The sequence below is a fragment of the uncultured Rikenella sp. genome, from assembly GCF_948810725.1.
Lineage (GTDB): Bacteria > Bacteroidota > Bacteroidia > Bacteroidales > Rikenellaceae > Rikenella.
The window spans coordinates 1-49,942 of record NZ_CAQIVA010000001.1 but is presented as its reverse complement, the minus strand read 5'-3'; the positions used below and the strand labels follow the sequence as shown (position 1 = coordinate 49,942).

At 57.1% G+C, this 49,942-nt stretch carries 48 protein-coding genes, 1 tRNA gene, 1 pseudogene and 2 CRISPR repeat arrays; of the genes and pseudogenes, 20 read left to right on the top strand and 30 right to left on the bottom strand.

Annotation, left to right across the window (positions count from 1 at the left end):
* Positions 1 to 23: 23 nt before the first annotated feature.
* Positions 24 to 1,187: a DUF1524 domain-containing protein gene (locus Q9S52_RS00250; RefSeq protein ID WP_304707521.1), complete on the bottom strand. Its 1,164-nt coding sequence runs from the start codon at positions 1,185 to 1,187 to the stop codon at positions 24 to 26.
* Positions 1,188 to 1,221: 34 nt separating this feature from the next.
* Positions 1,222 to 1,767: a DUF262 domain-containing protein gene (locus Q9S52_RS00245; protein WP_304707519.1), complete on the bottom strand. Its 546-nt coding sequence runs from the start codon at positions 1,765 to 1,767 to the stop codon at positions 1,222 to 1,224.
* A 187-nt stretch (positions 1,768 to 1,954) separates the two neighbouring features.
* Between Q9S52_RS00245 and Q9S52_RS00240 the strand changes: the two are divergent.
* Positions 1,955 to 2,455: pseudogene (locus Q9S52_RS00240) on the top strand (DUF418 domain-containing protein).
* A gap of 210 nt (positions 2,456 to 2,665) precedes the next feature.
* Here Q9S52_RS00240 and Q9S52_RS00235 read toward each other — a convergent pair.
* Positions 2,666 to 2,740, bottom strand: a tRNA-Pro gene (locus tag Q9S52_RS00235).
* 108 nt (positions 2,741 to 2,848) lie between these two features.
* Between Q9S52_RS00235 and Q9S52_RS00230 the strand changes: the two genes are divergently transcribed.
* From Q9S52_RS00230 to htpG, 3 genes are all read left to right on the top strand, one after another.
* The gene (locus Q9S52_RS00230) at positions 2,849 to 3,463 is read left to right on the top strand and encodes a M15 family metallopeptidase (protein WP_304707517.1); all 615 of its coding nucleotides are present in this window, start codon (positions 2,849 to 2,851) and stop codon (positions 3,461 to 3,463) included.
* A gap of 12 nt (positions 3,464 to 3,475) precedes the next feature.
* On the top strand, positions 3,476 to 4,477 hold the full coding sequence (locus tag Q9S52_RS00225; RefSeq protein ID WP_297628435.1) for an adenosine kinase: 1,002 nt from the start codon (positions 3,476 to 3,478) through the stop codon (positions 4,475 to 4,477).
* 115 nt (positions 4,478 to 4,592) lie between these two features.
* Positions 4,593 to 6,668: a molecular chaperone HtpG gene (gene htpG / locus Q9S52_RS00220; protein WP_304707515.1), complete on the top strand. Its 2,076-nt coding sequence runs from the start codon at positions 4,593 to 4,595 to the stop codon at positions 6,666 to 6,668.
* 108 nt (positions 6,669 to 6,776) lie between these two features.
* Here htpG and Q9S52_RS00215 read toward each other — a convergent pair whose 3' ends face one another.
* Complete coding sequence (locus Q9S52_RS00215) at positions 6,777 to 7,271, bottom strand: flavodoxin (protein WP_297628439.1); 495 nt, start codon at positions 7,269 to 7,271, stop codon at positions 6,777 to 6,779.
* Entirely contained in the window at positions 7,268 to 8,107 is an 840-nt protein-coding gene (locus Q9S52_RS00210) for a carboxymuconolactone decarboxylase family protein (RefSeq protein WP_370648977.1), read from the bottom strand. The genes Q9S52_RS00215 and Q9S52_RS00210 overlap by 4 nt, the downstream gene beginning before the upstream one ends.
* Positions 8,108 to 8,257: 150 nt before the next feature.
* On the opposite strand from Q9S52_RS00210, the gene Q9S52_RS00205 reads away from it, so the two are divergent.
* Both Q9S52_RS00205 and Q9S52_RS00200 read left to right on the top strand, forming a co-directional pair.
* Positions 8,258 to 9,154, top strand: coding sequence for an AraC family transcriptional regulator (locus Q9S52_RS00205; RefSeq protein ID WP_304707988.1), 897 nt, complete (start codon positions 8,258 to 8,260; stop codon positions 9,152 to 9,154).
* 93 nt (positions 9,155 to 9,247) lie between these two features.
* On the top strand, positions 9,248 to 9,691 hold the full coding sequence (locus tag Q9S52_RS00200) for a PepSY-like domain-containing protein (RefSeq protein ID WP_297628443.1): 444 nt from the start codon (positions 9,248 to 9,250) through the stop codon (positions 9,689 to 9,691).
* A 59-nt stretch (positions 9,692 to 9,750) separates the two neighbouring features.
* Here the strand turns inward: Q9S52_RS00200 and Q9S52_RS00195 are convergent, their stop codons facing one another.
* From Q9S52_RS00195 to Q9S52_RS00185, 3 genes are read right to left on the bottom strand one after another with little or no spacing between them, the layout of a single operon-like run.
* Positions 9,751 to 10,995: a DUF2264 domain-containing protein gene (locus Q9S52_RS00195; protein WP_304707510.1), complete on the bottom strand. Its 1,245-nt coding sequence runs from the start codon at positions 10,993 to 10,995 to the stop codon at positions 9,751 to 9,753.
* A gap of 17 nt (positions 10,996 to 11,012) precedes the next feature.
* Positions 11,013 to 12,971 carry a heparinase II/III family protein gene (locus Q9S52_RS00190; RefSeq protein WP_304707508.1) on the bottom strand — a complete coding sequence of 653 codons (1,959 nt, stop codon included), beginning with the start codon at positions 12,969 to 12,971 and terminating at the stop codon, positions 11,013 to 11,015.
* A 13-nt stretch (positions 12,972 to 12,984) separates the two neighbouring features.
* Positions 12,985 to 14,202 (bottom strand): glucuronyl hydrolase, encoded by a 1,218-nt coding sequence (locus tag Q9S52_RS00185; protein WP_370648982.1) that lies wholly within the window; start codon positions 14,200 to 14,202, stop codon positions 12,985 to 12,987.
* A 243-nt stretch (positions 14,203 to 14,445) separates the two neighbouring features.
* Here Q9S52_RS00185 and Q9S52_RS00180 point away from each other — a divergent pair, with 243 nt between their 5' ends.
* Positions 14,446 to 15,573, top strand: coding sequence for a DUF4861 family protein (locus tag Q9S52_RS00180; RefSeq protein ID WP_300828842.1), 1,128 nt, complete (start codon positions 14,446 to 14,448; stop codon positions 15,571 to 15,573).
* Between the two features lie 87 nt (positions 15,574 to 15,660).
* Here Q9S52_RS00180 and Q9S52_RS00175 read toward each other — a convergent pair whose 3' ends face one another.
* A complete protein-coding gene (locus Q9S52_RS00175; protein ID WP_297829612.1) occupies positions 15,661 to 16,554 on the bottom strand; it encodes an RluA family pseudouridine synthase in 894 nt (297 codons plus the stop codon).
* 178 nt (positions 16,555 to 16,732) lie between these two features.
* On the opposite strand from Q9S52_RS00175, the gene Q9S52_RS00170 reads away from it, so the two are divergent.
* The gene (locus Q9S52_RS00170) at positions 16,733 to 18,070 is read left to right on the top strand and encodes a DcaP family trimeric outer membrane transporter (protein ID WP_304707503.1); all 1,338 of its coding nucleotides are present in this window, start codon (positions 16,733 to 16,735) and stop codon (positions 18,068 to 18,070) included.
* A gap of 139 nt (positions 18,071 to 18,209) precedes the next feature.
* A CRISPR array of direct repeats spans positions 18,210 to 18,433; the repeat unit is 30 nt; unit sequence ATTTCAATTCAACTATTGTAAGATTGGGAG.
* Between the two features lie 16 nt (positions 18,434 to 18,449).
* A CRISPR array of direct repeats spans positions 18,450 to 19,466; the repeat unit is 30 nt; unit sequence ATTTCAATTCAACTATTGTAGGATTGGGAG.
* 209 nt (positions 19,467 to 19,675) lie between these two features.
* On the opposite strand, the gene cas2 is transcribed toward Q9S52_RS00170, so the two are convergent.
* Genes cas2 through Q9S52_RS00125 form a run of 9 tightly spaced genes read right to left on the bottom strand, consistent with a single transcriptional unit; the run spans position 19,676 to position 28,493 of the window.
* Entirely contained in the window at positions 19,676 to 19,939 is a 264-nt protein-coding gene (cas2, locus tag Q9S52_RS00165) for a CRISPR-associated endonuclease Cas2 (protein ID WP_297628451.1), read from the bottom strand.
* A gap of 7 nt (positions 19,940 to 19,946) precedes the next feature.
* Positions 19,947 to 20,963 carry a type I-B CRISPR-associated endonuclease Cas1b gene (gene cas1b / locus Q9S52_RS00160; RefSeq protein WP_297628453.1) on the bottom strand — a complete coding sequence of 339 codons (1,017 nt, stop codon included), beginning with the start codon at positions 20,961 to 20,963 and terminating at the stop codon, positions 19,947 to 19,949.
* Positions 20,960 to 21,511: a CRISPR-associated protein Cas4 gene (locus Q9S52_RS00155; RefSeq protein ID WP_300726383.1), complete on the bottom strand. Its 552-nt coding sequence runs from the start codon at positions 21,509 to 21,511 to the stop codon at positions 20,960 to 20,962. Before Q9S52_RS00155 ends, cas1b begins: the two co-directional genes overlap by 4 nt.
* A gap of 24 nt (positions 21,512 to 21,535) precedes the next feature.
* Positions 21,536 to 22,603, bottom strand: coding sequence for a CRISPR-associated protein Cas7 (locus Q9S52_RS00150; protein WP_297628457.1), 1,068 nt, complete (start codon positions 22,601 to 22,603; stop codon positions 21,536 to 21,538).
* Positions 22,604 to 22,633: 30 nt separating this feature from the next.
* A complete protein-coding gene (locus tag Q9S52_RS00145; protein ID WP_300726380.1) occupies positions 22,634 to 23,917 on the bottom strand; it encodes a hypothetical protein in 1,284 nt (427 codons plus the stop codon).
* A 9-nt stretch (positions 23,918 to 23,926) separates the two neighbouring features.
* Positions 23,927 to 26,116: a CRISPR-associated helicase Cas3' gene (gene cas3 / locus Q9S52_RS00140; protein WP_304707498.1), complete on the bottom strand. Its 2,190-nt coding sequence runs from the start codon at positions 26,114 to 26,116 to the stop codon at positions 23,927 to 23,929.
* A gap of 15 nt (positions 26,117 to 26,131) precedes the next feature.
* Entirely contained in the window at positions 26,132 to 26,710 is a 579-nt protein-coding gene (locus Q9S52_RS00135; RefSeq protein ID WP_370648976.1) for a hypothetical protein, read from the bottom strand.
* 20 nt (positions 26,711 to 26,730) lie between these two features.
* On the bottom strand, positions 26,731 to 27,531 hold the full coding sequence (gene cas6 / locus Q9S52_RS00130) for a CRISPR-associated endoribonuclease Cas6 (RefSeq protein WP_304707494.1): 801 nt from the start codon (positions 27,529 to 27,531) through the stop codon (positions 26,731 to 26,733).
* A 50-nt stretch (positions 27,532 to 27,581) separates the two neighbouring features.
* Positions 27,582 to 28,493 carry a DMT family transporter gene (locus tag Q9S52_RS00125; protein WP_304707492.1) on the bottom strand — a complete coding sequence of 304 codons (912 nt, stop codon included), beginning with the start codon at positions 28,491 to 28,493 and terminating at the stop codon, positions 27,582 to 27,584.
* 139 nt (positions 28,494 to 28,632) lie between these two features.
* On the opposite strand from Q9S52_RS00125, the gene Q9S52_RS00120 reads away from it, so the two are divergent.
* From Q9S52_RS00120 to Q9S52_RS00080, 9 genes are all read left to right on the top strand, one after another.
* On the top strand, positions 28,633 to 29,328 hold the full coding sequence (locus Q9S52_RS00120) for a hemerythrin domain-containing protein (RefSeq protein ID WP_300726370.1): 696 nt from the start codon (positions 28,633 to 28,635) through the stop codon (positions 29,326 to 29,328).
* Positions 29,325 to 29,945 (top strand): response regulator transcription factor, encoded by a 621-nt coding sequence (locus Q9S52_RS00115; RefSeq protein WP_300829138.1) that lies wholly within the window; start codon positions 29,325 to 29,327, stop codon positions 29,943 to 29,945. The genes Q9S52_RS00120 and Q9S52_RS00115 overlap by 4 nt, the downstream gene beginning before the upstream one ends.
* Before the next feature lie 255 nt (positions 29,946 to 30,200).
* Positions 30,201 to 30,791, top strand: coding sequence for an HmuY family protein (locus Q9S52_RS00110; protein WP_304707486.1), 591 nt, complete (start codon positions 30,201 to 30,203; stop codon positions 30,789 to 30,791).
* A gap of 9 nt (positions 30,792 to 30,800) precedes the next feature.
* The gene (locus Q9S52_RS00105; protein ID WP_304707484.1) at positions 30,801 to 32,807 is read left to right on the top strand and encodes a TonB-dependent siderophore receptor; all 2,007 of its coding nucleotides are present in this window, start codon (positions 30,801 to 30,803) and stop codon (positions 32,805 to 32,807) included.
* Between the two features lie 3 nt (positions 32,808 to 32,810).
* Positions 32,811 to 36,911, top strand: a complete 4,101-nt coding sequence (locus Q9S52_RS00100; protein WP_304707482.1) for a cobaltochelatase subunit CobN — start codon at positions 32,811 to 32,813, stop codon at positions 36,909 to 36,911.
* An 8-nt stretch (positions 36,912 to 36,919) separates the two neighbouring features.
* Positions 36,920 to 37,594 (top strand): hypothetical protein, encoded by a 675-nt coding sequence (locus tag Q9S52_RS00095; protein WP_297628483.1) that lies wholly within the window; start codon positions 36,920 to 36,922, stop codon positions 37,592 to 37,594.
* Between the two features lie 5 nt (positions 37,595 to 37,599).
* Positions 37,600 to 38,232, top strand: coding sequence for a MotA/TolQ/ExbB proton channel family protein (locus Q9S52_RS00090; RefSeq protein WP_294592878.1), 633 nt, complete (start codon positions 37,600 to 37,602; stop codon positions 38,230 to 38,232).
* The gene (locus Q9S52_RS00085; protein WP_297829657.1) at positions 38,229 to 38,555 is read left to right on the top strand and encodes a DUF2149 domain-containing protein; all 327 of its coding nucleotides are present in this window, start codon (positions 38,229 to 38,231) and stop codon (positions 38,553 to 38,555) included. The genes Q9S52_RS00090 and Q9S52_RS00085 overlap by 4 nt, the downstream gene beginning before the upstream one ends.
* Positions 38,556 to 38,604: 49 nt before the next feature.
* Positions 38,605 to 39,186 (top strand): aminodeoxychorismate/anthranilate synthase component II, encoded by a 582-nt coding sequence (locus Q9S52_RS00080; RefSeq protein ID WP_304707477.1) that lies wholly within the window; start codon positions 38,605 to 38,607, stop codon positions 39,184 to 39,186.
* A gap of 210 nt (positions 39,187 to 39,396) precedes the next feature.
* On the opposite strand, the gene Q9S52_RS00075 is transcribed toward Q9S52_RS00080, so the two are convergent.
* From Q9S52_RS00075 to Q9S52_RS00065, 3 genes are all read right to left on the bottom strand, one after another.
* Complete coding sequence (locus Q9S52_RS00075) at positions 39,397 to 39,546, bottom strand: hypothetical protein (RefSeq protein WP_304707475.1); 150 nt, start codon at positions 39,544 to 39,546, stop codon at positions 39,397 to 39,399.
* A gap of 247 nt (positions 39,547 to 39,793) precedes the next feature.
* Positions 39,794 to 39,997, bottom strand: a complete 204-nt coding sequence (locus tag Q9S52_RS00070) for a hypothetical protein (protein ID WP_297829665.1) — start codon at positions 39,995 to 39,997, stop codon at positions 39,794 to 39,796.
* Positions 39,982 to 40,257, bottom strand: a complete 276-nt coding sequence (locus Q9S52_RS00065) for a hypothetical protein (RefSeq protein WP_304707472.1) — start codon at positions 40,255 to 40,257, stop codon at positions 39,982 to 39,984. Before Q9S52_RS00065 ends, Q9S52_RS00070 begins: the two co-directional genes overlap by 16 nt.
* A 100-nt stretch (positions 40,258 to 40,357) precedes the next feature.
* Between Q9S52_RS00065 and Q9S52_RS00060 the strand changes: the two genes are divergently transcribed.
* Together Q9S52_RS00060 and Q9S52_RS00055 are read left to right on the top strand one after the other, a co-directional pair.
* Positions 40,358 to 41,737 (top strand): MATE family efflux transporter, encoded by a 1,380-nt coding sequence (locus Q9S52_RS00060; RefSeq protein ID WP_304707470.1) that lies wholly within the window; start codon positions 40,358 to 40,360, stop codon positions 41,735 to 41,737.
* Positions 41,738 to 41,763: 26 nt separating this feature from the next.
* The gene (locus Q9S52_RS00055) at positions 41,764 to 42,441 is read left to right on the top strand and encodes an AAA family ATPase (RefSeq protein WP_304707468.1); all 678 of its coding nucleotides are present in this window, start codon (positions 41,764 to 41,766) and stop codon (positions 42,439 to 42,441) included.
* Here Q9S52_RS00055 and Q9S52_RS00050 read toward each other — a convergent pair.
* The 9 genes from Q9S52_RS00050 to Q9S52_RS00010 all read right to left on the bottom strand — a co-directional run bounded on the left by Q9S52_RS00050 (position 42,389) and on the right by Q9S52_RS00010 (position 47,853).
* Complete coding sequence (locus Q9S52_RS00050; RefSeq protein ID WP_304707466.1) at positions 42,389 to 43,831, bottom strand: RNA-directed DNA polymerase; 1,443 nt, start codon at positions 43,829 to 43,831, stop codon at positions 42,389 to 42,391. The two genes, Q9S52_RS00055 and Q9S52_RS00050, sit on opposite strands and share 53 nt — an antisense overlap.
* A 440-nt stretch (positions 43,832 to 44,271) precedes the next feature.
* Positions 44,272 to 44,430, bottom strand: a complete 159-nt coding sequence (locus Q9S52_RS00045) for a hypothetical protein (protein ID WP_300601292.1) — start codon at positions 44,428 to 44,430, stop codon at positions 44,272 to 44,274.
* Between the two features lie 48 nt (positions 44,431 to 44,478).
* On the bottom strand, positions 44,479 to 44,631 hold the full coding sequence (locus tag Q9S52_RS00040; RefSeq protein WP_294594632.1) for a hypothetical protein: 153 nt from the start codon (positions 44,629 to 44,631) through the stop codon (positions 44,479 to 44,481).
* A gap of 63 nt (positions 44,632 to 44,694) precedes the next feature.
* Complete coding sequence (locus Q9S52_RS00035) at positions 44,695 to 44,853, bottom strand: hypothetical protein (RefSeq protein ID WP_294594633.1); 159 nt, start codon at positions 44,851 to 44,853, stop codon at positions 44,695 to 44,697.
* Between the two features lie 271 nt (positions 44,854 to 45,124).
* The gene (locus Q9S52_RS00030) at positions 45,125 to 45,268 is read right to left on the bottom strand and encodes a hypothetical protein (protein ID WP_294594634.1); all 144 of its coding nucleotides are present in this window, start codon (positions 45,266 to 45,268) and stop codon (positions 45,125 to 45,127) included.
* Positions 45,269 to 45,883: 615 nt separating this feature from the next.
* On the bottom strand, positions 45,884 to 46,162 hold the full coding sequence (locus Q9S52_RS00025; RefSeq protein ID WP_304707460.1) for a hypothetical protein: 279 nt from the start codon (positions 46,160 to 46,162) through the stop codon (positions 45,884 to 45,886).
* Between the two features lie 158 nt (positions 46,163 to 46,320).
* Positions 46,321 to 46,536: a hypothetical protein gene (locus Q9S52_RS00020; protein ID WP_294594638.1), complete on the bottom strand. Its 216-nt coding sequence runs from the start codon at positions 46,534 to 46,536 to the stop codon at positions 46,321 to 46,323.
* 353 nt (positions 46,537 to 46,889) lie between these two features.
* Complete coding sequence (locus Q9S52_RS00015; RefSeq protein WP_294594640.1) at positions 46,890 to 47,273, bottom strand: four helix bundle protein; 384 nt, start codon at positions 47,271 to 47,273, stop codon at positions 46,890 to 46,892.
* On the bottom strand, positions 47,260 to 47,853 hold the full coding sequence (locus Q9S52_RS00010) for a hypothetical protein (RefSeq protein WP_297628505.1): 594 nt from the start codon (positions 47,851 to 47,853) through the stop codon (positions 47,260 to 47,262). Before Q9S52_RS00010 ends, Q9S52_RS00015 begins: the two co-directional genes overlap by 14 nt.
* Positions 47,854 to 48,160: 307 nt before the next feature.
* On the opposite strand from Q9S52_RS00010, the gene Q9S52_RS00005 reads away from it, so the two are divergent.
* The gene (locus tag Q9S52_RS00005) at positions 48,161 to 48,511 is read left to right on the top strand and encodes a hypothetical protein (protein WP_304707452.1); all 351 of its coding nucleotides are present in this window, start codon (positions 48,161 to 48,163) and stop codon (positions 48,509 to 48,511) included.
* Positions 48,512 to 49,942: the final 1,431 nt, after the last annotated feature.

The following is a 49,942-nucleotide window of genomic DNA, read 5'->3' as shown; positions in this document are numbered from 1 at the left end:
AGTGGTGATTACCAGCGATTCAATTATTCATCCAATAATAAATTATTTCCCCTAAGAAAACCCACAAAAGAATCGATAATTTTTGAGTTTCTTTCTAAAATATCCGCTTCTACAAAATCATTACACAAATTACTTATATCCAACAACTCGATAACCTGAGTGCCTATCTTTTGCTGCCCATTAGCAGTAGTAAATCCCTGGTAATACTTAACTTTGTCCGTAAAACGATAATCGGCAGCCCGGATATTCACCCGTTTTTCAAGCAAGGATTTATTACCAAGCATCTCTACACTTTGAGGATTCGACAACCCTCGCTCCTTGTCTTGTCTATTACGTGCATAAATATGTTCAATATCAAAACGGGTTTCTAATGACAACACAGACTGTTTGTCGTGCTGAAACGCCCACCAGGTAATCATCGATTTCGTAATGGCACGACTATTACTGAATGCATAGTTTGCCACTTGGGCCCGATAACGTTCTTCAGAGAACTTAAAATCATTGAATGTAACCTCTTCCCCTTTGATTATCTTTACCATTTCGGCATACACCGGAGTGCGGAGAGAGTTTACCCCCGGGTTGGTGATAGCATATGCCCATATAAAAGCCGTTATACAATCCAAAAAACGACAGAATGCTCCCTCTTCCACCTCATCGTTTTCATTACGACAGTGCATGAAATACACAGACGTAATATAAGTCCACATCCCATTGGGTGCATAACTCAGCACAAATAAACGTTTTAAAACCTGATCAGAAAAACGCTCCGTATCCTGATTATTAATATCCTGCCAAAATCTGGCAAGACTCACCAAATTATTCAACGTCTTAGGCTGATGCAGGAGGGGATAACTGCCATCCCCTTCATAGAACTTACGCAATGCCTCGGTAGTTGATGATTTTACCTCTGCCCGCGCACGTTCATAGTACATATACCTGGTAAACAATTCATCCAACGGTGTACCATAAATCGGATGAAATACTTCACTTGCGATTTTATCCAATATTTTCCAGGTCTCTATAAACTCATCTTTCTTCCCCAATGATGAATAATATTTATAGAGTTGGGCTTTAAAAATATCCGCATCCGAAAGCGGCTTACCTCTGTCGTTCAGGGTTGAAAAAATTCTCAATGCTGTATTTTGAGATTCAACTTCTATAGGTAAAAGTACGCAATTATTCAGCACACGCGCAGGAAACTAGGCGAAATACGACGGATAATTATTCAAAAAAAATATCTATTTTCTCAACAAAAAAATTAAAGTTCTTGGCATAACGACTTTTCTTGCCGATACCTTGCCCATCTTTCAATATCGAGATAAATTCTTCTTTATCTTCATCGGTCGCAACCTGTGAATTGATTTTCAAGGCCGATGTCTCAAACTCGCCAAATTCGTTAGCCCGCCAAATACATTTTTCAATATCTTCTTTCATTCGTTGTGAACGAGGATCTTTCATGCTGCCGAGTTTATTATAGAAAGCCCTCAAAAGGAGCATAAGCGTGGTCAAACGTTGTTGACCATCAATTACCTCCATCTGATTCTTATTCTTAAACGTCACGATCGGACCCAGAAAATACTCCTCATCATCAACAAACTGATCACAGTCGTCATTGGGAAATGAGAAAGAGAACAAATCATCCCACAAGGTTTTGCACTCCACCTCTCCCCAGGCATACGGGCGCTGGTAATCCGGAATGAGAAAATTGTATTTCGATTCTTGAAATAGGCTTTTTACCTTTTTCTGTTCAATATTTAAGTTTGCCATGTTTAATTATGCAAAATAAAATCCGTTACGTCGCAACAAAATTAATGAGTATTTCATGGTATCCTCACATGCGATTACATAAAAAAGCCACTCTTTTCATTATCCGGAGAGATGTACTCAAAAGACATCACCGCTATAATCCAGCGGTTTTCCCTATCTTGCGTCTCGAGACCCAAACCGATTTTCCATGCCAACCACTCTTCTGACCAAGACACCTCAAATCGAAGCGAGCGATGCTCTGCGCGGTTTTTCCGTAATGGCCATTCTGCTGATCCACAGTGTCGAACACTTTATTTTTCCGGTCTATCTCGCCGAATAACCCGGATGGATCGATGTCCTGAATCAAGGAATCTTCAGCATCACTTTTTCGCTTTTTGCAGGGAAAGCCTACGCGATTTTCGCCCTGTTTACCGCAAGGAATCTTTCCGGAGGCGGACGACAGCACTGCGGTTTTACGGACGGATGAGCCTGACGAACTACATCACGCAGTCGATTGTCGGGGCATTGATCTACTTCCCGTTCGGACTCTATTGGGCTCCCTAATTGCGGCTACGCAGTGAGCCTGCTGATCGGATTCGGCATAGCAGTGTTGCAGGTGTGATTCTATCGCTGGTGGCTTTCGCGACACAAACAAGGCCCCCTGGAGGCATTGTGGCACCGGCTGACATGGATCAGAGCCTGCAAATAGCGAATTGCAGACCATTTTAATGAACAAGTACCATTTTGGGGGAGAGGCCAAGGTAGAATTAACCAAAGCCATCTTGGTTTTCAGACATTTCTTCAAAATTACTCCAAATGCCAATTCCCATGTTCCAAGCAAAACAGAGGGATTTTAGATAAAGAAAAAGCCTTGAAAATCAATCATAATCTTGATGATTTTCAAGGCTTTTTGTCGGTGTCGGGGTGACAAGATTCGAACTTGCGACCACTCGCCCCCCAGACGAGTACTCTAACCGGGCTGAGCTACACCCCGCTCATAAACCGACCACAAAAGTACACCATTTTCGCAATTATCAAAAATTAAAATCGCCGCACCGCGAAAAAACTCTATCTTTAGCCGAAAATCCTCCTTAACCCGTTTTTGCTTAGAACCATGTTGCTTGCCGTGCTGCTAGCCCTGACCTGCACCGTGGCCGAACCGGCCGACAGCGTGATCGTCGATTCGCGACAGACCCTCGACCAGGCGCTGGCCGGTACGACAGCACCGGATAGTATTCGCCGGACACTCGCGTTGGTAGACGTCGAATACTATTCGTTCGACCGGCGGTTGCACCGAGGGCAGATCGTCGTACACCGAGAGCTTGTCAATGACGTGCGGCAGATTTTCCGGACCGTGAAAGCCTCCCGCTTTCCTGTCGAAAGCGTTATCCCCGTCCGCTTCAACCGACCGAACAACGGCACCTCGATGGACACCCTGAACAACACATACGGATTTCATTACCGACCCAAAGCCACGTTCAAAACCCGACAGCTCTCCGCCCACTCCTACGGCCGGGCGATCGATATCAATCCCTACCAGAACCCCGCCCTGCTGCGCAACGGACGAATCATTCCGGCCGGAGGAGACTATGATTTGAAGACACCCGGGACACTGAGCGACACATCGGCAGTCGTGCGGCTCTTTCGCCGACTCGGATGGCAATGGGGCGGCAGGTGGGCCTCCGTGAAAGACCGTATGCACTTCGAAAAACCGTAACTTTTTACCTGAATGGCAATTATAGGAATGGGGAACGCGCTGACCGACATCCTGGTTCAGATTCCCGACGAAACCATCCTGCACGACCTCGGCGTCGAACGGGGCGGTATGTATCTGATCGACAACAAACAGCATCACCGCCTGATGGAGCGGATCGCTTCGTTGCCGAGGAAACTGGCGGCGGGCGGTTCGGCCGCGAATATGGTGGCCGGAGCGGCTATGCTCGGGTCGCGGAGCGCTTTTATCGGCCATGTCGGTCGCGATGCGACCGGTGAGGCTTTCTGTCGATGCCAGCAGGCAAAGGGAGTCGAATCGTTGGTCGGCGTTTCCGAAGGGACTCCTTCCGGAAAGTGCATTTCGCTGATTCTGCCGGACGGCGAACGCACCATGCTGACCTATCTGGGAGCGGCACTGGAGGTCGACACCCGACATCTGGCAAGTCGATATTTACAGGGTCGGGAAGTCTTTTTTGTCGAAGGCTATCTGCTCAACTCGCCCGACGTGATCGAACCCGCCATGCGGGCGGCACGCGAAGCAGGGCTCCTCGTGGCACTGGATGCCGCCAGCTTTACCGTGATTCGGGAGTTCCGGCAGTTTGCCGACCGGCTGATCGATCGGTATGTCGACCTGTTGTTTGCCAACGAGGACGAGGCGGCTGCGCTGACCGACACCGACGTGCCGAAGCAGGCGCTCGAACAGCTGGCAGGACGGTGCGGAACGGTCGTGGTCAAAGTCGGGCCCGAAGGGTCGTGGATCGCCCGGGGCTCGGAACGCTGCCGGATCGGCATCATCGAGGCGCACCCGGTGGATAAGACCGGGGCCGGCGATCTCTATGCCGCTGCTTTTCTGCACGGTTGGACGCGCGGTCTGTCGCTCCGGCAGTGCGGCGAGCTGGGCGCGGTGGTGTCGAGCAAAAGTATCGAAGTGATCGGAGCCGATCTGCCGGCCGAGACCTGGGCCGGGATTCGACCGTGGGTGGAGCGGATCGAGGCGGGCGAACGGGTCGTGGGATGACACCCGGCCTGACAGTTTGTCCGACGGACCTGCCATTTCGGGGCTTGGCACAAGAGTTGTACGAAGCCGGACGGCGATTTTCAAAGGATTCGTAATCAAAAACCAATATCACGATATGCAACAAGGTAAAATCGGTGTGACGACCGAGAACATTTTTCCGATTATCAAAAAATTTCTCTATTCCGATCACGAGATCTTCCTGCGCGAGCTGATTTCCAATGCCGTCGACGCCACGACCAAACTCAAGGCGCTGAGCTCGATGGGCGAGTTCAACGGCGAGTTGGGCGACCTGACGATCCGTGTGGAGTTGGACGACAAGGGCAAAAAACTGACCGTCTCGGATCACGGGATCGGAATGACCGAAGAGGAGGTCGACAAATACATCAACCAGATCGCCTTCTCGGGGGCCGAGGAGTTCATGAAGAAGTACGAAAACCAGAGCGGGATTATCGGACATTTCGGTCTGGGGTTCTACTCCGCTTTTATGGTGGCGTCGAAGGTCGAGGTCATCACCAAGTCGTATAAAGAGGGGGCACAGGCGGTGAAGTGGACGTGCGACGGCACGCCGAACTATACGCTCGAACCGGCCGAAAAGGCGGAGCGAGGGACAGAGATCGTACTCTACCTCTCCGACGACAGCAGCGAATTCGCCGAACGGGCCCGGATCGAAGCGTTGCTGAAGAAATATTGCTCGTTCCTGCCGGTGCCGATCGCTTTCGGCAAGGTGCAGGAGTGGAAGGATGGCAAACAGGTCGACACGGATCGGGACAACATCATCAACGACACCCATCCGCTGTGGATGCAGAAACCGACGGAGATTACGGCGGAGCAGTACGACGAATTCTACCGCAAGCTCTATCCGATGGCGGAAGACCCGCTGTTCCACATCCACCTGAATGTCGATTATCCCTTCAACCTGACCGGGATTCTCTACTTCCCGAAGATCAAGAACAACTTCGAGGTGCAGAAGAACAAGATCCAGCTCTACTCGAACCAGGTCTATGTGACCGACTCGGTAGAGGGGATCGTGCCGGACTTCCTCACCCTGCTGCACGGGGTGATCGACTCGCCGGACATTCCGCTCAACGTGTCGCGGAGCTACTTGCAGAGCGACAGCAACGTGAAGAAAATCTCGGGTTACATCACCAAAAAGGTAGCCGATCGGCTGGCCGACCTGTTCAAAAACGGGCGGCAGGACTATGAGGCAAAGTGGGACGACCTGAAGCTCTTCATCCAGTACGGGATCGTCAGCGAAGAGAAATTCGGCGAACGGGCCGGAGAGTTCACCCTGCTGAAGAATACGGAGGGGAAATATTTCACGCTCGACGAATATGCCGAGGTCATCAAGGGCAGCCAGACGGACAAGAACGGCAAGATCGTCCACCTGTACAGCAACGATCCGGTGGCGCAGCACAGCTTTATCGAAGCGGCGCGGGGCAAGGGATACGACGTGCTGGTAATGGACAGTCCGTTGGAGGCGCACTTCATCGGTTTCCTCGAAAACAAGCACAGCGACTGGCGATTTACGCGCGTCGATGCCGATACGGTCGAAAAACTGATCGAAAAGGAGGAGCAGTTGGCGATGGCGCTGACGACGGCTCAACAGCAGTTGCTGACGCCGGTCTTCGAATCGCAGCTGCCGACCGACGAAAAGAGCCACTTCAACGTTCAATTCGAGGCGATGGATCCGGCTGCCGCGCCGATCGTCATTACGCAGGGCGAATTCATGCGCCGGATGAAAGACATGTCGAAAATCGGCGGCGGTATGTACAGTTTCTACGGCGAGCTGCCGGACAGCTATAACGTCGTGGTGAACGGCAACCATCCGCTGGTGATCGAGGTGCTGGGCGAGACGCAGAATGCGACCGGCGAAGCTTTGGCCCCGCTGGACAAGAACCTCAAGGCGGCGGAGGAAGAAAAGACAGCTCTGAATGCACTGCTCAAAGACAAGAAAGAGGAGGAGATTTCGCAGGAGGAAAAAGACAAGCGGGCTTCGATCGAAACCAAAATCGGCGAGATCGAGGGACAACGCAAGGAGATTCTGCGGAATGCCGGTTCTCAGAATATGATCGTCGGGCAGCTGGTCGATCTGGCTCTGCTGACCAACGGGATGCTGAAGGGAGAGGCGCTGACGAAGTTTATCCGCCGGAGCGTGGAAGTGGTCGGCAAGGCCGGCCAACCGGTTGATTAGAACAGTGCCTATTTGACACCTTGGTACATCCAAGCGATACGGGAGGGGGCGTCCATTGATGGACGCCCCCTCGTGTCTTTACCCGCCATTCGGACAGAACGGAAGCGGTCAGCGATTCATCAGCCGTCCCGCCTGCCAATTCAAACCGAGATACCTCTTCCGCAACACCGAGACACTGTTGGCGATCCCGCTGCTCCCCGACGTGGCGAACGGAATAATCGTTTTGCCGCTCAAATCGTGGCTCTCGATAAATGTCTCGACCACCCGCGGCGCCATATCCCACCAAATCGGATAACCGAGATAAATCACCTCATACTCCGCCACGTCAGCCGCAGGGAGCGCGATAGCCGGTCTCGCCTTCGGATCGTTCATCTCCACCGAGCTGCGCGACCGCGCATTCCGCCAGTCCAGATCGGCCGACGTATAGGCCTTTGCAGGCCGAATCTCATACAGATCGGCATCCCTCTCCCGGGCGATCCGTTGTGCCGCGCGGGCCGTCGTGCCCGTAGCCGAGAAATAAACGACGAGCGTCTTTCCCACCGCATTGTGTCCGACAACCGTCATAACAAAAAAGCTGATTAAAGTTAAAATAAATCGTTTCATCCTATTATTTCGTCCGTTCGAGTCGATTCATATTCCGCATCGGTTACCGGTTCGAGCCACTCGTTGGAGAGATTCTCGCCGGGAATCTCGAAAGCCAGATGCGCGAACCAACTGTCGGCCGCCGCTCCGTGCCAATGTTTCACACCTGCCGGAATGTGAACGACCGTGCCGGGAAGAATCTCTACGGCAGGTTTTCCCTCCTCCTGATACCATCCCCGTCCGGCCACGCCAATGAGCATCTGCCCGCCGCCCTCGGAGGCGCGATGGATGTGCCAATTGTTGCGGCAACGCGGCTCGAAAGTCACATTCGCAAACGGAATCCGGTCGGTCGAAATGCGGGCGAGATAGCTATTACCCGTGAAATACTGCGCATAGGCCGTGTTCGGTTCGCCGATCGGAAAGATCATTTCGCGTTGGAAGGCTGCCTTGGCATCTTCGTCGGCCGTTGCGTCGGCCCAGACCTCCTTAGCGAGCCGGAACGCTCCCCAGACGTCGGGCCATCCGGCATAAAAAGCGATATGTGTCAGCATCTCCGAGATTTCGGTACGCGTAACACCGTTCGCCTTAGCGAACCGCAGGTGATGCTCCAGCGACGAATCGATCACCCCTTTACCGACCAGCGCCGCCACCGTCGCCAGACTGCGGTCGTGCGGGCTGAGTCCCGGCCGATTCCATACTTCCCCGAAGAGAACATCGTCGTTGAGCTCCGCGAATTTGGGTGCGAACTCCCCCAATTGAGTATGTCCGGCAGTTTGCGTAATTTTTTCCTGTGCCATAACGATTGAACTGTTTGCGGCGCATGCGATTATCAGCGCCTTGAAGATTCTCCTTTTCATTCCCTGCTGTGTTTTCACGACAGGCAAAATTACCCACTTGTTTCCCCCGCGTTTTTATCCGAAATCCGGTTCCTCTTACCCCGATTCCGGTTTCGCACCACAGCATATCAGAAATTCGTGTTAATTTTGAAGAAATTCATCCGGAACGCCATGAAAGAGACGACGAAAATCGACACGATAGAGGCCTACAACCAATGTTTCGGTCTGAAGACACGGCATCCGTTGGTGTCGGTGGTCGATCTCTCGCAAACCACGCAATGGCCCGATCCTCTCCGATTCAGCTACGGCATCTACGCCCTTTTCCTGAAACAGGTGAAGTGCGGAAACATCCAATACGGGCGACAAACCTATGATTATCAGGACGGCACGATCATCTGCTTCGCGCCGGGACAGGTAGCCGAAGTGACCCGCATACCGGGAGCACGCCCCTCGGCTTACGGCTTGCTTTTCCACCCCGACCTGATTCGCGGCACCGCGCTCGGACAGGAGATCAAGCGGTACTCCTTCTTCTCGTACGCCGCCAACGAAGCCCTGCACCTCTCGGAAGAGGAGCGACAGACGATTCTCGACACCATGCGGAAAATCGACCGCGAACTCGACCTCCCGTTCGACAAACACAGCCGGCGGCTTATCACAGCCCACATCGGCGTGCTGCTCGACTACTGCATGCGCTTCTACGACCGCCAGTTCGCGACACGCAGCGAGGTGAACAACGACGTAATCGCCCGTTTCGAACAGCTGTTGGACGGATACTTCGACACCGATGCACCGCAACACGAAGGACTCCCTTCAGTCAGGTATTTTGCCGACAAAGTTTGTTTGTCCCCCAACTATTTCGGCGACCTGATCCGGAAGCTGACCGGCAAAACCGCGTCGGAACACATCCAGGATAGGTTGATCGATCGGGTGAAAGAGCTGCTGCTCTCGTCCGGCAAGACGATGAGCCAGATCGCCTACGAGCTCGGATTCCAGCATCCGCAACACCTGAGCCGGATGTTCAAACGGCTGACCGGCATGACACCCAACGAATACCGCTCGGTCGGTTGAAAATCCTTCCGACTCAATCGACCGACAATCTGGGAAAATACGCATTTTGGCCCGAAATTTGCTATGTATTTTTAAACCAACAAACATATCACCATGAAAAAACGTATCGTAACCCTCTGTCTGCTACTGTTCGGCGCCTTGATCGGCCTTCAAAGCTGCGACGACGAAAAGAACATCGCCTTCGACAAATTGCCGCAAACGGCCCGCCAATTCATCGGCAACTACTTCCCGGATCAGACCGTCAACCGGACCCGGCAAGAGAAAGATAACGGCATCGTCTCCTACGAAGTACGTCTGACCGACGGTACGGAGATCGATTTCAATGCCGCCGGCGAATGGCAGCACATCGACCGCCCGTTCGGAATCGTACCCGACGAGATCGTTCCGCAGGCGATTCTCAACGACCTGGCCGGACGCTATCCGGAGGCCCGCGTACATGAGATCGAGAAAGAGTTGGGCGGCTATGAAATCGGGATCGGCAACGGACTGGAGCTGTATTACACCACCGAAGGAGTCTTTATCCGGGAAGAGCGATAACCCCATCTTCTCATAAACGCAGCGCGGGCACCCTCTTCCGGAAGGTGCCCGCGCCGTTTTCAATCTCCGATGGAGTGATCCTGCGGAAACGGTTCGCCGCTCCAGGCTCGTCGCGACGTCCAAGGCTCGCCCGGCGCCGTCCAGAACGGATCGTCCTCCGGCAAACCTAAAGCCAGAAAACCGGTCAGACAGAGATAGAGACTCCCCGTACAGGTGTACGCCTCACCGATCTCCGGCTGCGCGCCACAGAAACCGATCCGCAGCCAGCCGTTCGCGTCGAACGTCCCCGGCTGTTCGAAAAAGCGCCGGATGACGGCCGTCATCGCGCTCCGCACCTGCCCTTTCGAGAGGCTCTTCGGCAGACGATCCTGCAAGGCCATCTGAGAAAGTACCTGCAACGCCGCCGTCCGATACTGCAACGACCGTCCCAGCGGCGGAATCGTCCCCTCGGGCGAAATCATCCGCTCGGTGACCTCCGCATAACGCGCCGCCCGCTTCAGCACCCGTTCGCGCAACCCCGGAAATCCGTCGCCCATCACCCCCAGCACGTCGATCAGCATCGGCTGGATGACGAAACTGTTGTAGTAGTCCCAGTGGAACGGTTCGCCGTCGCCGTAGACCCCGTCGCCCTTATACCAGGCGTTCATCTGCCGTACCGGATAGTCCACCCGCACCTGATCGTACCCCTCGCCCACCGAACGCAGAAAAGCTTCGATCTGCGCCGTGAACATCAGCCAGTTGCTCACATTCGGCCGCACCTTCCGCGTCTGTTTCATCTCGTAGACGATCCGCTCCCGGGTCGCCTCGTCGAGACCGCCCCACAGGTTTTTCGGCGCACGCATCAACCCCTGCGCCAGGTGCGCCGCATCCACCAGCGCCTGATACCCTACCGCAAAACTGATGTAGTCCGCCGACGTCGTGTCCATCGCATTCCGCAATCCCCGGATGGAGAGGTCGAGGAGCTCCTTGCGCATCTTCCCGTCCCGGGTCGTGGTATCCACCGGCAGCTCCAGCCACGGAGCGATCCCGCAGATCGTCCGTCCCAACGCCTCCAGATAGGCGTACTTCGTCCGGTCGCCATAGGCTCCGTACTCCGGATGCGACGGCCCGCGCTGTTCGATCGGCATATTCGCGTGCAGCGTCCCCGCCGCCAGATTCGACAACACCGGATAAGCGATTTTATAAGCCGTCTCGGCCCACACTTCGCGATCCGATTTCGGCTGTTCAGCCTGTTTTTTCCGGGCCGCCCAGCCATCCGGCAAGATACACACCGCGGCCAGCGCGACCGCCAATAAACGTTTCATCGATTTCATGCTCCCAATTATTGCTGTAAAAAAGTCACCTGCAAGGCATCCCGTCGTTTCGGATTTTTGACCTTCAGGACAATCCGGGTCAACCGCTCGCCCCAGATGTTCGACAACCGCGGATCGGTCAGCTCCACCGCCTCGGTCGTCAGTTCATATTTCGAAAGGTCGAATGCCATGCGCAAAGTCTTGTCCCCGCTCTGGATTTCAACTCCCCCACGGCCCGACGCCACCGTCCCGCAGGTCAGGAAATTCAAGGCCACCGGCCCCTTTACCTCCGACAAATCATACGTATCGGTCAGCGTGACCGTATTTCTCCGCCGGTCGAAGCGGTAGTCGCGCACCCAGCTGCGGCACGCCGCCTCGGCCGGATAAGCCCCCGCCATATCCAACGAGAAATTCATCACCCGCCCGTTATCCGTATGTTTTACGTTCCGCGAACGGTATCTCCCACCGTCCTTCTGTCCGAAACCGTTGATAACCGGCAGGTTGTGAAACTCCGACTGCATCATCCAAATAGTGTAGCGCCGGTGGTCGAACGTCGCCGCCGTGTAGGTTCCCACCCCGGCGTCCACCATCACCGGCTGACCGTCCACATAGAGGATAAAACTCCCCACGTCGTTGTGGTTATGGCTCTCGGCATTGTATCCACCCTTGGCGGCCAGCGTCAACCCCTCGGCGCTCCCGCCTTCGGTTCGCGCCACCGCCACCTCGATGCCGTCCATCCAGACCGACCGATACAACGGAGCCACCGGTTGGGCCGCACACATATCCTTATAGATAAACGCCGTCTTGAGCCGATTGTCCATCGTCCCGCTGAGCGGGTTGTCAGCAAAGCCGGTCAGCGTACCGAGGTACGAGCCGAACCGCATCATGGTACTGTCGCCGATATTGCGCCCGTAACGGAACACCGTCGACGCCCCCGGCGAAGCCTTGGCCTCGGCATCGGCAAAATTGACGAAATAGAGACTGTCGATATGCGCATTGGCGATATAGAGCCCGATATTCTTCACCCGCTGCTCGCCGAACAGATCGATCCGGCCGTTCGAATAGCCTTTCAGCACTTCGAGGTAGTTGTTCATCATCCCCGCCGCATGCGTCCAGTACGAAGGCCCCTCTTCGCACCCTCCGTCAGGCTTGAAAAAGTTGATGAACTGATCCACCGACCGCATCGTCTTCTTCACGATCGCCGCCCGCCGCTCCGGATTTTCCTCGACCAGCAACGCCGTCGTCAGCACATTGAAATTGCACCACGGATTCCAGTTATTGACCTGCGCCCCCTCGCGGAACCCGAGCCAGAACATGTCGTCGCGATTCAGATAGACATCCAGCGTATGGCGGTTCAACTCGGCCCGCAGCCGCTGCGGAATCGTGGGCGACAATTTGCCCAGATCCTCCTTGAAGAAGTAGTAGGCCCAGGCCAGCGTATTGGCCGTCATTCCGCCGCTGAGGTCGATCGTGCGGCGGTCGATATCCGGCACCGCCGTCCCGCTCAGCTGCCAGTAGATATGCGCCGTCGCCACCCACGTACTCTGCTCGCACAGCGACCACACCCCGTCGGCGATCTGATCCAGAAACCGTCCCTTGCCCTCGACCAGCTCGCCGAACATCAGATCGGCCAGCGTCGAATACCGTTCGGCGATATGCAGGTCGTTGGGCCGGCGAATCCCCTTGCGGGCGAAATCGAGATACGAAGTGACCGTTACACTGCGCCATACATAGTCCAGCCGGGCCTCCGCCTGCGCCACCGCCTGCCGCTTCACCTCCTCCGGCAGCGACTGCCAAAAATTGCGATCCGCATACCCCGGATAAGGCCGGTACGCCTCCCGACAGAGGGAATCCATATCGTACCGCCGAGCGGCTTTCTGCAAAAGGTCGGGCTTGGCCTTAGTCGCCGGCGCCGCCTGCATCGAAAGGGGTGCCGCCCCGAAAAGAGCCGTCAGCAGCACCGTCAGCAACCGATTTGTCCGTTTCATTTCCGTTCGGCGATTATTTGTTTTCCAAATCCCGTTTCCGTTTCAGCGCTTCGAGGAAGTAATAGTCCGCATAGACCAGCGGCACATCCACCTCCGACGGCCCCGGTTTGTTGCCCGTCGAGTGCATCAGGACGAAATAGCCGTTCTCGCCCAATTCGGCCCGATAAGCCGGCGAACCGAGCGTTTCGACGATCCGGTCGGCCAGCTTCTTATACTCTTTACCCCGCTTGCGCCCCACATAGGTCGAGAGCTCATAGAGCGCCGAAGCCGTCACCGCCGCTGCCGAAGCGTCGCGCGGCTCCCGCTCGATGTTCGGCACATCGTAATCCCAATAGGGAATCAAATCCTCCGGCAGGTTCTTGTTCGTAAAGATGAACTTCGCGATATCCTCCGCCTGTTTCAGGTATTTCGGATCGCGGGTATAGCGGTAACAAAGCGTGTAGCCGTACAGCCCCCAGGCCTGTCCGCGCGCCCAGGCCGAAGAGTCGGCATAGCCCTGCGCCGTCACCCGGCTGCGCACCGCCCCCGTCTTCGAATCATAGTCCACCACATGGTAGCAGCTCATATCCGGCCGGTAGTGATACTTCATCGTACGGTCGGCATGCGACGTGGCGATCTTCCAGAACGACGAGTCGCCGCTCATCCGCGTCGCCTCGAACAGCAGCTCCAGATTCATCATATTGTCGATAATCACCGGGCAGTCCCACCCGCGCCACTGCGGCCACGACTGGATCACGCCCGCCCCCGGACGATACCGCTCACTCAGCGTCCGGGCCGCCGTTACGATCACCTCTTTGTAAGGCTCCTTCTCCGTCAGCCGCAGCCCGTTGCCGAACGAACAGAAGATCATAAAACCGATGTCGTGATTCCCCCGGTAGTATTTGATCCGCTCCATCCCCTCGGTATAGTGCACCGCCGGCTTGAGCCACTTGCTGTCTCCCGTCAGCTCGTACAGGTACCACAGCGTCCCCGGGAAAAATCCGCTCGTCCAGTCGTCCAGCGTGGTGAAAGCCAGCTGTCCCTTCTCATTCAACGTCCGGGGACTCGGGATATTCTTGAACGTATCCATCGTGTCGACCATCAGTTGGACCTGTTGGGCCGCAAAATCGACATTTTCGGTAATCACCGGCGCGATTTTCCGGTTTTTCGCAGAGGCCGGTTCAGACGAGAGGCCGCCCCACAGCAGGCTCCCGGCAGCCAGAACAGCCGCTGTCGGTAAAAAGTTTTTCATCATATTTTAAAGAGTTTGGTTGTCCGTTCACTCCCTCCGCCGCGCCGCAAAGGCACTCCGGAGCAGGAAAAGACAAAAATACGAAATTTAAATTCTTCTTCCCTCCGGCCCCCTCTGCCGACCGCAACAAGCCACTGACCCCGAACCGCAAAAACAGCCTGATTTTTAAGCCCCGATTTATTTTGTTATATTTGTCAGGATAATCCTGTCGCATTGCGCGAAAAATTTCAGATACGTACCCCTATGAAAAAATTACTCCCGCTTTTGGGCGCCCTCGTGCTCTGCCTCTCCTGCGGAGGCGTCAAGGTGAAGGTCGCCAACCCGCTGAAGCTCAACCGGACCGACGAAACGGTCGAACTCGACTGGAAAGAGGTGCAGAAACGGCTGCCGGGGATTACGCCCGAAGACATCGTGGTGATCGGGCCGAAGGGCGAACAGTTGCCGTCGCAGGTGCTCTATTACGGCGGCGTGGAGCCGCAGTCGCTGATTTTCCAGGCGACGGTCGGGCCGCGCAGCTCGACGACCTACCGGTTGGAGAGCGGCATGCGGGAAGACTTTCGGGCACAGGCGTACGGACGATTCGTGCCGGAGCGGATGGACGATTTCGCCTGGGAGAACGACCGGATCGCCTACCGGATGTACGGGCCGGCGCTCGAACGGACGGGCGAAATCAGCAACGGGATCGACATCTGGTTGAAACACACCGACAGTTTGGTCATCAACCGGTGGTATCGGCCGGGGTACGACTACCACACCGACCGGGGCGAAGGCCTCGACTGCTACAAAGTCGGCCGGACGCTCGGGGCGGGAGCCATGGCGCCGTACGAGAGAGGAAAGCTGTGGTTAGGCAACAATTTCACCGGCTACAAAGTACTGGACAACGGGCCGATACGGGTGACTTTCCAGCTGGATTATGCGCCGTTCCCGGTCGACAGCTTGACGGTGACCGAGCGGCGGACGATTTCGCTCGACGCTCATACCCCCTTCAACCGGATTACGGAAGAGTACACCGGCGATTTCGATGAACTGCGGGTGGCGGCGGGAGTCGTGCTGCGCGGGCCGGGCGGCCGGGTGATCGACCTGCTGGACAAACCGATCCGGAAGGTCGGCTATTGGGAGCCGCTCAACACGGACAACACCCCGGACAACGGGCATACGGGCATCGGTCTGGTCTTCCCCTGCGAGATCAAGGTAGAGACCCGACTGGGACATCTCTTGGCGAGCACCGTCATTCCGCAGGGCAAGCCGTTTACCTATCGGATGGGAGCGGCATGGAGCAAGCGCGAGGCGCCGACCTCGGAGGCGATGGCGCAATTGATTCTGGACGAGACGGCCAAGGCAGAACATCCGCTGGTGGTGACGTTCAAGTAACAGCTGACCACTCCGTATAAAAAATCGGCGGGGCGAACCTAAATTGCAAAGGTTCGCCCCGCCGATTTTACTTTCGACCACCGCCGGCTAAAAGAGTTCCGAGAATTTCCGAGGCACCGGCGTCGAAAAGTCATGCCGTTTCCCCGTGGTCGGATGGATGAAACTCAGCACCCCCGCATGCAACGCCACCCGGCCGATCAACGCCCGCCGCGAGCCGTACTTCTTATCGCCGACGATCGGATGACCGATGTACTCCATGTGCGCCCGAATCTGATTCTTCCGCCCCGTCTCCAACTCCAGCTCCAGCAGTGTCACGTCGTTCCGCGCCGAGTACTTCAACACCCGAAACGCCGTATCGGCCTTCTTCCCCTCCTCGCGGTTCGTCACATAGACCTTCATCGCCTTACTCTCGGTCAGGTAGGTCGAAATCACCCCCTCGGCCTGCTCCACCCGCCCCTCGACCACCGCATAATATTTCCGCTCCACGACCGTCTCCGTCCAGCTGCTCTGTACCCGGGTCTTCACCTCCTCGCTCTTGGCGAACATCATCAGTCCGGAGGTCTCCCGATCCAGACGGTGCAGGACGAATATCTTGTTCCGCGGATCGTCCTGTTTCACATGCTCGCTCAGGATGCTGTAGGCCGTCTGCATAATCTGCTTGTCGGTCGCCACCGAGAGCAGCCCGTTCCGTTTCTCGACCACGATCAGGTCGTCGTCCTCGTAGACGATGCGTAACTTCGGATGCGAAATCCCCTCGCGCACCCGCCCCAGATCGACCTCCACCCGATCACCCGGCGCGAGCGGCGTATCGAACTGAGTCGTGATACACCCGTTCACCGCGACCTGGCGGTGAGCCAGATAGGATTTGACCGTCGTCCGGCTCCGGCCCGAAAAATAGGCGAACAGAAAGGGCAACAACGTACTCCCCTCCTCTACTGCGATCTGTATTCGGCCCGAAGCCGGTTGCGATTTTGTTTTCATGGGGACAAAAATAGGGATTTCGCGGCACAAACCCTACCCGCCGCCTCATAGAACGCGAACGAACCGACGCCTCTTCCGTCCGCCGGTCGCATCGCCTTTGGCACAAAAATTGTCCCTGCCCAAGGAGGTTTTTATCCACACCTATTTCATTATTTACCCATTTAAACCATCTTATTTTATGAAAACCTTCTACACGTTACTGGCCACCGCAGCTCTCGGGCTCGGATCGCTCGGCGCCTGGGCCGACGATGCCTCTACCGCCGCCTCCAGCGAAAATCCGCAACGGCACCGCCACGACAAACGCAACACGGTATGGATCATCGGCGCCGATCCGCAAACAGACGACGTCTGGATGCTGAAAGGCCGGGCGATCGACATCTATGCCCAAACCGTCAAACCGGGGTTCCAACAATCGGGTGTCCCGAATTTCATCATCTCGGATCGGGCCAACAAGGCGGTGTTCGGGATCGGGGGCTTCGTCAGCTTCCGGACGACGTATGACTGGAGCAATGTGATCCAAAACAAGGACTTCGTGACGTACGACATCCCGATGATCCAGACGCCGTCGAACAAACAGCGTTTCCGGATGGATGCCAGCACCTCGCGGCTCTTCTTCAAGACCATCGTACACACCAAGGCGCTGGGTAACATCGAGACCTACGTCGAAACCGACTTCCGCGGCGGAGACAACGTTCTTCGGTTGCGCGAGGCCTATGTGTCGTTCAAAGGCCTGACGTTCGGTCAGCGCACCACGACGTTCGTCGACCTGGACGCTGCGCCGACCACGATCGACTTCCAGGGGCCGAATGCCTATACGTACCAACGGAATCTGATGGTTCGCTACCACTTGCAGATCAGCCCGAACTGGGAATTCGCGGTAGCGGCCGAAATGCCGGGCGTGAGCGCCACGACTCCGGGCGAAGCGGCCTATATCGTACCTCAACGGGTTCCGGACTTCCCGGTCTACTTCCAGTACAACTGGGCGCAGGGGCGCAGCCACTTGCGTGCGTCGGGGATCATCCGTACGATGAACTACTACGACAATGTGAACCTGAGTACCATCACGAAAGTGGGCTGGGGGGCCATGCTGAGCGGTCGGATCGCGCTGAGTCGTTCGGCGAACGTTTTCGGACAGGTGGTCTACGGCGAGGGGATCGAAAACTACATCCAGGACCTGAACGGCAACGGATACGACTTGGTTTCGAATCCGCTGCGGAGCGGCCGTTTGCAGACTTTGCCGGCCATGGGCTGGTTGGCGGGTTTCCAGGTGAATTTCAGCCCGAGCTGGCAGATGAATGCAGCGTACAGCCAGGTAAGCGTATGGAACCGCAACAACTATTTCGCTCAGGCTCCGGACACTTATCGGTTGTCGCAATACATCGTGGGTAACTTGTTCTACCACATCACTCCGGCCTTCAGCGTCGGCGCGGAATACCTCTACGGCACGCGCAAGAATGCGGATCATGCCAAAGCGCATGCAAACCGGGCTCAAATGATGGTTCAGTTCAACTTCTAACGGAGAATTTCCATACCGTAAATCCGGCAACGGGGAGCTGCTTCGGCGTCTCCCCGTTTGTTTTTATCACGAACTCAACAATTATACGATTACGCATTGTGCAGAGGTTTGCGAAGTACTGCGACAAATAGTTGCCAATATTTCCATTCAACTATTGTAGGATTGGGAGTTGGCTTCGGCTCGTCGGACTTTCCGAGACCGATATTTCAATTCAACTATTGTAAGATTGGGAGTCTTCGGGATGTTTTTGAGTAGGAATCATTAAGAAATTTCAATTCAACTATTGTAAGATTGGGAGGCCGACTACCTCCTAACCTGACTTTAATTATCTGCATTTCAATTCAACTATTGTAAGATTGGGAGACCTTTCGTTAAAAGTATTTCAATTCAACTATTGTAAGATTGGGAGGTTGATGAAGTAAAGCGGAGACTGATTCTTTGGACAATTTCAATTCAACTATTGTAGGATTGGGAGCGGAGCTGGAGCGTAGTAATTGGCCCGACCAGACAATTTCAATTCAACTATTGTAGGATTGGGAGGACGAGGCAGGCCAGTATGACCCCGATGCGGATATCATTTCAATTCAACTATTGTAGGATTGGGAGTTACCTTGACCATTGCCCCGAAATATTATAACAAATTTCAATTCAACTATTGTAGGATTGGGAGATTGACGTCTCTCGTAAGCAGAGTCTCTTTATCCACATTTCAATTCAACTATTGTAGGATTGGGAGTTTCCACTCTTTCAGAGTACGCTCATTCGAAAGAACATTTCAATTCAACTATTGTAGGATTGGGAGTTGGCGATTTCAAACTGAAAAATGAGCAGCTCCAACATTTCAATTCAACTATTGTAGGATTGGGAGACGAGTACGAATATCCGTTCGCAGATCAAGGACTGTCATTTCAATTCAACTATTGTAGGATTGGGAGGATATCTTTCGTAATTATTATGCGAACACCCAGGAAATTTCAATTCAACTATTGTAGGATTGGGAGCCTGATACCCCGAACTGTAAGAAGCTTCGGGGGTGATTTCAATTCAACTATTGTAGGATTGGGAGGCCGATCTCGTACGACCATGTAGTGAGCTGGTACAACATTTCAATTCAACTATTGTAGGATTGGGAGCGGAATCCTCCGAATGTGCCGCCAAGATCTCTTTTAAATTTCAATTCAACTATTGTAGGATTGGGAGAGCTTCCTCTGGTTGCAACACCCACATTCTATTTCATTTCAATTCAACTATTGTAGGATTGGGAGGTCGCCACTACCGAGGCGATGCGCGGGCGCACCACATTTCAATTCAACTATTGTAGGATTGGGAGGGTATCTGGCGGAATTTGGGTCGGTCGCGTACAACAATTTCAATTCAACTATTGTAGGATTGGGAGCCGTGAAAAATGACAAATCAGCACACTAAAAATCAAACGATTAGAAGTGTAAAAAACATTTTTCTGACATCAGAAAGTTGTCGACCTCCAATCCCGCGAAAACATACGGAGATCGACAACTTTGATATTTATCTGATTTTCAATATATCAAAGAACCCGGCACCACACATCACACCGCCGCACAGCAGGTCACACAACACGAACGACAACTATAGGAAATTATCCACCGAAGCCCGCTCGCACCCTATGATCCGCTTGTCCAGCCACCGCTCATTCCGGCTCTCGAAGATAATCAGGCTATCCTCCTCCGTATCCATAATTTCCTTCGCCTGCAACTCCAGCTCCCGCAGCTTCACCGCCGTGATCTCGCCCTCGAACACCGAGTTCTGAATCCACGACAAATAACGCCGGCATAACTTTAGCATCTTCCCCACCCGCTTTTCACCGCAATCATAAACCAAAATCACATACATCGCACGCTTACCAATACATTTTAAACGGTTTGTACTCCTCCATTCCCAACAAATGTTTTGTCAATTTGTAACACTCCAACCGGATCAGGTAACGATAACTCACCTTCCGGCCCAATTTCCGATGCTGGATCGTCTCCAGAAAACGCTCCTCCAATGCCTTCACGAAAATTTCCCGTCCCGACCGGTTCAACACACACCGATTCAACGAGCGGTCAAAGTGTTTTTCCTGAATCTGTCGTTTATTCAGCACATTGAATATCACCCGATCCACGACAATCGGTTTGAAAATCTCCGAAATATCCAGCGAGAGCGAAAACCGACGTTCACCCGGCGCGTGCAGATAGCTGATCGTCGGATTGAGCTGCGTCTGATGGATCGCCCGCAGACACTGCGCATAACACATCATGTTGCCGAACGAGATCAAAGCGTTCACCTCGTTCTGCGGCGGCTGCTTCGTCCGGACACCCATCTCGAAATCATTCAGAATCAGATCAAAAGCCTGATAATAGGTCTGCCGGATATTTCCCTCGATTCCCATCAGCTCATCCACCGCACCAACCCGCGGAATCTGGGCCGCATAGCCTTCGATCGCCTCTTTCATCGGCAGGGTGTCCTTTCCGCGCCGGTTGTAATACTGCAAATTCTTGAGCATGTTGAAAGCCGCCCCCTCGATGAATCGGCGCGCAATCTCCAGCCGCCGTTTCGGAACCTGATAAGCGGCAGCCTGAGCCAGAATCATACGCCCGGACAACAACGAATCACGCGGCATAAACGACCCGGTGTAATTTTCGTAATAATCGAAAAAGTGAACCGCCACATCGTTCTGTCCCAGAAAATTGTAGAGCGAACTCGGCGCATCCAGCGAACCGAAGACATAGAAATCCTCGGCGGTCTCCACCGGAATAAAGCGCGGCGTTCCCTCCCGCACCACCCCGTCCTCGTCCGTCACCCGGGGCGTGAACTTCAGCGTATTGTCCTGCCGGGTCAGCACGCCCGGATTAAAGAGATAATAATTACGTTTCATAACGAATCCTCCTGATCCGAATCCTCTTCAGGAACCGCCTCACCGACATAACAGAAGTCAAAATAGCTGCATCGGCGGCAAATTCCCTTCCGTTTCGGAGGAATCGGCGGACATTGTTCAGACTCGACGATCCGATCTATCCGTCTCTCCATCTCGCTCAACCGTACCCGATCTTCATCGGTCAACTCCCCCAACTGCTCCGTATGGCGAATCGACGGATACTCCACCACCGCCCGCACCCCCGCTATCCCGATCTGTTCCAACACCAGCTGGTAGTATCTGACCTGCCAGATATGAGCCTCCTCCATCCGGTCGGACAATTTGATTTCGTGAATCACCCGCTGCCGGGGATCATAAAAATCGATCTTCACCGGCCCCACCTCCAGCTCTTCGTACCGCCCCGGCCGCGACGGATAGGCCGTCGCGTGCAGCAATTTCCCTTCAGCCACCCGTTCCGAGGTATGCTCCATGCCCACTCCGCCCGCGTAAAGCCACAGCTTACGCGGGCAGACCAGCAGGTAATTAAAATGGCCTCCGCCGTACTTCATATGCTTCGACAACCATTCTCCGACCTACTTCTGATGCTCGTAGTCGAACGCCAGCATCCGTTCGGTCAGATCGCGTTCCGCAGCCGCCAGCGCGTCGGCACTCTCGATCGAGGTGGCGAAATAACCGGCTGCCGGCAACGTGACGAACACATCTGCTCCGGCCGAACCGTCCACGACCGGTTTCGCCTTCGGACGGTCTCCCCCGTCATCGATCAGTTTGGTGCGAATGGCACCGGCCAGCGTATTGGCATTGTCGCTGATCGCCACCGCCAGCGTCTCCATCAGGCTGAACGTCCGCGCCTGATTGGAGGTGATCCGCCAGTTCAACAAGGCATGCGCCAAGGCCGGAATCACCTCTTCGCGTTTCTCTTTCGGCAGAACCAGACAGTGTCCGAACCTATTCTCGCTCTCGATCCACCCCTCGTTTTTCAACGTCTCGATCATCTCCGGCGTCAGCTCCGGTTCGTGCGGGTTGGTCGATACGCAAAACAGCCGCCGTAAATCGATCGCCACGTCGAACACAAAGAGCCCGCTGGCTCGCCGGTTGTCGGGAATCCAATGACGACGGGGCAACGTCCGGCAATTCCCTTTCAACCATTCGTCGATCTGTTCCTCAGTCATCGGCTCCTTTTGACCCTCCATCCGGACGATCACCGGATGGTTTTCCGGCCGGTCGCTGCGGTCGAAAGTCAGATTTTCAGTCTCCATCTCCATCCCGCCCAACAACGGATGCAGCGGCCGCATGGCCGAAATCGACAACGGACTGCGCCGCTTCACGGTATAGTTCTCCGACGCAGCCCGCATCCAGCCGCCGATCAGCTGATCGACGTAGTGCGGATCGCACGGTGACCACGGTTCCTTGTTGGTCATCTTGCCGGCCTTATTGATCTCGTAGTTGAACGTGATGGGCGCCATCGGTGCATCCAGCGCATCGGTCAGCGCCTCCAGTACGGAACGTTTCACCTGTTGTCCGCTGGAGTAGGCCATCCGGCGTCCGAAAGTCGGATCATAATAAGACTTCTGACCGTCCTGCACACAGAAAACGGTATGGTCGGCATGGCGCAGCACGCGCAGGTAGATATACGGATTCATCGTTCTATGGGATTTTATTGGTTTCTCTTTTTACAACACGGCGTACTCGACCCGCAGCAGTCCGAGGAAATACGGTACATTATCGGAAGGCATATTCCCGTTGATCAGGGTGTAGACCTCGTATAATTTCGAATGCTCGCCCAGCACACCGATCATCGGCAGAATCGCATCATTAAACGCCGTCCGATGGCGGGCTTTCAGGAGATTCTCAATCTGATTTCCCCGATCAGTTTTTCCCTGCTTGCTTTCGAGCACATACGTATGTAATTCCACAGCGAGTTCACGGGCAACAGTCCGCAATTCTTCATTATTCAGCATAGCCAGTATCCAGGTTAAGTAGGTTTGAAAAGTGATCTTGTTCTGTTCGTCGTCCGGTTTGTATTTCAACGCCTTGCGCCCCTCCATAATCTCCCGCAGCCCCTTCGGCTCCATCGCCCGGATACCGATGCTCCCCTGCTGGCAGCACCGTTCGAACCCCCAGGCCGTTCCGAAGAGGGTCTTCGCCTTCCGGGCCGACTCGATTCCGAACAACCGGACGTATAAATCAATGGGGCGCACGATCTCCGGCAATTCGAACGGAATAAATCCGATCGTCTCGTTGGTCTGCCCCGATTTCCAGATGTATCCCATCAGCCGTTCCTGCGGAAAATGGCGAGCGATTTCCTGTAGAATATTCGCCCACCCCTCCGTTTCGAAGCCGACCGATACCCCTCCCGCCACCTTTTCGTGGGGCAGAAAATTATCGGTCGGATAGTCCGGATCGAAATCCTCGCTGAAGCGATGCCGCACCCAGCAGCCGTTCCACGTCAGGGCCTTGTTTCCCTCGGCCCGCGAGACGCCGTTCAACAGCTCCCGGTAATATTTCCACCCGTCGAAAACGGCAAGCAGAATCTCCGGCCGGTCGAACAGAATCGCCCAGCCGCCCGCCACACCGACCCCCAGCGACGCCCCGATCCACGAGAGGTAATAATCCTCCGGCTCCAGCGGCAGCACCATATCGGTCACTTGTCCCGACGTCGTACCCGTCAGTCCGGCCGCCGGATATCCCAGCGCCATGCTGGCATCCGCTTCCGCCTCCTCCCGGATCTTCCGGTGCAACTCGTCCAGCTTCTCTTTCCGCTGCACGGCCGTGAAAGGCCGGTCTTTCTTCACCCCCTGCACAAACGGCGAGTTGGTCGGCCACAACATATACTTCTCGTGGTCGAAAAACAACGGATGGAACACCTCCGTAAAAAAGCGTTCCGCGTTGTAGCCCGTCCCCTCGCGGGCGTTGTACGCCTCCAGAAAGAGGCCTCCTATATACGATGTTATCATAATCCGAAACTACAAAAAACGATTCGTCACATCCTCGAATTCCGGCCGGGCGAACTCAGGCAAAAAACCCGTCTCCGGCGAATAAGCCCGATCCGGAACCACATACGGTTCGCTACCGCACTCCGACAAACGGTTCAGACCGCTATACCGCACCGTCCGCACGGAGACCGGAATCTCCATCGCCAGCCGCTCCGCCGCCGACGCCGTCCGATACCGCCCGACATCACCCTCGACGATGCAGGCCGCCGAATCGATATCCAACGCCTCCAACAAAGCCGACTTCGCCTGATGGATCAGACCGCCGATCCGCCACCGTCCGTCACGATAAGCGGCCAGAAGACCCAACTCCTCCGCCCGATCCGGTATAGCCTCATAGAGCGCATCCAGCCTCCGCTGCACATCCCGCTCCCGAAAGAGGTCGCCGTCCGGCAACAGGTCGAAACTCCGCTCCAACACCGCTGCATCATAAGGCGCCGCCTCCCGCACCCCGTCCGGAGGCGCCACCACATACACCGGCCGGAAGTTCCCTCGCGTTTCAGGTGTCCGCCGCCGGTTGATGCGTCCGAAACGTTGCACCAGCGCATCCAGCGGTGCACACTCGGTGACCATCACATCGAAACTGATGTCCAGACTGACCTCCACCACCTGCGTGGCCACCACGATACAACCCTCGCCCGCCGGCAGCCGGTTCAGCTCCCCGACCAGCCTCTTTTCGAGTCCCGCCCGATCGCCCCGTTTAAAGCGACTGTGAATCAACATCACCGGCACTTCCGCCCCGTACTCCTCCGCCAGCCGGCCATAAAGTTCCTGCGCCCGCGCCACCCGGTTGCAGACCGCCAACACCTTTTCACCCCGCTCCACCGCCTCCCGCACCACCGACCCGGCCGCCTCCCAGTTCGTCAGTTTGTACACCCGATGACGGTCGAACGTATCCAACACCTCCGTCGGCAACCGCACCTCGCAAACCCGCTCCGGGCCGCCCAGCAGAGCCAGCATCCGGTCGTACAACGCCCTCGGCATCGTCGCCGTTCCCACATGCACCCGACACCCGACCGACAGCAACACCTCCGCGATCTTCAACACAACCGCCTGAATCGTATCGCTATACGTATGAATTTCGTCCAGAATCACGTCGCATCCCTGCAAATCGGCCAGCATCGCCTCATACCCCTTCACTCCGAACGCTACGGCAGCCATCTGGTGCGGCGTCATCACTTTGACCGACGCCCCCGGATGCCGTTGCAGAATCCTTTCCTCCCACCTTCCGCCCTCGTTCCTCAGCATCGACGAGGCGTGCAACAGCCTTACATCCGCTCCTGTCCCCTCCAGATCGTGCCGAATCCGATCGTACATCGCATTGATCGAAGCCTGAAACGGCAGCGTGTAGAAAACCCGCCCGCGACACCGGCGCAACAGGAAATCGGTTTTGCCCGCCCCCGTCGGCGCCGTCACAATCGTGTGCGGCCTCGCATCCGCCGCATCCATCAGGGAGAGCGGATAAAGCTCGTGTCGCCGCGAAGCGTAATAACTCATATCCGGCACCCGGAAAATCCGTTCGGCATCGATCCGATCCGCCGCCCCTCCCTCTGCCAACGCCGAAGCCATCCCGTCGGCAGCCATCAGAACACCTCGCCAGAGCGACCACTCTTTCCGCCGTATCCGCTCCCGACAATAAGCCACCGCCAGCTCATATCCCTCCCGCGCCTGTTCCAACGAGTACGGAGTCCGTGCCGCCTCCGGCCCGATCAGACCGACCTCGCGCATAATCCCGCACGCCTCCGCACACCAGGTGTCGAATCCGGCGCTATGTATCTCAAACGACTTTTCATTGTCGTCCAAATCCAACAGCCCCAACTCCCGTACATCCTTCTTCGCCGATTTATGGTGCGCCGCCACCATCTCGACCACCGGGCCCCGCCACGCCTCGGGCAACAACAGCAGAAAGAAGAGCGAAGCGATCTCGTGCCGGAAAATCGTCCCCTCCGGCCTCGTTCCCCGCAGCCGCCGTTGGAACACCGGTGACACCTTTCCCACATCGTGCAGCAACGCTCCCGCCGCGGCCACCTCTTCATCCACACCAACCACCGCAGCCACCCGACGGGCCCAAAAGGCCGTCTGTCGCAAATGATCGACCAGCGGCAACCCCTGCGCCTCGCCTACCCGAGGCGTTTTCGCCCAGATATGATCGTATGCCCCCATGATCCGCACCGGCCGCTAATCCACATCATACGTCGGCGCCTGTATCGGATTACCGGCCACCTCCAGCCGGCCGTACATCATCTCGTGCGCCTCGCTGAAACGGTTGAATCCCACCGGAAAGACTCCCCGCTCCCCCTTTCGGCCGAAGCGCAGCTCGTAACCCGGCAAAGCGTCGAACTCCGCGGGCGACATCATCCGCACCTCCCATTCCGGCAGCAGAATATCCTCGTTCCGACAGAGGCAGATATGCTGTTCCGCCGCCCGTTCCGCCTCTCCGGCCGAAGCGAAAGCCAGCGTCAGAACCGGCGACAGCAAGACACCCCGATTCAGGATCGACCGCGGCCGCGCCATCCGTTTCTGCTTCGGAAACTGCTCCCACCCCCGCGGCTGAATCTGCTCCTGCTGCACGCTGAACCCCGCATAGGTCAGTTTATGCCGCAAAATCGCATTGACCTCCAGCCGCTGCTGGATCCCCTCCACGATCGACGGCGTCAGAAACTGCTGACTGTACGTCTTGGAGTCACGCACCGCGAACCACGGCTTGATAAAACCGAACGTTCCTCGATAAGTCACCGTATAATACGACTGTTCCATAACCATTTCCCTCGAACAAATTACATCGTACCGATAAATCCGAAACCCAACGACCCCTTCTCGCCCAACCCGCAATCGCCGGCCAGGTCGAGCAGTTCCGGCGAACACCTCAACCGGAACGCATAGTTATACCCGACAACTCCCGTCTCCTGCGGCGTAAACCGTTTAATCGCAATCCTTTTCTTTCGCACCGCTCCGCACACCTCGAAATCGAAATCCATCGGCCCCTCGTAGTCCTTGCCGTAGAAAAAGCGGTATTTCTGACAGAGGTTATTCCGCAACGCCTCGGCCATCCCCTCTGCCTCCGGAGCGAGGTAGTCCGCCCGTCCCGTCTGCGGATTCTTCCGCGAGACGCACACCGGCGACAACGTACGGAACACCCCTTCGGCCCATCCCTCGTCGTTCACAGCCACCGTGTGAGAAAGCGGCGGCAGAATCGTCAAATCGACTACTCGGAAAACGACGCTCGACACCCGGTCGCCCACCTCCAGCACCTGATCGGCAAAGGCCCCTTTTACGAAAGCCTCCGTACTGCGCTCCGGCAGAAAAGAGAGATAAAACGTCGCCCGGTCTCCCTCGATATGCAACCGATCCGCCTCCACCACGAACCGGGGAGTCCGGATATTCGAAAAGCAGAAGAGCTTCATCCGCTTGCCACCCCGCTCGTCGTCCGTGAAACCATTATCGTGCAGCCAAGCCGCATACTCGGCATCGCACCGGCTCATACACCGGTAAACAGCCGCCGCCAGCTCATACTGATAATTGAGCGGCAACACCCGTCCCGACATCCGATCTATCTGCAACTCTATCTTGAAACGCATAATCCGAAAGATTTACCCAAAAATACGTTTTTCAAACCGAAAAACAAAATTTATTTACGCCTCTTCTCCGTTTGGAGGATTACGACCACCACCGACCCGATAATCAGACTCAGCCCCAGCGCACCTTTCCACCCGAACGGCTCCGAAAACCAGAAGACACCCACCAGGACAGCCACCAGCGGTTCCAGCGACCCCAGCACCGAAACGATCGTCGACCCCACCCGCTCCACCGCCATCACCAGCGTCAGGTCGGAAATCACCGTCGAAACCAGCGCCAGCACCAGCAGGTTGAACGCCGTCCGCCCGTCCCGCACCAGCTCGATTCCCGTCGTCATCTCGGCATGCGTAGCAAACATCAACGCCCCCGCCAACAGGATGTAGAAAGTCAGCGGAATCGGATCCATCCGTCCGATCCCCGACTTATTGACCCCGACAATATAGATCGAATAAGTCACCACCGTGAGCAGCACCGTCGCAATCCCCTCATAGCTGACCGCGCCGCCCGTCCAGTTGAGCAGCGCCACTCCGGCGATCGAGACCGCCGACGCTCCGAAAATCCAAATCGACTTCGGTTCGTGGTAAAAAGTCACCATAATGAGCGTCACCAGCACCGGATAGAGGAAATGGATCGTCGTCGCCACCCCGCTGGGAATCATGCTGTACGACTCCAACAACCACATCGACGTGGCAGCATAGAACCACCCGAGCACCACCAGCTTCGTCCCCTGCCGGAAGTTGATCCGGAAACTCTTTCCCCGCATCGCTCCGATCAGACCGATCAAAATCGTCGCCAGCCCGAAACGGTAAAACAAAATCGACGGCCCGGACATCGTCCCCGCCGACAAGATCGGAACGGTGAACAACGGAATCAGTCCGAATGTGGCGGAAGAGATCAACGCATAAGCGATTCCCCGGGTCTTTCGTGCGGCCTCCTGCCGCGGTGTAGCGACTGTCTTTTTCATAGTTCCCGCGAAGATACGGATAAATCCCGCCACCGGCGCTCTCGGCCGCTGCCGAATTCCCTCATTCGACCAGCGTCGATTTTCACATCTGCTCCGAAATCGACATCTTTGCACCAAACGAACTCCTCCTGGACTGCCCATGAAACACCTGCTCTTCTCGGAACACCAGAAGATGGCCGAACTGATCCACACCAACTACCGACTGCTGTTCGTGCTGCCTCGGTTCGGTATCCGGCTCGGTTTCGGCGAAAAAAGCGTCGGCGACATCTGCCGCGCGCACGACCTCTCGACCAGCCTTTTTCTGCTGGTGTGCCACATCTACACCTTCGACGACTTCCTGCCCTCGCCCGACCAGCTCGATTCATTCACAGCCGAAGAGCTGACCCGCTACCTGCACCGGTCGCACACCGACTACCTCGATAACCAGATACCCGAAATCCGGCAGCAGGTGCTCACCCTCGCCGCCGGCTGCGAAGCCCGGAACGGACGGATTCTGGAACGCTTCTTCGACGACTACAGCCGCGAGGTCATCAGCCACTTCAACTACGAAGAGACCGTCGTCTTCCCCTATATCCACAACCTGTCGGAGGGGCGCCTCTCCGACGAGGGCTACTCCATCGGCCAGTTCGAGGAGAACCACAGCAATATCGAAGAGAAGCTGGGCGACCTGAAAAACATCCTCATCAAATACCTGCCCGACAGCCTGCCCGAAGCGTCGCGCAACCGGCTGCTGCTCGACCTTTTCCTGCTGGAAGACGACCTGAGCAAACACTCTCTGATCGAGGATCGCATCCTGGTACCCCTGGTCGAACAATTGGAGGAGAAGACACGATGAACGACCGACCGAACAAAAAAATCCGGCTCGCCATTGTCGAGCCTTCGCCCCTGCTCGCCGCCGGATTGCAGTCCGTGCTGACCGGTGCCGGCGGCGAGTTCGACCTCTGCGGCCTTTTCGACGAGCTCGACCCGCTGCTCGAACGCGCTCCGATCGTGCGACCCGACCTGGTACTGATCGACCCCGCCGTGATCGACTTTCGAAAACGGAACACCCTCCACGGCCTATTCGACCGCCTGCCCGAAACGGCTTGGGTAGCCGTCGTTTACGGCTTTATCGAGCCGGAGACACTGAAGCAGTACCACGGCGCCGTGCACATTTACGACGACCGGCCCAAAATCGTCCGCAAGCTGCGCCGGGCCATCGAAGAACGGGCCCGGGAGAGCGACAACGCGACCGGAGAGAACTACGAACTGACCGACCGCGAGAGCGAGATCCTCGTCTCCGTGGCCAAAGGGATGACCAACAAAGAGATCGCCGACGCGCACCACATCTCGGTACACACCGTCATCTCGCACCGCAAGAACATCAGCCGAAAGACCGGTATCAAAACCGTCTCGGGGCTGACGGTTTATGCACTGCTGAACAACTTGTTAGACCAGTCGGAGATCGAATAATCGTCCCTCGCCCCACTACCAAAATCGGGGATATCCTCTCCGTTTTTTCCTCACATTTGGGGATTTCCGCCCCGCCCGGATTCGCTGACCTTTGCGATGTAAAAATCACGCAAAGATGTCAGCGAATTTATTTTGTAAGCCAACTGAATAAATGCCCGAGAGCCCCTGTCCCATCCGGAAGCCATGCAGGAAACGGACAGGAGCTCTTTTTCATCTCTGCCTTCCCAATCGATTCACAACAAAAAAAAATATACCATGAAAAAACGTTTACTCTTTTTCCCGGCCCTTCTGTGCACCACGCTGATCTTCACTGCCTGCAAAGACGACAAAGGAGTCACCCCTCCGCCCGCCAGCGGCACATTCACCGTACGCGCTCCCGTTTTCGACCGTTGGACCTACTTCTCGTTCGAACAAAGCGACACCATTCAGACCGACGGCAGCTATACCGCCCTCGCCGACAGCCGTTCGTGGGATCTCGCTTTCCACCGAGGCGACATCCGCACCAACGGCGGAGCCTCGGGCCCCGGCCGGGGAGGAGCTTTCAAAACCGAAGCGGCCGAAATGAACGCCGTGACCGAGAATCCCGCCGAAGTCACCTACACACCCGACGTCCGGGCCGAGATCACATTCCCGACCATGCGCGAAACCGCCGACCAGTCCCGCAACGAAGTACTCGCCGACTGGTATACCAGCTCCGGCATGCCGCCGACCTACGTCGTACACCCCGACATCTACCTGATCCGCACGGCCGAAGGCAAATACGCCAAAGTGAAATTTCTGGATTACACCAATGATCTGGGCGCCGGCGGCTATATCACCTTCACCTACGAATATCCTGTCGAATAATCCCACACCATGCGACACATCCTACTGGCGGTCGGCAGCCTGGCTCTGCTGGGCCGTCCGGCCCTCTCTGCCAAAGAGAAAACCCCTCCCGGAGGAGCCGACGATCCGCTCTACGACCTGAAATCGGAAGAGATCGTGGTGACCGCCACCCGCACGCCGAAACTGCTGAAAGACGTTCCGGTCATCACCCGCGTGATACGCTCCGAAGAGATCCGGAAGACCGATGCCACGACGGTGAAAGACCTCTTAGAGGTCGTCCTGCCCGGCATCGAATTCACCAGCCACGGCGGCACCGCCAACATCAATCTCGCGGGCATGGGCGCCAACTACGTGCTCTTCCTGATCGACGGCGAACGGATCGCCGGCGAAGCCCGCGACAACATCGACTACGACCGGCTGAACGTAGCGAACATCGAGCGGATCGAAGTAGTCAAGGGAGCCGCCTCGGCCCTCTACGGCTCGAACGCCATCGGCGGCGTGGTAAACATCATCACCAAGAAAGCCACCAAGCCCTGGCAGCTGAATCTGAACGGCCGATACGGAAGCCTGAACGAACAGCGCTACGGCGGTTCACTGGGTTTCAACACCCGCCGGTTCAACAGCTTCACGACGGGAACCTACAAACACCGCAACAGCTACGCGCTGACCGACCGCAAACTCGCCTACATCGAATACCCTGACGGCACGCAGCAGCCGACCGACGAGCTTCCGACCACGACCCGCATCTACGGATACAGCGACTGGGACATCGACCAGAAATTCGTCATCCGGCCGGTCGATCCGCTCACCATGACCCTCGCCGGCACCTACTACAACCACGAACAATACTCCAGCGACAAAGTCCACGACCTGTTCCGCGGCTACACCGGCCGGATCCATCTGAACTACGCCGTCAACGAGCGACAGAACATCGAGGCGAGCTACAAATTCGACGAATACGACAAGTTCGACTACTACTTGCGGCTGGACGAAAAAGACAAAAATTACGTCAACATACAACATACGGCCCGGCTCCAATACAACAACATCTTCCGCAAAGCCGGGACACTGACCGTCGGCGCCGAATTTTTCGGCGACAAACTGGACACCTACCAGTTCAAGGGCGACGAACCGGAACACTCGACCGAGACCTACGTCGCTTTCGCCCAGCACGACGTGAATCTTCTGCCGCAGCTCAATCTCGTCTACGGCGCCCGCATGGACTACCATTCGACCTACGGCGCGCATCTCACCCCGAAAGCATCGCTGATGTACAAACTTCGTCCCGTGACCCTTCGGGCCTCTTACGGCGAAGGCTTCAAATCGCCCACTCTGAAAGAGCTCTACACCGACTGGAGCCACCAGGGGATGTTCCAGCTGATCGGTAATCCCGACCTCGTGCCGGAAAAGAGCCGGAACATCTCGTTGTCGGCCGAATACACCCGGAAACGTTTCTCCGCCTCCGTGATCGGCTACTACAACCGCATCCGGGATAAAATCTCGACCGTCTGGAACAATGCCGGCGACTCTTCATTCTACACCAACATCGGGCATGCCGAAGTGTGGGGCATCGATGCCCACGTGTCGGTCAAACTACCCTACGGTTTCGGCCTCACCGCCTCCTACGCCTACGTGCACGACTCCCAGCCGGTGAATGGGGTGAACACTTCGACCACCCGGCCCCACTCGGCCACCCTTCGGTTCGAATACGGTCTGAAACGCAAAAACTACGGCTTAGACGTGCACCTGACCGGCCGCATCCTGAGCGCCGTGACGACCCACACCTTCGACGACGCCTACGTGAATCCGGACGGCACGACGGGAGCCCTCTACCGGCAACGCTACCCGGCCTACACCATGTGGAAGCTGGTCGTGACCCAACGGCTCCGCAACGCCGTAAGCCTCAGTCTCGGCGCCGACAACCTGTTCGACTACCGGCCCGACGTCCATAGTTTCAACACCTCCGTCTCGCCGGGAATCACCTTTTTTGCCGGCCTCTCGCTCGACATCGAACAACTCGCCCGAAAAAAACACTAACCTATGAACCGCAAAAAGATACTGCTGCTCGGCCTCGTTCTCCTCGCACTCGCGGGCGTCGGCTACGTTCTCCTGAGACCGACCCGGGTGGCGCTGGTCAATTTCCCGCGCTACCAGACGGCCCGCATGGCCCAATCGTTGGATAACCGCTCGATCAAACTCTTCTCGGTGGAACTGGAAGAGTTCGAGACCTTGAAAAACTACGACGCCGTGCTGATCTTCGGCATGGGCATCCGGATGACCGACGACCACCGGGCCCTGCTCGAAAAGCTCAAGGCCAAAGGGACACCGATCTATTCCACCTCGGTGACCGACCCCGTGAACCGCATCACGAGCCTCGACTCCGTCCGACAGTCCACCGTGAAAGCCTACCTAGACAACGGCGGCACACGGAACTACCGCAGCCTGTTCAACTACATCCGCCGCGAGCTGAAGGGCCGGAAGCTCTTTACCGGCCCCGTCGAACCGCCCGTGGCAATCAGCAGCGACGTCCTGTTCCATCTGGACGACGAACAGACCTTCTCCACTGTCGACGAGTTCGACACCTATTACACCGCTCAGGGTTTCCGCCGCCCGAACGGCCCGAAAGTGACTCTGCTGGTCGGCATGGCCGGGCCGTTCGACACCAACAAAGAGCACCTCGACTCACTGATTACGGCTCTCGAACGGCGCGGCATGAACGTCTATCCGATTTCGAGCTTCGGCCGCCGGCTGGAGCTGTTGCAGGAGATCGGGCCCGACGCCGTCGTCTACCTGCCCCACGGCCGTCTGGCGATGGGACAGGGCGAACGGGCCGTCGAGTGGCTCCGGGAACGGAACATTCCGCTCTTCTGCCCCCTCACCCTCAACGACACCTACGACCGCTGGATGGAAGACCGACAAGGAATGGTCGGCGGCTTTCTGAGCCAGAGCATCGTCATGCCCGAACTCGATGGCGGCATCGTTCCGATGGCCCTCAACGCCCAATTCATCGACGACGAGGGACTCTACCTTTTTAAATCCATACCCGGCCGGACAGAACAATTCGCCGCCACCGTCGCGAACTACCTGAAACTCCGCACGAAGCCCAACAAGAATAAAAAAGTGGCCGTCTACTACTTCAAAGGCCCCGGCAGCCACTCGCTGGTCGCCTCGGGACTCGAGGTACTGCCCTCGCTGTACAATTTTCTGAAGAAACTGCAGAGCGAGGGGTACGACCTGAGCGGCCTGCCCGCTTCGGAAAAGGAATTCGAAGAACTGGTGATGGAGCGCGGCCCGGTCTTCAACAGCTATGCCGAGGGGAACATCGAGCGCTACCTGCACTCCGGTTACCCCGAACTGATTCCGGCCGCCGACTATGACAACTGGCTGCGCCGGACCTTGCTGCCGGAGCAGTACGCCGAACTGACCGCCAAACACGGCGCGGCTCCGGGCGCTTTCTACACCGCCGGCGACAGCATCGCCGTGACCCGGATCCGGTTCGGGAACATCGTCCTGCTGCCCCAGCCGACCCAAAGCACCGGCGAGAACACCTTCGCCGCCGTTCACGGCGACAACCCGATCCCGCCGCACCACTACCTGGCCTCCTACCTCTGGACACGCTACGGTTTCGGCGCCGACGCCATGCTCCACTTCGGCACGCACGGCTCGCTGGAATTCATCCCCGGCAAACAGGTCGCCCTCTCGACCGCCGACTGGAGCGACCGGCTGGTGGGCGATCTGCCTCACTTCTACCTCTATACGATCGGCGACGTGGGTGAAGGCATCATCGCCAAGCGGCGCAGCTATGCGACCACCGTATCGCACCTGACCCCGCCGTTCATCGAGACCGAAATGCGCGGCGAAGTCGGCCAGCTGCTGGAACGCATCAAAAACTACCTCGCCAAAGAGGAGAGCGACCGTTCGGCGAACGACAACCTGCATATCAAACGTCTGGCCCTGAAAATGGGCCTGCACCGCGACCTGAAACTGGACAGCGTGCAGACGCAGCCCTATACGGATGCCGAGATCGAGCGGATCGAAAGTTTCGCCGAAGAGCTCTGCTCCGAGAAGATCACCGGCGGGATGTACACCCTCGGCGTGCCGTTCACCCCGGAAAAGATCCGCTCGTCGGTCGAACTGCTGGCCACCGATCCGATCGCCTACGGACTGGCCGCACTCGACAAGACACAGGGCAAAGTCACTCAGAAGCAGATCGACCGGGCTGCATTTTTCAACCGCCGCTACCGAACCCCCGCTCGTCAGACGGTCGAACGCCTGCTGACCCAGCCCGCATGGACGACGGAAGCCGCCCTGACTTCGCTGGGCATCTCGCCCAAACAGCTGGCCCGGGCCCAACAGATTCAGACCCTGTTGCAGCCCAAAAACCGTCTGGCCATGCTTCGCGCCAGACCCGCCGCCCCATCCGCCATGCCGACCGACACCCTATCGGCTGCCGAAAAAGCATGGGCCGAAGCCCTGACCCAGATCGCCGACGCGGTAACGAACGTGCGCAACTACCATTCCGCCCTGGAAGAGAGCCCGAACGCCGAACTGACATCGCTCGTCCGAGCCCTGAACGGCGGCTACCTCGCCCCGACGCCGGGAGGCGACTACATCGCCAACCCGAACACCCTGCCCACCGGGCGCAACCTCTACTCCATCAACGCCGAGGCGACTCCCTCGCCCGACGCCTGGGCCAAAGGCGTCGCGATGGGGGAACAGATGCTGGCCGACTACCTGAAAAACCACGGCGGCAACTATCCGCAGAAAGTGAGCTTCACCCTCTGGTCGGGCGCCTTCATCGAAAGCGAAGGAGCCACCATCGCCCAGATTCTATGGCTGCTCGGCGTAGAGCCCCTCCGCGACCAGTTCGGCCGCGTGATGGACATCCGTCCGGTTCCGGCCTCCGAGCTGAACCGCCCGCGGATCGACGTGGTAGTACAGACCTCCGGCCAGCTGCGCGACTTAGCCGCTTCCCGGTTAGCCCTGATCCAGAAAGCGGTCGATTTGACAGCCGCCCTCGACGACGGCGAAAACTACGTCGCCCAGGGACGTTTGGCTGCCGAAAAAGTGCTACTCGAAAAAGGTTTTTCACCGAAAGCGGCCCGCGAACTCTCGACCCGCCGGATTTTCGGCGGCCTGAACGGCATGACCGGCACCGGCATTACCGCGCTGGTCGAAAGCGGCGACCGGTGGGAGTCCGACAACGAAATCGCCGCGACCTACCTCAACAACATGGGCGCCGCCTACGGCAGCTCCGAAGCGTGGGGCGACTTCCATCCCGGCCTCTTCGAAGCCGCCCTGCAACAGACCGATGCCGTCGTCCAGCCGCGCCAAAGCCACACCTGGGGCGCGCTGAGCCTCGACCACGTGTATGAATTCATGGGCGGCCTGAACCTGACCGTCCGGAACGTGACGGGGCGCGATCCCGACACCTATTTCAACGACCTGCGCAACCGCCACCACGCCCGTGTACAGGAGCTGAAAGAGGCCATCGGCGTCGAAACGCGCACCACCCTCTTCAATCCGGTCTATATCCGCGAACAGATGCAGGGAGGCGCCTCTTCGGCCGAACGGTTTTCCGAAGTCGTGCGGAACACCTACGGATGGAACGTCATGAAACCCGCCGCGATCGACAACGAGATGTGGGATCGGATTTACGATATTTATGTCGAAGACGAGTTGAATCTGGGCACCCAGACCTTCTTCGAACGCGAAAATCCGGCCGCTCTGCAGGAGATCACCGCCGTGATGCTGGAGACCGCCCGCAAAGGATACTGGCAGGCCACGCCGGAACAGTTGAAGGCTATCGCCGAACTGCACAGCGAACTGGTGACCCGGCACGAAGCGGCCTGCAGCGGCTTCACCTGCGACAACGCCAAACTGCGCGACTTCATCGGCCGGCAACTGACTCCCGAAGAGGCCGAAACCTACCGGACATCTGTCGACCGGGCCCTTTCCGCCGCCCCGTCGGAGGGCACGGAACAGCAGGGAACGGTGCTCGAAAAAGAGACCTTGAACCGCGCCGCCGACACCCGCCGACCCTTCGGCAGCTTGGGTATCGCCCTGGGAGCCTTCGGCCTGATCTGCGCCGCCGCAGGCGGCATCCGAATCATCCGCAAGCTGCGTAAAAGAAAGGCATAACCCCGACTATGGAAAGCGTTCTACTCCTTCTGACCCTGCTGGCGCTCGTCAAAGCGACCCTGAGCGGCAGCCTGCTCCCTCGGCGATGGCAACGCCTGACATTCGGAGCGCTGTATGCCGCCAGCCTCTGGATTTTCCGCCCCTACGCGCTGGAATTCAATAAACTGCAAGTCGAATCCGCCCTGTCGGAGCCGCAGGCCCTGACGAATCTGTCGCTCGTCGTGATGCTCGACCTGCTCGTCACCTGCGCCGCCTGTCGGGCCTGCCTCGCTCCGCAACGCGCCCTCCGGCGGCTCCGCTATCTGCCCTCGCTGCTGCTCTTCCCCGCGCTGTTTTACGTACAGGTCGATCTCTTCTTCACCTGCACCGGTCAGGCGTTCACCACCCTGACCCTGTGGCTCTCGATCGGGATTTTCGTACTGCTGAGCGGCGGCGGATACCTATGGCGGAGGTGGTTTCCGTCCGACGAGAGTCGCATCGAGCCGACCCTCCTGTGCGGAGTGCTGATCTTCGCCCTGACCGTCTGCTGCACCGTCTTCCACCCGTCGGCCACCGTGGTCAGCCACAGCACGCCGATCGACTGGCGCGGCACGGGGCTGGCCCTCTCGGTCACAACCCTGCTCCTCGCAGCGGGATATCTTGCACCCCGCTTTCTGAAAAAGCTGAAAAAACAACACAACTAATAAATATGGAATACGTTTCAAACCTCCTCTTCTGGATATCGAACGGCCTGCTGGTACCCGTTATCGTCGGCCTGCTGCTCGTCTTCGTCCAGGCGATTTTCCGACTGGGCGGCTTTTACAACCGATACCAGCAACGCCGCCAAGCCAGTCGGGCGATCCGCCCCCGACTCGACAGCCTCGACAGCGCCGACCTTCCCGCTTTCGGCGAACTGCTCGCCGCCCAGCCGACATCGGACTTTACCCGTGCCGCCCGCCGACTGATCGACGGCAACGGCTCCGAAGCCGCCAACCACCGCATCGTTTCGGACTACGAGATCGCCGCCGACCGGACACTGGGACGCGCCCGGCTGCTGACCAAATTCGGCCCCATCCTGGGCCTGATGGGCACCCTGATTCCGATGGGGCCCGCCCTGACCGGACTCTCGACCGGCGACGTCGCCACCATGGCCTACAACATGCAAGTCGCCTTCGCCACCACCGTCATCGGCCTCTTCGCCGGCGCCGTCGGCTTCGTCCTGCTCCAGATCGAACAACGCTGGGCCGCCCGCGACCTCGCCTCGCTGGACTACCTCTCGGCCCTCGCGCTCGAACGGCGCCGCCCGGACGCGAACGCTCACCCCAACACCCCGCAGGCATGAAACGCAGAAAAATCCTGAACACGGGCGAAGACCACGACCCGGTCGCGCTGCTCTCGAACCTCTTCGACGTAGCAATGGTCTTCGCCGTCGCCCTGATGGTCGCCCTGGTGACCCGCTTCAACATGACCGAACTCTTCTCGCAGGAGGACTATACGATGGTCAAAAATCCCGGCACCCCCGAAATGGAGATCATCGCCAAAGAGGGTCAGACCATTACGCGCTACAAACCCTCCGAATCGCAGACGAGTTCGGGCCCCAAAGGACGCAAAGTGGGCGTCGCCTACGAATTGGAGAGCGGCGAGATCATCTACGTACCCGAATAGCTCCGATTTTTCGTCTATCTTTGTCCGACATCCGCCGGTCGCGAAGTACATGAAAATTCTGGTGCTCGACAACTACGACTCCTTTACCTACAACCTCGTCCAACTGCTCCGCGAGGCCGGGGCCGACCGGATCGACGTGCGTCTCAACGATCGGATCCCGCTGGAGGAGGCGGAGTCCTACGACAAAATCGTGCTCTCGCCGGGCCCGGGAGTGCCTTCGGACGCAGGCCTCCTCCTGCCCCTGATCCGGCGATACGCCCCCTCCAAAAGCATCCTCGGTATCTGCCTCGGCGAACAGGCCATCGCCGAGTGCTTCGGCGCCCGGCTGGCCAACCTGCCGCAGGTCTGCCACGGCATCGCCAGCCGGATCGAAATCGTCGAACCCGACCCGCTGTTCGCCGGCCTCCCGGCCCGACCGGAGGTAGGACGCTACCACTCGTGGGTCGTCGATCGGCACGGATTTCCGGACAATACCCTGAAAGTGACGGCCGTGGATGCCGACGGAACGATCATGGCCCTTGCTCATCGTCGCTACGATGTGCGCGGCGTGCAGTTCCACCCCGAATCGATCCTCACGCCGGAGGGAGGACGCATGATCGCCAACTGGCTCCGATACGACCCGAATGGCTGAAACCGGCCGCAACGGTTTTACAACGGTAATCCGTCAATCACAAAAAGGCCGGCCCGAAAGTGAATTTTATATAAAAACAGCCAGTAATTTATCAATCAGGAATTTATCGGAATCACTAAAATAATCACTTTATCTTTTTCTCGCTTATACCATCTTGCTATTCCGGCTCTCTTCTCCCTGATCTTCCGTCTTGACCCATTTCTTACCCATTTATTCCGAGAGGCAACGCAACTGAAGACCGTAAGCACGCGGATCCGCATAACTGGGATAGAGACGATTGACACCTATCAGCAAATGGAGCCCTCGGATATCGTTGATCATCGCAGACTGGCTAAAACCGATGTCGCCCACCCCTGTCATCGTTCCCCAATTTGCATGGCGGTTGCCCGGGGCGGGCACGTGCCCCGTTTATTCCGAGAGGCAACGCAACTGAAAACCGTAGGCACGATGGCTCGCGTGGTTGGGAAGAAGGTACTGCGTATAGAAGTTCAAGTGCATGCTGTTGGCACCGTTGACAGAGGAAGACCAGCTGTATCCGCCGTGTCCGAGATAGTTCGCGGCACCTGTATCCCGAGGGAGGTAGCCCGGGGCGGAGCATTTGCCCCATTTATTCCGAGAGGCAACGCAACTGAAAACCGTAGCCGTGACCGAGTGTAAAGGCGGGCTGAGTCGCATTCATCACGAAACGCAGATAGACGCCGTTCGTTCCGTTGGTCGACGCCGACCAGACGGAACCTTCGCTGCCGACGTTGTGTAGCGCGCCCGAGGTGTCAAAGCGGAAGCCCGGCGCCCCGTTTATTCCGAGAGGCAACGCAACAGAAAACCGTAGCCACGGTAATTCGCGTTGCTGGGATAGAGCCATGATACGTGGAAATTCGAGTTCATGCCTTGGGTGCCACTGGGCACCGATGCAGACCAGACCGTACCCTCGCCGCCGACGTTCCCTGCTACACCCTCATAGCCCGTGCGACCGTAGTCGCGGTAGCCCGGGGCGGCGGCGCTCGGCACGTGAACCGCCCACCACTGCCCACTGACCGCCTCTACTCTAAATTGCCCCCGCGAACCCCGCATCGCAACCGCAATTTAGGTTGGGACAACTCCGAAAATAGAGCTATCTTTGTGAACCGGACGGACGCCGTGTGCCGTCCCCCTCTTTCTTTAACCGCAGACCATGGCTCAACAAGCCTCGCCGCTCCTCTTAGGGACCGAAAAAATATCCACCCTCCTGCTGCGCTATGCCATCCCGGCGATCATCGCCATGACGGCAGCATCGCTGTACAACCTGATGGACAGCATCTTCATCGGGCACGGAGTGGGGCCGCTGGCCTTGTCGGGATTGGGGATCACCATGCCGCTGATGAACCTCGGCGCAGCTTTCGGCTCGTTAGTGGGAATCGGGGCCTCGACCCAGCTCTCCATCAAGATGGGACAGGACGACCGCGACAGCGCTTTGCTGATTCTCGGCAACGTCATCATCCTCAACACCGTTATCGGAATCGCCTACTCGGCGATCGGACTGCCTTTTCTGGACTCGATACTCTACTTTTTCGGCGCCAGCGACAACACGATCGGATTCGCGCGGAGCTACATGTTCATCATTCTGGCGGGAAACGTCATCACCCACGTCTACCTCGGGCTGAACGACATGCTTCGGGCCTCGGGCTATCCGGGACGAGCCATGGCAATTATGCTCACAGCCGTGATTCTCAACGGGATACTCAACGCCATCTTCATCTTCGGTTTCGGTTGGGGGATCGCTGGAGCGGCCTGGGCGACGATCATCGCACAGGCGGTGGCCATGGGGCTCGAATTGAACCACTTCCTGAACAAGAAGAGCTTCATCCACTTCACCCGCGCCACGATCCGGCTCAAACGAACCATCGTCAAAGGAATCCTGTCGATCGGGATGGCCCCTTTCCTGATGTACGTCTGCTCCAGCGTGATCGTTATCCTGATCAACAAATCGCTGCTCCACCACGGCGGCGACCTCTACATCGGAGCCTACAGCAACGTGAACCGCATCGCCATGCTCTTCGTGATGATCGTCATGGGACTCAATCAGGGGATGCAGCCGATCGTCGGTTACAACTTCGGCGCGCGGAAGTTCGACCGCGTGACCCGTACCTTCAAATACGTCGTCTACTGCGCCGTAGCCGTCACCACCACCGGCTTTCTGATCTGCCAGCTCTTTCCGCGGCACATCACCATGCTCTTCACGGACGACCCGGAACTGCTCGCCATTTCGAGCCACGGTTTACGGATCGTTCTCGCCATGTTCCCCATCGTCGGATTCCAGATGGTGACCTCCAACTTCTTCCAGTCGATCGGGATGGCGCCCAAAGCGATTTTCCTCTCCCTCACCCGGCAAATGCTCTTTCTCGTACCGTTTCTGTTGGTGTTGCCGAACTTTTTCGGCGCGAACGGCGTCTGGATGAGTATGCCGCTGGCCGACTGCGCCGCCACTACGCTGGCCGCGATTCTGCTCTGGAAACAGTTCCGGAAATTCCGCCGGATGCAACCACAGCTGAGCTCATCTGCAACCACCGAATAACAACCACTTAGAACCATTCGTTCGCTATGGAAACACCCCGCTTCGTCATCACCATCGGTCGCCAGTTCGGCAGCGGCGGCCGCGAACTGGGCCGCCGGCTCGCCGATCTCTTCCAAATCCCCTACTACGACAAGGAACTGATCGCCGAAGCCTCCAAAGAGAGCGGCCTCGACCCGGAATGTTTCGAAAAAGCGGACGAACAGGCGCCGAGCACCCTGATGCACGCCCTGGCCACCAGCCTCATGATGGGAGGCGGAGCGATGCGCAGCCAGGGGAACGCCCTGGCCGGCGAAAACATCTTCAAATTCCAGTCCGACGTGATCCACGAAGTGGCCCGAATGGGGTCGTGCGTCATCGTGGGACGCTGCGCCGACTACATCCTGCGCAATGAGCCGCTCTGCATCAGCACTTTCATCTACGCCTCCGAAGCCGACCGCATCGCGCGCATCATGCGCTGCCACGGCGCACAGAGCCCGAAAGAGGCCATCGACATGATGCGGAAAATTGACAAAAAGCGCGCCGCCTACTACGACTTCTACACCGACAAATCGTGGGGCGCCGCGACCTCCTACGATCTTTGTATCGACTCGTCGGTTTTGGGGATCGACCGAACGGCAGAACTCTTGCGCAACTATACCGAACAGCGCATCGCTACCGCCGCCGCTCAGTCGGGACGACCGGAGCCGGAGGAGCCGGCACGCTGACCGGCGGTTCCCACTCCATTGTCTCGCCCCGTAGCGGCCTCCAGTCCTCGTCCACCTCGGGCAGCCCCTCCACCCGGGCCGACCGATTCGCCGAGAGCGGCAGGCACTCCATCTCCCACGGCAACCGATACTGCGCCCCGTTCGCGCCCAGCCGGTCGCGCAACTCGCGACACAGTCGGTAACGCGTCATATTGTGCGTCAGGTATCCCAACTTCAACACCTCGCCCATCCGCGGAATCATCTTCAGCTTCATCTTATAGCACTTATAGTGCGTCATATAGCCCAGATAGGAGTTCATCGCCGCCTGCATATAGACCAGAAACGTCCGCGACGGCCTCGGGTGCGTCCGGATATAGGCATTCATCGACATCAGCAACGCACTGAAATGGTTGCGCGTCCGATTGACCATGTAGCGCCGATAAGGCTTCACCACCGCCCCGAGAAAAGTCACCCCCTTCGAAATCTCCTGCAAATAGATCTTCTTCGGATGCAGCGTCAGCCCCAGATGCTCCTTCAGGTAGGCATCGATCTCGCGGATATGCCGCTTCAGCAACTCCTTGTCCCGATGGATGATATAAAAATCGTCCACATACCGCCCGTAGTGCCGATGTCCCAGCCGACGCTTGATAAAGTGGTCGAAATCGTTCAGGTAGATATTGCTGAACAGCTGCGACGTCAGATTCCCGATCGGCAGCCCGCACCCCTTCGGCGACGTAAAGAGACTCTTGCTCCGCGGCAGGTCTGCCCACTTCGACCGGCTCCCCCGAATGATGCAATTCTCGGTCGGATCGTTGAAGACCACCTCGCGCAACAGAAAGAAAATTAGATCGTAATCCAGCAACTCGTTCCACGGCTTCCCCTTGTGCGACCGCCGGGACCCCATCTTCAACATGACCCGTTCGATCGTTTCGAACATAATCCGCCGGTCGATATTCATAAAATAGCCCTGAATATCGAGCTTCAACACATAGCACCTCTCGCGATAATTGTCCGAACACGACCGGATGTGATGCTCCAGCCGCTGAATACCGTAGAGCGTCCCCTTGTTTTTCAGACAGGAATAGCTGTCGGCGATAAACGTCCGTTCGAACATCGGCGAGATGTAGTTATATAACAGATGGTGCACAACCCGATCGCGAAAATCGGCCGCGAATATCTCCCGTTTGACCGGATGCTCCACCATGAAACAGACGCTCGGCCCCACCCGATACTCCCGGCTGTGAATCTGGTTGTAAAGTTCGATCAGATTGCTCTCCAGATCCATCTCGAACCGCAACTGATTGCGTGTATTCCGTTTGTGTTTCCGCGCATCGAAGTAGGCCCGGAAGAGGTCTTCGAGCAACGTGTCCGGTCGTTCGCCGACTGAACTCTTTTCTTTATTTTCTTCCATAATTATTTTATTCGAACGCTATTATTCCCGCTTATCGCCGGATCCGCTGCATCGCAAAAAGAAGAAACAGGGAGGGCGATAAATGCTGAGAGGCAACGCAACGGAAAGCCGTTGGCACGGTTGTTCGAGTTGCTGGGCTGAGCCGCATTCACGACGAAACGCAAATAGACGCCGTTCGTCCCGTTAGTCGCAGCCGACCAGACGGAACCCTCGTTGCCGACGTTGTTCAGCGCGCCCGAGGTGTTGTTGCGGAAGCCCGGGGCCTCATCCGTGTTGGCAGTCGCTCGAGTGATACGCCTCCGAGTCGCCGGCGAGGCGAAAGTCGGAGCATACCTGACAATCTATAGCTGACCGGTCGGTCAGCGGACTGCTGAATTTATCGTTCACTCTGCCGGCCACTCTTGACGACCGACACTCCGGCATCCCTGTTTCCCTTCTGTTTATTCCGAGAGGCAACGCAACTGAAAACCGTAGCCGCGGTAGTCCGAGCAGCTGGGATCGAGGCTCTGCGAATGGAAATCCAAGCACAGGCCACGGTAGTGGTCGCCCGAATCGTAGAACGCGGACGACCAGCTGAATCCGAAGTAGCCGACCTTCACCGGTGCGCCCGAGCCTGCGAGGCGGTAGCCCGGGGCAGTTTCCTCTGTTTATTCCGAGAGGCAACGCAACTGAAAACCGTAGGCACGGCTGTCGTTTGCAAAGTTGGGATAGAGCCACGTGACTTTGAAGAGGAGATCTTGTCCGTAAATGCCCCTTGTGGCGGCCGACCAACTATAACCGTTATTACCGACGCCGTTCATGTCGCCCCATCGATTTTGTTCACCTGAGTCGCGGTAGCCCGGGGCGGCGCCTCTCGTCCCCGTTTATTCCGAGAGGCAACGCAACGGAAAACCGTAGGCACGGCGCGTCGTATTGTCGGAAACGAGCCACCCCGCGTGGAAGTCCAAGTACATGCCCCGGTAGTGGTCGTCCGAACCGTAGGACGTCGAGGTCCAATAGTATCCGCCGTCACCGACGCCCATCAGAGCGCCCTCGATGTAGCCGCGGTAGCCCGGGGCGGTTTTCTCTGTTTATTCCGAGAGGCAACGCAACGGAAGACTGTGACCGCGGCTCATTACGTCGCTGGGGACGAGACCACGAGTGTAGAAGTGCAAGTACATGCCATTGGTTCCACCGACCGATGTACATGACCATCCGGAACCCTCGCTACTGACACTCACCGGTTCGCCCGAGAGCGTGGTGCGGCAGCCCGGGGTCAGGCAGATTAAAAATTTTCACAACAACCATATGATATTAAAGACTCGAAATATCAAAAAGCAGGATGTCGGTAAATACTGAGAGGCAACGCAGCTGACGACCGTTGGCACGGTTGTTCGTGTTGCTGGGATCGAGGTCCTGCGTGTTGAACCACAAAAACCGCCCGTTGATACCGCTCACCGCCGACGACCAGCTATAGCCGTTGTTGCCGACGCCACCCGGTTCGCCCGAAGAGTTGTTGCGGTAGCCCGGGGCAGCCTGTCGAACTGAGCAACCACTCTCTACAGACTCCGCCGGAAACAAAAAACCGACAGAATCATCGATTTAACTAATCTGTCCGAAACACTGAACGACAGACCAGTAGGTCACTGAATTTACCCTTCGCCCTGCCGACTCCCCTGTAGAAAAAAAGCCGGCACTCCGGAAAACATCCTGCCCATTCGGCCCGTGCACCGATACCTATCTATAAAAAAGGACGCGACGTCCGGGTAAATGCTGAGAGGCAACGCAACTGAAAACCGTAGGCGCGGTTGTTCGCGTTGCTGGGATTGAGCCACGTCACGTTGAAATTCAAGTTCATGCCATTGGTACCGCTGACCGTGGAAGCCCAGCTGTAACCGTTGTTGCCGACGTTGTTCAGCGCGCCCGTATCCCGATTGCGATAGCCCGGGGCGTTCTCATCCTATCTTGCGACCGCTCGCTTCGCCGCCCCGCTGCGGAGAGTTTCTCCGCAGCGGGCGGCGCACGACACGCTCCAGCCGAATTCGTACCATAACTAATCGCGCCCGAGCACGATCAGTGGGTCGCTGAATTTACCCGCATCCTCTGTCGCCGGCCGTAACCGACAGACACTCCGGGGACGTCCGTCCTGTGAATACGCTCCTGTTCCGTCGTCCGGAAGAGCCGAAAACCGATAAATGCTGAGAGGCAACGCAACAGAAAACCGTTGCCGCGATTGTTCGCATTCGAAGGATTCATGTTCGTCGCATTGAACAACAAACGCCAGGCGTTCGTGCTGCCGTCGGGCACCGACGCAGACCAGACCGTACCCTCGTTGCCGACGTTACGCTGCACGCCATCCGCATGATTGCGGTAGCCCGGGGCGGGCGACAAGCACTGTAGCCGAACCGTAACTATTCCCGATCACCTCCTCCCCGGCACTACGGAACAGGAGGTCGTAGCCATAACTAATACCGCAAAGCATCAGTAAGTTACTGAATTTATCGTCCTCACTATCGAACCACCGTAGCCGTCCGATACTCCGGAACTGCCTGCACGGCACCGTTCTGACACCCCCGACGAACGGAACAGGAAAAAACGCACATCCGGCCCCCCTTGTTCCGCCGACGACCGCCGATAAACGCTGAGAGGCAACGCAACTGAAGACCGTAGGCGCGGTTGTTCGCGTTGCTGGGATTGAGGTTCGTCACGTTGAAATTCAAGTACACCCCATTGCTGCCGCTCACCGACGACGAATAGCTGAACCCGTTGTTGCCGACGTTGCTCAGCCCGCCATTGGCTCTCTCGCGGAAGCCCGGGGCGGGAACCGCGCATAGCCCGAATCGGAAAGGCAGTCGCTGGAATATTCACTCCGCCCATAGCACGAAGCGAACGCGTGAATAACTAAGACTTCAGTGGACTGCTGAATTTATCGTTCACCCTGTCCGCCAGCCGCCGGAGCCCGACGACCGTCCGAACACTCCGGAACCCATCGAGGCACGACCGTCTCGGAACACGACCCGCCACACCGGATGTGCAAAGCCAGACCATCAAAGAACTCTCCCCCTCCGCCGCCACCCCGTTACGATTTGACCACAACGGCCTTCCGTTCCAGCTTCATCTTTTCGGAATACCTCTGCCAGGCCTGCAACTGTTTCGAGATCGACTCGGTGTGCGTACACACCACCGCGAACTGCTTGACCGATATCTGTTTGAGGTCGGTGAGCATGCGACACATCAGTTTGATCGTCACCACCCGTTCCCTCGCCAGCCGGATATCCGCCACCCGCTCCTCTTTCGCTCCGTTGGCCCGATAGATACAGAGACACAACTCGATGATATTGTCCTTGAGTTTTTCAGCCAACGTATACCGATAGTCCCGTTTGATGTTCGGCGTGAACTGAAAGACATAGAGCAACAAATCGTACGCTGCCTTGAAGACCTCCAAATTATCATAGACTGCCATTGAGCTGTTTTTTAAGGGAAGACACAAAAAGAAGACATTCGAGCGGCGTCGCGTTTTCGACGCTGAAATTGCGGAGATCGCGCAACACCGCTTCGACGACCGAAGTTCTGTTTTCGGTCGCGACCGGCTGAGAGGCCACTACCAAAGGAGCGATCGATGCGATACCCGTTCCGGAACGCGGCGCGCCTCCGCTCTTTCCGAAGGTCGGCGGCGGAGCCACAGATGTCGCCGCCGGAGGAGGAGTCGTAGCGGTTCGAGCCGCGACCAATGGAATCGCCTCTTTCCATCGGACATAGGCCGCCGGATCGATCGTTCCGCCGTCGAGCACCAACATGCCGTAGGGCCCAGTCTGGACGGGTCGATCACCGAGTACCCTCGTTCGCGAGGTATCGGGAAAACCCAACGATACGATTTCGGTATCCAGATATTTGATGAACCGTTTAGTGATTTTATAACGCGAGATTCGCCGCACGAAGGCGAAAGCCGAGCGTTCGTAAGCTTTCCAAAAAACGCCCTCGGGATAGAGATATATCCGATCGGTGTTGCAGTTTTCGGCTGCAATGATTTCCTGTAGAGTCATCGAAAGAATAGTTTTTTGAATGAGAAAAATACCGTACGAGACAACTGGACACCGTACGATCCGATAAGACATAACGGCATAGGAGAGAACGGGAGGCCACCCCGCGGACAAGCCTTTAAGCATTCGATTCCATCCGCCTCTCGAGAGATCGGATCCGCATCACTATTATTTTAAATGTCTAAAACTTATATACTTTTATGAGTAGGATAGCAAAACTCGCCAGTAAATTCGATGAAGTTCTTTTTTCCCTACATATCACTCTATTTTTTCAGAGTAATTCATTTTTCTCACCGAATATGAGTTGCACATGCTCAAAGACAAATTTAACAATTATCCTAAAATAACAAAATACTATTCTAAAAATAATTCCCCACACCACAATCCTCCGAAAACAGTCACAAGCAAGACCATCCACCTGTCCGCCCCGGGCTACCGCGGCTCAGGCAAGGAAATAGCAGTAGGCGCGCTGAACGGCGTCGGCGGCTACGGGTGCAGTTGGTCTTCCTCGATCAGCAGCGAAAATGGTTTGCATTTGAACTTTCATATGAGATGGTTCCGTTCCGACAACCCGGGCAATCGTGGCTACGGTTTTCAGTTGCGTTCCTCTCGGAATAAACGCCGCGTGCCCGCGGTGGGCAAAGGGCCGGGTCTACCCTAAAAATAAGGACAGCCTCTACCCTGTTTGCGTTTACTGCGGTTCGAAGAACCGCCCGGGCCGGAGCCACCCCAGGCGTAGGCCTGCAACGTCGCGATGCTCGTTTCCGGCCACGCTGGCTCCGACCCTTAATATTCACTCTCGACTAAAGTGGGTCGGGCGACCGGGAGGTGCTGTCGTGGGGTAGAGGCGGCCAGTAAAAGACGCTGTGCGTCCCGCCCGTGGGCAGGCGTCCGGCCCGAGCGACCCGTTGGGTCGCAAAAGCAACGCCCCATCACGGAAAGTTCGCCGCCAGCGGTGAGTGCAATGAGCTCCGTCGAGTTGCAGTCCGCCGCATGGAGTGGCGGCGAACTGCGCGGCTCAAAGAGCCGCAAAAGCTCGGCCCATTTCTGGGCACGACAACACCCCATTCACCGCCCCCGTTTTGCGAGGTTCGTCCTCGGCATCCCCCCTCGCGCCGCTAATGCGTCGCTGCGCCCGAGGACGGCGACCTAAAGGTCGCAAAAGCACCGCCCAAAGCCCCCTCTCATTTTATCATCACATTCTGTCGAGTTCGGCCTCGTCCGAGAGTAAAGCCCTAAGCCCGGCCACCAACCTCGCCCCAATTCTGTCGGGTTCGGGCTGCGCGCTCTGGGGGTGGGCCAAAGGCCCAGCGCGCAAGCCCGGCGGCTCGTAGAGCCGCAAAAGCTCAGGCCAACAACTCGGCCCAGCGCGGCGGGAAAACCGCAATCGGTTTTCCCGCCCGAAGAACAAGCAAAGCCCAAAGCTCGTCCCAGTTCTCCGCCCCGTGTGTGCCTCACTGCGGCTCCGCTTTCGCTCCGCCACCTTTCCGTCGCCCGCTGGGATTTCATCTCGATTTTGCTGATGCAAAATGAGCGAAATCCCTCTTTAGGCGGGCGGGCGACGAAGTTTTCGGCAGAGTCGATTTGTTCGCGCGCCTTGGAAAATCTGATTCAAAAGCGAACATCGCTTTTGAATGATTTTCCTGTTAAGGCGTTGGCGCGCGGTCGAGCTTTGTCCGCCTGAAACTGCCCTGCGCGGGCGGCGTCCGGGTGACCCCGGCGGGACGGAGCGATACTACGTATCGCTTAAGCAGCTTGGCCCAGTTCTTAGTGCGCGCCGGGGAAATCTTGTCAAAACGTGCCAGCACATTTTGACGATTTCCCTCCTAAGGCAGGGCGCGCGGCTTTAGCTACGGGAGGGTACTGCCCTTACGCCGGGCGGCGGTGCCTCCCGGCACTCGGAGTGGGCAGCCACGGCCCAACTTCCTGCTCCGCGCGCTGGCGGAAATCTTATTCAAACACAAATCATGCGTTTGAATGATCTCCTTCTCCAGCAGTCGCGCGCGGTTGAGCTTTGTCCCGCCTGAAACTGCCCTACGCGGGCGGCGTCCGGGTGACCCCGGCGGGACGGAGCGATACTGCGTATCGCTTA

Bases quoted from the DNA above. Each gene is read 5' to 3' on its own strand.
- Q9S52_RS00245 (WP_304707519.1), bottom strand. From the start codon at position 1,767: ATGGCAAACTTAAATATTGAACAGAAAAAGGTAAAAAGCCTATTTCAA.
- Q9S52_RS00225 (WP_297628435.1), top strand. From the start codon at position 3,476: ATGGCAATTATAGGAATGGGGAACGCGCTGACCGACATCCTGGTTCAG.
- htpG (WP_304707515.1), top strand. From the start codon at position 4,593: ATGCAACAAGGTAAAATCGGTGTGACGACCGAGAACATTTTTCCGATT.
- Q9S52_RS00215 (WP_297628439.1), bottom strand. From the start codon at position 7,271: ATGAAACGATTTATTTTAACTTTAATCAGCTTTTTTGTTATGACGGTT.
- Q9S52_RS00210 (WP_370648977.1), bottom strand. From the start codon at position 8,107: ATGAAAAGGAGAATCTTCAAGGCGCTGATAATCGCATGCGCCGCAAAC.
- Q9S52_RS00205 (WP_304707988.1), top strand. From the start codon at position 8,258: ATGAAAGAGACGACGAAAATCGACACGATAGAGGCCTACAACCAATGT.
- Q9S52_RS00200 (WP_297628443.1), top strand. From the start codon at position 9,248: ATGAAAAAACGTATCGTAACCCTCTGTCTGCTACTGTTCGGCGCCTTG.
- Q9S52_RS00195 (WP_304707510.1), bottom strand. From the start codon at position 10,995: ATGAAACGTTTATTGGCGGTCGCGCTGGCCGCGGTGTGTATCTTGCCG.
- Q9S52_RS00190 (WP_304707508.1), bottom strand. From the start codon at position 12,971: ATGAAACGGACAAATCGGTTGCTGACGGTGCTGCTGACGGCTCTTTTC.
- Q9S52_RS00185 (WP_370648982.1), bottom strand. From the start codon at position 14,202: ATGAAAAACTTTTTACCGACAGCGGCTGTTCTGGCTGCCGGGAGCCTG.
- Q9S52_RS00180 (WP_300828842.1), top strand. From the start codon at position 14,446: ATGAAAAAATTACTCCCGCTTTTGGGCGCCCTCGTGCTCTGCCTCTCC.
- Q9S52_RS00175 (WP_297829612.1), bottom strand. From the start codon at position 16,554: ATGAAAACAAAATCGCAACCGGCTTCGGGCCGAATACAGATCGCAGTA.
- Q9S52_RS00170 (WP_304707503.1), top strand. From the start codon at position 16,733: ATGAAAACCTTCTACACGTTACTGGCCACCGCAGCTCTCGGGCTCGGA.
- cas2 (WP_297628451.1), bottom strand. From the start codon at position 19,939: ATGTATGTGATTTTGGTTTATGATTGCGGTGAAAAGCGGGTGGGGAAG.
- cas1b (WP_297628453.1), bottom strand. From the start codon at position 20,963: ATGAAACGTAATTATTATCTCTTTAATCCGGGCGTGCTGACCCGGCAG.
- Q9S52_RS00155 (WP_300726383.1), bottom strand. From the start codon at position 21,511: ATGAAGTACGGCGGAGGCCATTTTAATTACCTGCTGGTCTGCCCGCGT.
- Q9S52_RS00150 (WP_297628457.1), bottom strand. From the start codon at position 22,603: ATGAATCCGTATATCTACCTGCGCGTGCTGCGCCATGCCGACCATACC.
- Q9S52_RS00145 (WP_300726380.1), bottom strand. From the start codon at position 23,917: ATGATAACATCGTATATAGGAGGCCTCTTTCTGGAGGCGTACAACGCC.
- cas3 (WP_304707498.1), bottom strand. From the start codon at position 26,116: ATGGGGGCATACGATCATATCTGGGCGAAAACGCCTCGGGTAGGCGAG.
- Q9S52_RS00135 (WP_370648976.1), bottom strand. From the start codon at position 26,710: ATGGAACAGTCGTATTATACGGTGACTTATCGAGGAACGTTCGGTTTT.
- cas6 (WP_304707494.1), bottom strand. From the start codon at position 27,531: ATGCGTTTCAAGATAGAGTTGCAGATAGATCGGATGTCGGGACGGGTG.
- Q9S52_RS00125 (WP_304707492.1), bottom strand. From the start codon at position 28,493: ATGAAAAAGACAGTCGCTACACCGCGGCAGGAGGCCGCACGAAAGACC.
- Q9S52_RS00120 (WP_300726370.1), top strand. From the start codon at position 28,633: ATGAAACACCTGCTCTTCTCGGAACACCAGAAGATGGCCGAACTGATC.
- Q9S52_RS00115 (WP_300829138.1), top strand. From the start codon at position 29,325: ATGAACGACCGACCGAACAAAAAAATCCGGCTCGCCATTGTCGAGCCT.
- Q9S52_RS00110 (WP_304707486.1), top strand. From the start codon at position 30,201: ATGAAAAAACGTTTACTCTTTTTCCCGGCCCTTCTGTGCACCACGCTG.
- Q9S52_RS00105 (WP_304707484.1), top strand. From the start codon at position 30,801: ATGCGACACATCCTACTGGCGGTCGGCAGCCTGGCTCTGCTGGGCCGT.
- Q9S52_RS00100 (WP_304707482.1), top strand. From the start codon at position 32,811: ATGAACCGCAAAAAGATACTGCTGCTCGGCCTCGTTCTCCTCGCACTC.
- Q9S52_RS00095 (WP_297628483.1), top strand. From the start codon at position 36,920: ATGGAAAGCGTTCTACTCCTTCTGACCCTGCTGGCGCTCGTCAAAGCG.
- Q9S52_RS00090 (WP_294592878.1), top strand. From the start codon at position 37,600: ATGGAATACGTTTCAAACCTCCTCTTCTGGATATCGAACGGCCTGCTG.
- Q9S52_RS00085 (WP_297829657.1), top strand. From the start codon at position 38,229: ATGAAACGCAGAAAAATCCTGAACACGGGCGAAGACCACGACCCGGTC.
- Q9S52_RS00080 (WP_304707477.1), top strand. From the start codon at position 38,605: ATGAAAATTCTGGTGCTCGACAACTACGACTCCTTTACCTACAACCTC.
- Q9S52_RS00075 (WP_304707475.1), bottom strand. From the start codon at position 39,546: ATGACAGGGGTGGGCGACATCGGTTTTAGCCAGTCTGCGATGATCAAC.
- Q9S52_RS00065 (WP_304707472.1), bottom strand. From the start codon at position 40,257: ATGCGGGGTTCGCGGGGGCAATTTAGAGTAGAGGCGGTCAGTGGGCAG.
- Q9S52_RS00060 (WP_304707470.1), top strand. From the start codon at position 40,358: ATGGCTCAACAAGCCTCGCCGCTCCTCTTAGGGACCGAAAAAATATCC.
- Q9S52_RS00055 (WP_304707468.1), top strand. From the start codon at position 41,764: ATGGAAACACCCCGCTTCGTCATCACCATCGGTCGCCAGTTCGGCAGC.
- Q9S52_RS00050 (WP_304707466.1), bottom strand. From the start codon at position 43,831: ATGGAAGAAAATAAAGAAAAGAGTTCAGTCGGCGAACGACCGGACACG.
- Q9S52_RS00040 (WP_294594632.1), bottom strand. From the start codon at position 44,631: ATGAACGGCGTCGGTAATAACGGTTATAGTTGGTCGGCCGCCACAAGG.
- Q9S52_RS00035 (WP_294594633.1), bottom strand. From the start codon at position 44,853: ATGGGCGTCGGTGACGGCGGATACTATTGGACCTCGACGTCCTACGGT.
- Q9S52_RS00015 (WP_294594640.1), bottom strand. From the start codon at position 47,273: ATGGCAGTCTATGATAATTTGGAGGTCTTCAAGGCAGCGTACGATTTG.
- Q9S52_RS00010 (WP_297628505.1), bottom strand. From the start codon at position 47,853: ATGACTCTACAGGAAATCATTGCAGCCGAAAACTGCAACACCGATCGG.
- Q9S52_RS00005 (WP_304707452.1), top strand. From the start codon at position 48,161: ATGCTCAAAGACAAATTTAACAATTATCCTAAAATAACAAAATACTAT.